At 70.0% G+C, this 56,017-nt stretch carries 51 protein-coding genes and 3 pseudogenes (2 of these 54 cut by a window edge); 19 read left to right on the top strand and 35 right to left on the bottom strand.

The window, feature by feature from the left end; all coding sequences use genetic code 11:
• From ABZX75_RS04495 to ABZX75_RS04475, 5 genes are all read right to left on the bottom strand, one after another.
• Positions 1–968 carry the 5' portion of an alpha/beta hydrolase gene (locus tag ABZX75_RS04495; RefSeq protein ID WP_355407705.1) on the bottom strand. Its footprint begins 37 nt before the window's first position, so the window shows 968 of its 1,005 coding nt (coding positions 1–968); its start codon is at positions 966–968; its stop codon lies off the left edge, out of view.
• Between the two features lie 282 nt (positions 969–1,250).
• Positions 1,251–1,568 (bottom strand): DUF3618 domain-containing protein, encoded by a 318-nt coding sequence (locus ABZX75_RS04490; protein ID WP_355407703.1) that lies wholly within the window; start codon positions 1,566–1,568, stop codon positions 1,251–1,253.
• Positions 1,569–2,015: 447 nt separating this feature from the next.
• Positions 2,016–2,945 (bottom strand): CehA/McbA family metallohydrolase, encoded by a 930-nt coding sequence (locus ABZX75_RS04485; RefSeq protein WP_355407701.1) that lies wholly within the window; start codon positions 2,943–2,945, stop codon positions 2,016–2,018.
• Positions 2,946–3,235: 290 nt separating this feature from the next.
• On the bottom strand, positions 3,236–3,478 hold the full coding sequence (locus tag ABZX75_RS04480; protein ID WP_355407699.1) for a hypothetical protein: 243 nt from the start codon (positions 3,476–3,478) through the stop codon (positions 3,236–3,238).
• A gap of 348 nt (positions 3,479–3,826) precedes the next feature.
• The gene (locus ABZX75_RS04475) at positions 3,827–4,669 is read right to left on the bottom strand and encodes an IS5 family transposase (RefSeq protein ID WP_355407697.1); all 843 of its coding nucleotides are present in this window, start codon (positions 4,667–4,669) and stop codon (positions 3,827–3,829) included.
• A 552-nt stretch (positions 4,670–5,221) separates the two neighbouring features.
• Between ABZX75_RS04475 and ABZX75_RS04470 the strand changes: the two genes are divergently transcribed.
• Together ABZX75_RS04470 and ABZX75_RS04465 are read left to right on the top strand one after the other, a co-directional pair.
• Positions 5,222–5,473, top strand: a complete 252-nt coding sequence (locus tag ABZX75_RS04470) for a DUF6296 family protein (protein ID WP_355407695.1) — start codon at positions 5,222–5,224, stop codon at positions 5,471–5,473.
• A gap of 180 nt (positions 5,474–5,653) precedes the next feature.
• A complete protein-coding gene (locus ABZX75_RS04465) occupies positions 5,654–6,109 on the top strand; it encodes an SRPBCC family protein (RefSeq protein ID WP_355407693.1) in 456 nt (151 codons plus the stop codon).
• 302 nt (positions 6,110–6,411) lie between these two features.
• Here the strand turns inward: ABZX75_RS04465 and ppk2 are convergent, their stop codons facing one another.
• Positions 6,412–7,389, bottom strand: coding sequence for a polyphosphate kinase 2 (gene ppk2, locus ABZX75_RS04460; RefSeq protein WP_355407691.1), 978 nt, complete (start codon positions 7,387–7,389; stop codon positions 6,412–6,414).
• 211 nt (positions 7,390–7,600) lie between these two features.
• Between ppk2 and ABZX75_RS04455 the strand changes: the two genes are divergently transcribed.
• Positions 7,601–7,831, top strand: coding sequence for a DUF6479 family protein (locus tag ABZX75_RS04455; protein ID WP_355407689.1), 231 nt, complete (start codon positions 7,601–7,603; stop codon positions 7,829–7,831).
• 606 nt (positions 7,832–8,437) lie between these two features.
• On the top strand, positions 8,438–8,935 hold the full coding sequence (locus ABZX75_RS04450) for a C40 family peptidase (RefSeq protein WP_355407687.1): 498 nt from the start codon (positions 8,438–8,440) through the stop codon (positions 8,933–8,935).
• Between the two features lie 7 nt (positions 8,936–8,942).
• Here ABZX75_RS04450 and ABZX75_RS04445 read toward each other — a convergent pair whose 3' ends face one another.
• Both ABZX75_RS04445 and ABZX75_RS04440 read right to left on the bottom strand, forming a co-directional pair.
• Entirely contained in the window at positions 8,943–10,028 is a 1,086-nt protein-coding gene (locus tag ABZX75_RS04445) for a phosphodiester glycosidase family protein (protein ID WP_355407685.1), read from the bottom strand.
• A 316-nt stretch (positions 10,029–10,344) separates the two neighbouring features.
• The gene (locus tag ABZX75_RS04440; RefSeq protein ID WP_355407948.1) at positions 10,345–10,506 is read right to left on the bottom strand and encodes a carbohydrate-binding protein; all 162 of its coding nucleotides are present in this window, start codon (positions 10,504–10,506) and stop codon (positions 10,345–10,347) included.
• Between the two features lie 154 nt (positions 10,507–10,660).
• On the opposite strand from ABZX75_RS04440, the gene ABZX75_RS04435 reads away from it, so the two are divergent.
• Complete coding sequence (locus ABZX75_RS04435; protein WP_355407683.1) at positions 10,661–11,395, top strand: tyrosine-protein phosphatase; 735 nt, start codon at positions 10,661–10,663, stop codon at positions 11,393–11,395.
• A gap of 28 nt (positions 11,396–11,423) precedes the next feature.
• Here ABZX75_RS04435 and ABZX75_RS04430 read toward each other — a convergent pair whose 3' ends face one another.
• Complete coding sequence (locus ABZX75_RS04430; RefSeq protein ID WP_355407681.1) at positions 11,424–12,860, bottom strand: AMP-binding protein; 1,437 nt, start codon at positions 12,858–12,860, stop codon at positions 11,424–11,426.
• A 193-nt stretch (positions 12,861–13,053) separates the two neighbouring features.
• Between ABZX75_RS04430 and ABZX75_RS04425 the strand changes: the two genes are divergently transcribed.
• On the top strand, positions 13,054–13,524 hold the full coding sequence (locus ABZX75_RS04425; RefSeq protein WP_355407679.1) for a GNAT family N-acetyltransferase: 471 nt from the start codon (positions 13,054–13,056) through the stop codon (positions 13,522–13,524).
• Positions 13,525–13,588: 64 nt separating this feature from the next.
• Here ABZX75_RS04425 and ABZX75_RS04420 read toward each other — a convergent pair.
• Positions 13,589–13,827 (bottom strand): annotated as a pseudogene (locus tag ABZX75_RS04420) (hypothetical protein).
• A 57-nt stretch (positions 13,828–13,884) separates the two neighbouring features.
• Here ABZX75_RS04420 and ABZX75_RS04415 point away from each other — a divergent pair.
• The gene (locus ABZX75_RS04415) at positions 13,885–14,430 is read left to right on the top strand and encodes a flavoprotein (RefSeq protein WP_355407677.1); all 546 of its coding nucleotides are present in this window, start codon (positions 13,885–13,887) and stop codon (positions 14,428–14,430) included.
• A 67-nt stretch (positions 14,431–14,497) separates the two neighbouring features.
• Here the strand turns inward: ABZX75_RS04415 and ABZX75_RS04410 are convergent, their stop codons facing one another.
• Positions 14,498–15,676 carry an epoxide hydrolase family protein gene (locus ABZX75_RS04410; protein ID WP_355407675.1) on the bottom strand — a complete coding sequence of 393 codons (1,179 nt, stop codon included), beginning with the start codon at positions 15,674–15,676 and terminating at the stop codon, positions 14,498–14,500.
• A gap of 132 nt (positions 15,677–15,808) precedes the next feature.
• Between ABZX75_RS04410 and ABZX75_RS04405 the strand changes: the two genes are divergently transcribed.
• The gene (locus ABZX75_RS04405; RefSeq protein ID WP_355407673.1) at positions 15,809–17,098 is read left to right on the top strand and encodes a HAMP domain-containing sensor histidine kinase; all 1,290 of its coding nucleotides are present in this window, start codon (positions 15,809–15,811) and stop codon (positions 17,096–17,098) included.
• A 15-nt stretch (positions 17,099–17,113) separates the two neighbouring features.
• On the opposite strand, the gene ABZX75_RS04400 is transcribed toward ABZX75_RS04405, so the two are convergent.
• The 9 genes from ABZX75_RS04400 to ABZX75_RS04360 form a co-directional block, all read right to left on the bottom strand.
• Positions 17,114–18,583, bottom strand: a complete 1,470-nt coding sequence (locus tag ABZX75_RS04400) for a family 43 glycosylhydrolase (RefSeq protein ID WP_355407671.1) — start codon at positions 18,581–18,583, stop codon at positions 17,114–17,116.
• 94 nt (positions 18,584–18,677) lie between these two features.
• Entirely contained in the window at positions 18,678–20,096 is a 1,419-nt protein-coding gene (locus ABZX75_RS04395) for a family 43 glycosylhydrolase (RefSeq protein WP_355407946.1), read from the bottom strand.
• 87 nt (positions 20,097–20,183) lie between these two features.
• Complete coding sequence (gene araA, locus ABZX75_RS04390; protein WP_355407669.1) at positions 20,184–21,689, bottom strand: L-arabinose isomerase; 1,506 nt, start codon at positions 21,687–21,689, stop codon at positions 20,184–20,186.
• A gap of 11 nt (positions 21,690–21,700) precedes the next feature.
• Entirely contained in the window at positions 21,701–22,372 is a 672-nt protein-coding gene (locus ABZX75_RS04385; RefSeq protein WP_355407668.1) for an L-ribulose-5-phosphate 4-epimerase, read from the bottom strand.
• 3 nt (positions 22,373–22,375) lie between these two features.
• Positions 22,376–24,070: a ribulokinase gene (locus ABZX75_RS04380; protein ID WP_355407666.1), complete on the bottom strand. Its 1,695-nt coding sequence runs from the start codon at positions 24,068–24,070 to the stop codon at positions 22,376–22,378.
• A 151-nt stretch (positions 24,071–24,221) separates the two neighbouring features.
• Positions 24,222–25,295 (bottom strand): galactofuranose ABC transporter, permease protein YjfF, encoded by a 1,074-nt coding sequence (gene yjfF, locus ABZX75_RS04375; RefSeq protein ID WP_355407664.1) that lies wholly within the window; start codon positions 25,293–25,295, stop codon positions 24,222–24,224.
• Positions 25,292–26,341, bottom strand: coding sequence for an ABC transporter permease (locus ABZX75_RS04370; RefSeq protein ID WP_355407662.1), 1,050 nt, complete (start codon positions 26,339–26,341; stop codon positions 25,292–25,294). Before ABZX75_RS04370 ends, yjfF begins: the two co-directional genes overlap by 4 nt.
• A complete protein-coding gene (locus ABZX75_RS04365; RefSeq protein ID WP_355407660.1) occupies positions 26,338–27,915 on the bottom strand; it encodes a sugar ABC transporter ATP-binding protein in 1,578 nt (525 codons plus the stop codon). Before ABZX75_RS04365 ends, ABZX75_RS04370 begins: the two co-directional genes overlap by 4 nt.
• Positions 27,916–28,146: 231 nt before the next feature.
• Positions 28,147–29,127: an ABC transporter substrate-binding protein gene (locus ABZX75_RS04360; RefSeq protein WP_355407658.1), complete on the bottom strand. Its 981-nt coding sequence runs from the start codon at positions 29,125–29,127 to the stop codon at positions 28,147–28,149.
• A gap of 220 nt (positions 29,128–29,347) precedes the next feature.
• Between ABZX75_RS04360 and ABZX75_RS04355 the strand changes: the two genes are divergently transcribed.
• Positions 29,348–30,397: a LacI family DNA-binding transcriptional regulator gene (locus ABZX75_RS04355; RefSeq protein WP_355407656.1), complete on the top strand. Its 1,050-nt coding sequence runs from the start codon at positions 29,348–29,350 to the stop codon at positions 30,395–30,397.
• Positions 30,398–30,451: 54 nt separating this feature from the next.
• Here the strand turns inward: ABZX75_RS04355 and ABZX75_RS04350 are convergent.
• Positions 30,452–31,838, bottom strand: a pseudogene (locus tag ABZX75_RS04350) (NF041680 family putative transposase).
• A 345-nt stretch (positions 31,839–32,183) separates the two neighbouring features.
• Here ABZX75_RS04350 and ABZX75_RS04345 point away from each other — a divergent pair.
• Together ABZX75_RS04345 and ABZX75_RS04340 are read left to right on the top strand one after the other, a co-directional pair.
• Entirely contained in the window at positions 32,184–33,077 is an 894-nt protein-coding gene (locus ABZX75_RS04345) for an NAD(P)-binding domain-containing protein (RefSeq protein ID WP_355407654.1), read from the top strand.
• Between the two features lie 146 nt (positions 33,078–33,223).
• The gene (locus ABZX75_RS04340; protein WP_355407652.1) at positions 33,224–33,577 is read left to right on the top strand and encodes a VOC family protein; all 354 of its coding nucleotides are present in this window, start codon (positions 33,224–33,226) and stop codon (positions 33,575–33,577) included.
• Here ABZX75_RS04340 and ABZX75_RS04335 read toward each other — a convergent pair.
• The 4 genes from ABZX75_RS04335 to ABZX75_RS04320 form a co-directional block, all read right to left on the bottom strand.
• Complete coding sequence (locus tag ABZX75_RS04335) at positions 33,571–34,635, bottom strand: LacI family DNA-binding transcriptional regulator (protein WP_355407650.1); 1,065 nt, start codon at positions 34,633–34,635, stop codon at positions 33,571–33,573. The genes ABZX75_RS04340 and ABZX75_RS04335 overlap by 7 nt on opposite strands.
• A gap of 197 nt (positions 34,636–34,832) precedes the next feature.
• On the bottom strand, positions 34,833–35,033 hold the full coding sequence (locus ABZX75_RS04330) for a hypothetical protein (protein WP_355407648.1): 201 nt from the start codon (positions 35,031–35,033) through the stop codon (positions 34,833–34,835).
• Between the two features lie 78 nt (positions 35,034–35,111).
• A complete protein-coding gene (locus tag ABZX75_RS04325) occupies positions 35,112–35,516 on the bottom strand; it encodes a ChaB family protein (RefSeq protein ID WP_355407646.1) in 405 nt (134 codons plus the stop codon).
• 115 nt (positions 35,517–35,631) lie between these two features.
• Positions 35,632–35,835, bottom strand: a complete 204-nt coding sequence (locus tag ABZX75_RS04320) for a cold-shock protein (protein WP_355407644.1) — start codon at positions 35,833–35,835, stop codon at positions 35,632–35,634.
• A 424-nt stretch (positions 35,836–36,259) separates the two neighbouring features.
• Between ABZX75_RS04320 and ABZX75_RS04315 the strand changes: the two genes are divergently transcribed.
• On the top strand, positions 36,260–37,885 hold the full coding sequence (locus ABZX75_RS04315) for a phospholipase D family protein (protein WP_355407642.1): 1,626 nt from the start codon (positions 36,260–36,262) through the stop codon (positions 37,883–37,885).
• A gap of 140 nt (positions 37,886–38,025) precedes the next feature.
• On the opposite strand, the gene ABZX75_RS04310 is transcribed toward ABZX75_RS04315, so the two are convergent.
• Together ABZX75_RS04310 and ABZX75_RS04305 are read right to left on the bottom strand one after the other, a co-directional pair.
• Positions 38,026–39,780 (bottom strand): glycoside hydrolase family 6 protein, encoded by a 1,755-nt coding sequence (locus ABZX75_RS04310; protein WP_355407640.1) that lies wholly within the window; start codon positions 39,778–39,780, stop codon positions 38,026–38,028.
• Between the two features lie 15 nt (positions 39,781–39,795).
• Entirely contained in the window at positions 39,796–41,361 is a 1,566-nt protein-coding gene (locus ABZX75_RS04305) for a cellulase family glycosylhydrolase (protein ID WP_355407638.1), read from the bottom strand.
• A 537-nt stretch (positions 41,362–41,898) separates the two neighbouring features.
• Here ABZX75_RS04305 and ABZX75_RS04300 point away from each other — a divergent pair.
• A complete protein-coding gene (locus ABZX75_RS04300; protein WP_355407636.1) occupies positions 41,899–42,777 on the top strand; it encodes a trypsin-like serine protease in 879 nt (292 codons plus the stop codon).
• Positions 42,778–42,965: 188 nt separating this feature from the next.
• Here the strand turns inward: ABZX75_RS04300 and ABZX75_RS04295 are convergent, their stop codons facing one another.
• Complete coding sequence (locus ABZX75_RS04295) at positions 42,966–43,580, bottom strand: NAD(P)H-dependent oxidoreductase (RefSeq protein ID WP_355407634.1); 615 nt, start codon at positions 43,578–43,580, stop codon at positions 42,966–42,968.
• A gap of 163 nt (positions 43,581–43,743) precedes the next feature.
• Here ABZX75_RS04295 and ABZX75_RS04290 point away from each other — a divergent pair, with 163 nt between their 5' ends.
• Positions 43,744–45,210, top strand: coding sequence for an ornithine decarboxylase (locus tag ABZX75_RS04290; RefSeq protein WP_355407632.1), 1,467 nt, complete (start codon positions 43,744–43,746; stop codon positions 45,208–45,210).
• A 195-nt stretch (positions 45,211–45,405) separates the two neighbouring features.
• Here ABZX75_RS04290 and ABZX75_RS04285 read toward each other — a convergent pair whose 3' ends face one another.
• The 4 genes and pseudogenes from ABZX75_RS04285 to ABZX75_RS04270 form a co-directional block, all read right to left on the bottom strand.
• A complete protein-coding gene (locus ABZX75_RS04285) occupies positions 45,406–46,017 on the bottom strand; it encodes a nucleoside/nucleotide kinase family protein (RefSeq protein WP_355407630.1) in 612 nt (203 codons plus the stop codon).
• A gap of 132 nt (positions 46,018–46,149) precedes the next feature.
• On the bottom strand, positions 46,150–47,463 hold the full coding sequence (locus tag ABZX75_RS04280) for a phytase (RefSeq protein WP_355407628.1): 1,314 nt from the start codon (positions 47,461–47,463) through the stop codon (positions 46,150–46,152).
• A 367-nt stretch (positions 47,464–47,830) separates the two neighbouring features.
• Positions 47,831–48,553: pseudogene (locus tag ABZX75_RS04275) on the bottom strand (IclR family transcriptional regulator C-terminal domain-containing protein); the annotation flags it as partial.
• Between the two features lie 920 nt (positions 48,554–49,473).
• Positions 49,474–50,052, bottom strand: a complete 579-nt coding sequence (locus ABZX75_RS04270) for a sigma-70 family RNA polymerase sigma factor (RefSeq protein WP_355407626.1) — start codon at positions 50,050–50,052, stop codon at positions 49,474–49,476.
• A gap of 449 nt (positions 50,053–50,501) precedes the next feature.
• Here ABZX75_RS04270 and ABZX75_RS04265 point away from each other — a divergent pair, with 449 nt between their 5' ends.
• Both ABZX75_RS04265 and ABZX75_RS04260 read left to right on the top strand, forming a co-directional pair.
• Positions 50,502–50,957: a hydrolase gene (locus tag ABZX75_RS04265; RefSeq protein ID WP_355407624.1), complete on the top strand. Its 456-nt coding sequence runs from the start codon at positions 50,502–50,504 to the stop codon at positions 50,955–50,957.
• A 136-nt stretch (positions 50,958–51,093) separates the two neighbouring features.
• A complete protein-coding gene (locus ABZX75_RS04260; protein WP_355407622.1) occupies positions 51,094–51,552 on the top strand; it encodes a hypothetical protein in 459 nt (152 codons plus the stop codon).
• Positions 51,553–51,559: 7 nt separating this feature from the next.
• Here ABZX75_RS04260 and ABZX75_RS04255 read toward each other — a convergent pair whose 3' ends face one another.
• Complete coding sequence (locus ABZX75_RS04255) at positions 51,560–52,156, bottom strand: putative glycolipid-binding domain-containing protein (RefSeq protein ID WP_355407620.1); 597 nt, start codon at positions 52,154–52,156, stop codon at positions 51,560–51,562.
• A gap of 150 nt (positions 52,157–52,306) precedes the next feature.
• Positions 52,307–53,086: a peptidoglycan recognition family protein gene (locus ABZX75_RS04250; protein ID WP_355407618.1), complete on the bottom strand. Its 780-nt coding sequence runs from the start codon at positions 53,084–53,086 to the stop codon at positions 52,307–52,309.
• Between the two features lie 325 nt (positions 53,087–53,411).
• Here ABZX75_RS04250 and ABZX75_RS04245 point away from each other — a divergent pair, with 325 nt between their 5' ends.
• Positions 53,412–53,609 carry a hypothetical protein gene (locus ABZX75_RS04245; RefSeq protein WP_355407616.1) on the top strand — a complete coding sequence of 66 codons (198 nt, stop codon included), beginning with the start codon at positions 53,412–53,414 and terminating at the stop codon, positions 53,607–53,609.
• A 197-nt stretch (positions 53,610–53,806) separates the two neighbouring features.
• Positions 53,807–54,427: an L-threonylcarbamoyladenylate synthase gene (locus tag ABZX75_RS04240; protein WP_355407614.1), complete on the top strand. Its 621-nt coding sequence runs from the start codon at positions 53,807–53,809 to the stop codon at positions 54,425–54,427.
• Between the two features lie 64 nt (positions 54,428–54,491).
• Here the strand turns inward: ABZX75_RS04240 and ABZX75_RS04235 are convergent, their stop codons facing one another.
• On the bottom strand, positions 54,492–55,235 hold the full coding sequence (locus ABZX75_RS04235) for an SOS response-associated peptidase (RefSeq protein WP_355407612.1): 744 nt from the start codon (positions 55,233–55,235) through the stop codon (positions 54,492–54,494).
• A gap of 318 nt (positions 55,236–55,553) precedes the next feature.
• Here ABZX75_RS04235 and ABZX75_RS04230 point away from each other — a divergent pair, with 318 nt between their 5' ends.
• Positions 55,554–56,017, top strand: the beginning of a protein-coding gene (locus tag ABZX75_RS04230; RefSeq protein WP_355407611.1) for a hypothetical protein. Its footprint extends 967 nt past the window's final position; the window shows 464 of its 1,431 coding nt (coding positions 1–464); its start codon is at positions 55,554–55,556; its stop codon lies off the right edge, out of view.

Below are 56,017 nucleotides of genomic sequence, written 5' to 3'. Positions count from 1 at the left end.
GCCCACACGGCAACGTCCCGCGGACCGATGTGCGGCGCGGCCAGCGACCGTACGCGGAAGCGGTTGCGCGGCGTGGTCTCATCCGCCTCGCGGATCATCAGGTCCTGCAGCGCCGACGGAATCGAGCGGTCTTCGGTGAACCGCAGGTACGTACGCGGCACTCGCCCCCACCTGTCCGGGAGCCCCCGGGCATCACCGGTCGCGATCGCCGCCGACTCGTCCGGCTCCAGAATGTTGAGGAGCGCGCGCACCTCGGCGTCCGGCCAGTCACTGGCCAGCGCTTCCTTCGCCGCAGCGAAGAAGGCGGGGTCGCCCGAGCGCCAGTTGACGCGGCTGACCCCGAGTTCCGGCGGCGTCTTCACGCCGGGTATCCAGTACAGGGCGCTGGAGGACGCCTCCGGGGTCATCATGAGCTGCAGCACCGAGCCGTGCCGCGTCGGGCAGAACGCGGAGGCGTACACCAAGTGGGACAGCAGCTCCGGCACTTGATTGGCGACCGCGTTCACCGTCGCCCCGCCCAGGCTCTGCCCGACCAGGATCACCGGGCCGTCGCGGTACGCCGCCCGCACCACACCCACGACATGCGCCGCGAAGTCCGCCAGCGTCACCTCGGCGATCGGCGACGGCTCGGTGCGCAGCCGTTCCAGGTCTTGCGGGGCCTGGTAGGAGACCGGGAAGTACGCGCCGGGCCCGTGCCCGGGCAGGTCGACCGCGATCGCCCGGTGACCGCGCAGGCCGAGCTCGCGCAAGGTGGCGGACCAGCTGTAGGAGTTGCTCCCCGAGCCGTGAACGAGGACGAAGGTGGGCGCGCCGCGCCGCCGCCCGTCCGCGTGCGCGACGGAGGCTCCGGTCCCCACCGCGGCGACCGCCCCCGCCCCGGCCACTGCCGCCTTCAGGACCCCGCGCCGCGACTGCCCGCCGGTGCCGACGAGGCCACTCATATCGCTCCTGCCGCTCATGTTACTCATGCGTCCGACTCTAGGGGCGGACGCACGCGTGATCGATCGATTTCGGCCAGCCCCTCCCCGCTCAACGGTCTGGACGTTTGCTAACTGACACTGCGGACGGGCCGGGCACTGCCCGTAAGGCGAGCGGTGGTTCCACACATCTGTTGCGGAGACCGGTCCCCCCTCGTGTTCAAGTGCGCCTGTGGCCGCTCCTCTCCATGCCGGTGTTGACTCCCTCTGCGTCGAGCGCCCTGATGACGGCCGAGAGCCTGACTTTCGTCGGTTTCAGCTTCTTCGATGCCTTCAGCAGCGCCGCCGACTGCGGCGAATGAGCAGGAAGGCTACGAGTGCGATACCCGCTGCCAGCAGCGGGGTCCGGTTGGCCCGCGCCGTGGTCGCCGCCTTGGCGGCCATCTCGCGGACCTGGGCGGTGACCTGTACGGCCTTCTCGCCGGCCTGCTCCTTGACGGCGGCGGTCTTCTCCTGGGCGCGGGCAGTGACGTCGACTTTGGCCGCCAGTGCCTCGACGGCCTGGGTGAGTTCGGCGCGGGTGTGCTCGATCTGCTCTCGCAGCTGCTCGGGAGTGGGAGAGGACTCGTTGCCGTCGGAGTGCTTGGTCATCGGTGTGGTTTCTCCTTGATCGCGGCCAGGTGCGCCTTGACGCGGTCGCTGGTGCGCTCGGGTGCGGGCAGTCGGCCTTGACGATCTACTCCTTGACGGGAGCAGGTTGTGATCATCGCGCGGCAGTGGGCTCCACATCCGCCGCCAAGCTGGTGCCCTACGCCAGACGGCGCAAAGAAGACCGCGTGGGCGGGTACCGGCGACCGCCGGGCCGGACGGCCGTGGACGGGGCCGGCTCGCCGTTGTGCGACGAGGGGCCCTCAGCGGCGGACGCGGACCCTATGGACCGTCGCACGCATGGTGGCGGAGCGGTGTCCGGACCCGCGAAGGGGCTTCGGCCGGTGCGCGGGGGCGGTAGGCGCCGGCTCCGTGCCCCGCCGTCGGAGGCGGCCTGGGCAGCGGACGCGGCGGCCCCCTCGTCCTTCGGGCCTCCGCAGGCGGTGAGCGTCAGGCTGAGGGCGGCGGCGACTGCGGCGGCGGTCCCAGGTGGATCGGGTTGCTCCAGGCGCGTTCGCCGGTTGCGTCCTCGACGGTGACGCGGCAGTGTCCGTCCCCGAACATCGCAACCGGCAGGGAACATTCCGTCAACCCCTCGCCCTCTCTCACCTGCGTACCCGGGGCGCCTCCGGTGATCAGCACTTTGCGCACCGGCGAGCAGCGCACCGTGATCAGACCGTCATGGACCTGGACGTCGTACAGCTCGGGGCCGGTGCTCGCGTAGTAGTGGCCCGCTTTGAGGGCCGCGAGGAGCGCCTCGGGGTCGAGGGATTCGGCGCGTACCTGGACCCAGGCCGCGCAGCCCGGCGGGTCCTGGGGCTGGAAGTGCGCGTCGTCGGCGGCGTAGGCGCTCAGCCTGCGGCCCCGGTTGAGCAGGACATCGGTCAGGTGCCAGCTGTCGCCCCGCTCCTCGCGGGCCGAGAGGGCGTTGTAGACCTCGACGGCGTGGGCCGCGTCCAGGCTTTCGGCATCGGCCTCGGTGAGCAGTGAAGCCGCGGGGTGGGCCATGCCGATGAACGCGCTCGCGGCACGGGCCCGGCGAGCCAGTTCCGGTCCGCTCTCGCCGGGCTCGGGAGGCGGGAAGCCGAGCGGCAGCCCCACGGCAAGGATGTGCCACTCCGAAGAGAACTCGGTGCGCGGGGCATGCAGCTCGGCGCCCAGCAGTGTGGTGAATTCCGGGGTGCGCAGGTGCTGGGTGTCCGTCAGGGGGAATCCGTACGCGGCCTTGAAGTGATCGGTGATGGCCAGAAAGTCGTACCCGGCTTCCCGGTAGAGGAGCGCGACCTTTTCGGGTGGCAGCGCCCCGTCGGACCGATCGGAATGCGTGTGCAGATTCCCCCGCCAGAAGCGGCCGGGCCGGTTGAACGGCAGGTCCCTCACGAGCGTCCCTCCGAACTGCGTTTCTGCTTCGGTAAGTTGCGCCAAGCCTAAAAGAGCGTTTTGTCCAGGCAGGGGTGTTTGGTAAAGGGTCTTCTGACCTGCTCGGGGGCAGGCTGATCTGGCCGTCCCCGTGCTGGGCGGGCACCCGCGTGTACAGGCTCGTAGGCGGACAGCTCAGTGGCGAAGCCCCGCCTGGACGTGGCGGCGCCTCAGTGAGACCGCACGCCGATTCGGACCGGGGCGTCTCGGGTGTTCCGTGGCCCCGACGCCCCGGCTGGGTGCCGGTTGCTTCAGCCCCGCCAGGCTTCTTCCACCGCTTCGCTGAGCCGGCGGCGTGTCAGCCAGGGGCTCAGCAGTGCAAGGCGGGCGACCACGTGTCTCAGCCAGTCACGGTCACCGAGCCGGTGCGCCTCGTCCGCGGCGACGACCTGCGACAGCACTTCCTCTAGGAGGAAGGTGTCGAGGAGCCGGTACGCGCGCGCGTGCCGGTCAAAGGTCAGCTTGCGGTCCTCGTAGGGGTGGCGGAGTGTCATGTCGAGGTGACCAGCGCCACGCCCCCTGAAGGGACCGGGCAGGTTGCCGACCATCCCCAGCAGCGAGTACTGCCCATGTGTCGGGTACCCGCGCCCGATGTAGACCCTGACCCCGAGCATGATCCTGGACCACGGGATCAACTCGCCCTCCCCGTCGTGCCCCTGCCGGTACAGACCCTCTACACGGAATTCGAGCCAGGATCCGCCAGGGCGGCGAGAATCTCCAACTACCCAGTGTTCGTCAATCAGTTCCAGCGGCCCCAGGGCCGTGTGTGTATCCCCCATGGGTTCATTTGATCACATGGCGCCCAGGCGGGCACGGGGCGCGTGGACGGTGACGCCTGCTGATCAGGCGTCGCGCCAGTTCGAGGTGGATTCCCGGGTGAGTCGTCTGCTCATGAGGTCGATCATCGCTAGGTGGATCACGGCCTCGGAGCGGCCCGGGTGGGTTTCGTAGTCCCGGGTGAGGCGGCGGTGGTGCATGAACCAGCCGGAAGTCCGCTCGACGACCCACCTTCGCGGGATCACCTTGAAGCCCTTCTGTCCTGGCTCGCGGCGTGTGACTTCGACGTCGATGCCGAGTGTGGCGCCGTATTCGATGGCCTTGGTGCGGTAGCCGGTGTCTGCCCATGCCTTGGTGACGCGGGGGTGAACCTTCGCGATGCGGGAGAGCAGGTGGATGCCGCCGGTGTTGTCGGAGACGCTGGCCGCGGTGACCCAGACAGCCAGGAGCAGGCCGAGGGTGTCGACGCCGATGTGGCGTTTACGGCCGGCGATCTTCTTGCCGGCGTCGATCCTCTGACCGGCGGCCGGAACGTTGGCGGAGGTCTTGACGCTCTGCGCGTCGAGGACGCACGCACTCGGTTCGGCGTCCCGGCCCTCGGCCTCCCTCACGAGGCGGCGGAGGAGGCCGTTGAGCTGGTCGAACATGCCGTCTTTCTGCCAGGCGGCGAAGTACCCGTAGACCGTCTCCCACGGAGCGAAGTCATGCGGCAGGTACCGCCACGGGATCCCCGTACGGTCGACATAGAGGACCGCGTCCATGATCCGCCGCAGGTCATGCTCCGGTGGCCGTCCGATGTCCAGGCCCTTCCCTCTCCGCTCGGCCCGCCAGGCCGACAGAATGGGCTCAAGCAGTTCCCATCGGGCATCGGACAGGTCGCTCGGATACGGCCGCTGTCTTTGGCGCATGTTTCGGTAGTACCGCTGGCCGCCACTTCGCCACAGGGCGCAAACCGGGGGTGAGTAGGGGCGCCTTGGGATCAGACAGGAGCGAAAGGACTGAAACGGACCCTCGCGAGTAGCCATCCGTCTCACTCATCACAGCGGGTTCAACCAACCTCAGCTGTCACATCCCAGCCCACTACCCATATTGCAAGCAAACGCCTCAACAGGGATAAAACGCCCTTTGAGAGACTCCGGGGCGAGGCGGCTCGCGGCTCCCCCACTGCCGACCCACCACTGCCGGCCACCGACTGCCGTCTACACACCGCCGGCTCTGCCCGGACAGGACCGCGTCGAGCGCAACGGCCCGGAGCCGGGGCCGAACGCGAACTCGAACGCCCCTCTGCGACCTGGGCGAACGGACGCCTTCCCCAGCGTTCCAGTTGACCCACTCGGGCCTCCGCGTCCCCCGGTCGGACCCCCGTACCGCGTGGTGCGGCATGTCATCGCCGCGCATGGCGCACGTTGATACGCAGTCGGCTGCGCACGCCGCGCGGCGGCGGGACCTGGAGGTACGTGGTGAGCGACGACCGCGAGGATCGCTACGAGCTGGTGTTCGAGAGTGGTGAGTCCGAGTCCGGGACGGCAGCCGGGGACACCGTCATCGTCTTTCGCACCGCACAGACAGGTCCGGGCGGCCATCCCGTCTACGCCGATGACACCGGGATCGTCCGTGCCGAGATCAGCGATCAAGGTGAGGTGCGGATGTTGGCCTCGGGAGGTCAACAGGCCCTGACGCACCCTCTGGAAGTCCGCCGCCCCGCGCCCTGATCGGCGGCGTTCCCGCAGGGCCTGTACGTCCCGCCCCGCCGTCCATGCGGCGTACGCACGTCCGTTCGGGGCTGTTCACCCGGCAGTGGTATCCACGAGTCCGCGGGACGGGGCATGAATGACGGCGGCCTTCGCGGATAGGAGCGCGAAGGCAAGTACGTCGACAAGGAGGCACACAACATGTCGCAGGTCGAGGAATCCATCGAGGTCAACGTCCCCATCCGTACCGCCTACAACCAGTGGACCCAGTTCGAGTCCTTCCCCGCGTTCATGGACGGGGTGGAGCGGATCGAGCAGCTCACCGACACCCTCACCCGCTGGCACACCAAGATCGCGGGTGCCGATCGCACGTTCGACGCGAAGATCACGCAGCAGATCCCCGACGAGCGCATCGCCTGGACGACCGTGGGCGGTGAGACCGAGCAGGGCGGTGTCGTGACCTTCCACCGCTTGGACGAGAACACCACCAAGATCATGCTCCAGCTTGACTACGACCCCGAAGGCTTCGTCGAGAACGTCGGCGACAAGCTCGGCATGGTCAAGCACCGGATCGCCGGCGACCTCAAGCGGTTCAAGGAGTTCATTGAGGGCCCGCGCGCCGGCAGCGAGACCGGCGCCTGGCGCGGCGAGATCTGACCCTCCCGCCCGGTGAGCGGCGGCGCCGGCCCCGACGTCACGCCGCCCGTCGCTCACCTCGTGCGGGTGAGAGACGGGCAGGCACTGACCGGCGGCGCCAGGACGGCAGAGCCTTCAACCGGGCGCTGGGGGGAGCGTTACGCCCCCCCCCCAGCGCCCGGCCGCCGTCCAGGGCCCGGGCCAGCGCCCCAGGTAAAGCTCAGCAGGTAAAGCAGCTCAGTAGGTAAAGCTCAGCCGACTGAAGGCCGCCCCCGGACAGCCGACCGGGGGCCGCCGTCAGTCGGCTGACGCCAGCCGAGCCGTCACCTCCCGGTCCCGGCCGGGGGGTGCTCTCCCGGCCCGGCCGAGCCCGGGGCAAGCGGAGTGGGTGACAGGTCCGTGGTTTCCTCCCCGGGCTCCAGCAGGGTGTCGGCGGCGCCCACGATCAGCGGGTCGGGCCGGCCCACCGCGTCGGGGTCCTTGAGTTCGTAGTCCAGACGCCACAGCAGGTGCCGCATCGCTTCGAGGCGGGCGCGGCGCTTGTCGTTGCTCTTGACGACCGTCCAGGGTGCATGCGAGGTATCCGTCGCGCGGAACATGGCCACCTTGGCCTCGGTGTAGTCGTCCCACAGGTCGAGGGAGGCCACATCGGTGGGGGAGAGCTTCCACTGGCGTACCGGATCCACCTGGCGGATGGCGAAGCGCGTGCGCTGTTCGGACCGGGAGACGGAGAACCAGAACTTGATCAGGTCGATGCCGTCCTCCACCAGCATGCTCTCGAAGAGCGGGCACTGGTGCAGGAACAGCGAGTACTCCTCCTCCGTACAGAACCCCATCACCTTCTCCACGCCCGCGCGGTTGTACCAGGACCGGTCGAAGAAGACGATCTCCCCGCGCGAGGGGAGGTGGGCGACGTAGCGCTGGAAGTACCACTGACCGGCCTCCCGCTCTGTGGGCTTGTCCAGGGCCACGACACGTGCGCCGCGAGGGTTGAGGCGCTCGGTGAACCGCTGGATCGTGCCGCCCTTGCCCGCCGCGTCCCTGCCCTCACAGATCACGATGACCCGGGCCCCGGTCTCCTTGACCCACCGCTGCAGCTTGAGCATCTCGATCTGCAGGATGCGCTTGGCCCGCTCGTACTCGCCCCGTCGCACCTTCCGCTCGTACGGGTAGTTCTCCCGCCAGGTACGGATCGGCGCCCCGCCCGCGTCGAGCAGGACCGGCTGCTCCGGCCTGCTGGAGTCCACGCTCAGCCCGTCCAGCAGCTTTTCCTGCAGCTCATCCGCGGCGTCACCACTCACCCCGCACACACTCCCTCCGGGCAGTCCTCTCCGGTCCCCTGCCCCCCAGACCTCGGTCCATGCCAGAGCCCAGGCCAAGATCCCGGGCTCGGCAGGCGCCCCGGGTATGGGTCGACGCGGGACCATCCCGAGGTCCGCGCCCACCGCCACCGCGGCGGCGCCCACACCGGTCCGAACGGATGATCGCCGGGATCACGGGTAGGCGCTTCGCATGATCCCTTCCACCGTCCTCGCCGCATCCGAGTCCGAAACCGCGCCACTGCTGCTCATCCTGGTGGGCGTGGCCGTCGCCGCGCTCTTGCTGGGCGCCTTCTGGTGGGGAAGCCGCCGCGTCGCCCGCCGCCGCCGTCCTTCCGCTACGCCGCAGGAAGCCCCTCAGCCTCGGCAGAACTCCTGGCAGACGCCCCAGGACGACCCGGAACTGGGCAACCCTCACCCCTGACGCAGGAGCAGGAGCACACACCCACTCACTCCTGCACACGCTGCGCAGGTCCGGCCCGCACCCGAGTTCGAGCCGGGATTTCCTCGCCGGTTCCGGTGCCCCGCGGAGGTCGCGGGGCACCGGCGCGCGTTCGGGGCGACCGACTCCGGCCAACCGGTACGGCGGTGACCGGAAACCAGCCCACCGCGCCCCGTACACAGCGCTGACCGGCCGTGATAGCGCAGCCCAATCGACGCTCCACAGCCCCTGATCGGCCGCTCACCAGCGTTTTCCGCCAACTTCCCACTTCACCAGGCTTGCAGGCTCGGCGAAAGCAAAGGCGCGGCATTCCCCCGGTGTGTCGGGCCCCCATCTCCAGGACCCGGTACGGAGATCGCCGGTAAAAACAGATCGATCCTCCGAAGAAGGTCCGATACCAGCGGAGATCGGCATGCGCACTGACGACGGGAAACGAATTTTTTACGGAACCGAGACAAGCTTTACCCGTGTCCGAGACGGCAATCGGGGCTCGGCACAGAAGACTGGTCGGCTGTCACAGGCCAAGCGGAAAGGACCCCTCTCAAGAACCCGGCCGACTGTCTTGTATCCGAATGCGGAGGTATCACGATGTCCCACTCCATCACGGACTCCCGCAAGGCCCCACACCGCCAACCAGCCGTTCGCCCCCCTCTGAGAGCCTACGCGTACATCCTCTTGCCGTTCCTGGCCGTGGCCACCGCTTCCGCCACTGCCGCCCCCGCCTACGCAGTTGCGCCGTACAGCAGCAAAGCTCTGGCCGTGGCCGCTTCCAAGGAGGGTTCGCCCTATGCGCGGGGCGCCACCGGACCCAAGCGGTTCGACTGCTCAGGGCTGACGCTGTACGCGTTCCGCAAAGCGGGCCGAAAGCTTCCCCGGACCGCCGAGCAGCAGTACAGACAGACGCGCCGTATCCCGTCCGTTCACAGGGCGTTGGGAGATCTCGTGTTCTTCCCTCGGGGCTCGACCGTGGGCCACGTGGGCATCTACGCCGGCCACAACAAGATCTGGCACGCCCCCCGACCGGGCACCACCGTCCGGCTGGAAAGGATCTGGACCGGAAACGTGCGGTACGGACGCGCGACGTGAGGATGGTTCAGCGGGAGAAGATGGCGATTCCGTTCGGGACGTCTCGCTCCTGATTCCTGGCCAGGTGATTGCGGACATCGACCCCGCCGCTCTCCGCATCACGTGTCACGAGCGTCGACGAGCCCCCTCCGTCCATGTAGAGGGCCTCGGCACAGCCCAACGACGCCATCAGCGTGGCGAGTTCGTGGTGGGTCAACCCGCTGGACGTCCCCTCGCGGCCGTCTGTGGCCACGAGGTACACGGTGTTCCCCCCGTCCGCGATACCGATGGCCGTGCGGGGCTCCGCCGTGCGCCTGTCCAGGCCCGCCACCGGCCGGTGGCCGCGCAGCACGAAATGGGCGCCCAGCGCGAAGCGGAACGGTACCGATGTAGTGGAGGCAAGCCCGTAGGACACGTGCGCTGACTGGCCCGGGAGGAGCCGGCGCAGCGCCTGGGCGCCCGCTTCGCGGCCGAGGAGAACCTGCGTATCGGCGTCGATGGCGCCGGTGCCCGGTGTGCTGGAGCCGGAGACGACGAGGCCGTCGCGGATGGTCACCTCGTAGGCGTCGGCCGTGCAGGGGGCCGCCCGGCTGCTATCGCTGCCGCACACTGCCCGAGCTCGCGAAGCGGTACCCCACTGCGAGGTGAACACGCCGACCGAACCCACAGGGAGCGCGTACTGGTTGAGGCCGCCGAGAGGGATCTCGCCCCGCCCGGTGTGGACGTGGCCCTCCATGGTCAGGCGTGCCGTGCGTGCCTTGCCGTCCCGGCCGACACCGACCACGTTCTCGACGCTGTCACCGGGTGGTGGCGTCCGTCCGAACCGCTGACCGTGAGGCACCGCCGCCTTCAACGGCCGGCCGCCCACCATGGCTGGGCCGGACGGGGCACCCGTGACGGGAACTCCCGGGTGCTGGGTCTCGGCGATGTGGAAGAAGTCCCCGTTGACCGCGGCCACCGCACCCTGGTCTCGGGCCATCTTCGACACCGGGGCCCGGTCGGCGACCGCCCCCGGATAGAGCAGACCGGCCCCCGCCCCCCGAAGGTCGGCCTTCACCACGTGCAGCCGGGCGTCGCCGCGCGAGGTGGCGACCGTGAAGCCCCGGTAAGACACACCCGGGGCCACCCGCTCGCCAGCCTCAGCCGAGCCGGAGCCCGCACCCGAGAATGTGCCCGAGACCGAGAATGAGCCCGAGACCGAGCCCGGCCGTCCCGCCGCCACACTGACAACCGTCAGAACGACCACCAACCCGAGACGCAGAAATCTCTTCACCGCGCCATCCTGCGCGGTAAGCGGCACGTGACCGCCTCCGCCGCGCGGGACCGTCACGCCGGTGGCCGAGGCATGGACTTTCCCGGCGGCCGAACTCGCCCGCCGTGTCCACGTGGAGGGGTCGGTTTACGACGCGCTCACCATCACCGCTCGGAGGCTAGCCCGTGTAGGCCTGCCACGTCTTGACCGTCGTCTTCGGATTGCTTGCGGAATTGGACTTGTGCGCCACCAGGCAGCGGTATTGCTTGCCCAAATGAACGACACGCTCATTCTCCGAGTACTGCCGATTGACTTTCCATTCCGAGAATCCCGCTGCCATCCGACGACGCCTTTCTTCCAGCCGGCTCACTGCCGACGCGCTTGAATCATCGCACTCTTCGCTCACGGTGCGTTCACGCGCCCGAAGGGCATTCCTCTCCGAGGGGGCGGGGTCCGGGCCGGGGCCGAGGGCGGGCCGGACGTAGGGTGCCGTGGTGAACAGACACATAGCCTTCGAGCGACTGCACAACTTCCGCGATCTGGGCGGCTACACGACGCGAGACGGTCGTGCCGTGCGGTGGGGCCGGCTGTACCGCTCCGACTCACTGGGCAAGTTGCGCGGCGGGGACTGGGAGCGGTTTCTGGGGCTGGGCCTGCGGACCGTCATCGACCTGCGGTATCCCTGGGAGATCGACGCGAAGGGCCGGGTCCCTGAGCACCCGTCACTCGCCTACCACAACCTCAGCGTCGAGCACCGGCCCTACGATCAGGCAGGCCTCGGACCGGAGGTCGATACGGGGCCCTTCCTCGCCGCGCGGTACGGGGAAGTCGCCCACGACGGGGTCGAAGAACTACGGCGGGCGCTCGAGGTGATCGCCGGCCGGAACGGCCCGGCGGTCTTCCACTGCGCGTCCGGGAAGGACCGTACCGGGCTGCTGGCCGCACTGGTCCTGAACTTGCTGGGGGTGCCGGAGCAGGACATCGTCGAGGACTTCGCCCTCACCGGGCTCGCCACCGAGCGGCTCCTCGCGGACTGGCGCGCCGAGCATCCGGGCCAGGTGCCCGTCTGGCCCGGGTACGGGCGGGCGCCCGCCGAGGTGATGCGCCTGTTCCTCGCGGATCTGAGGCAGGCGTACGGGTCCGTCCGCGGCTACGCGACGGATGTGCTGGGAGTCGACGACGGGATGGTCGCCGCCCTGCGGGAGAACCTCCTCGAACCCGTTCGGTGACCCCGCGGGCAGGGACCCGCCCCGGCCGTCAGGCCCGCTCCTCGAAAGCCTCCGTCAGCAGCAGCTTCTTCTGCGGCTTGCCCATGGCGTTGCGGGGCACCGCCGAGACGAAGCGGACCTCGCGCGGGCGTTTGTGCGCGGAGAGGTGGGCGGCGACGAAGTCGGTGAGTTCGGCGGCCGTGACCCCGTCGGCGACGACGAAGGCGACGATCCGCTGGCCGAGGTCCGTGTCCGGGACGCCGACGACGGCCGCCTCGCGCACCTTGGGGTGGTCCAGCAGCGCGTTCTCGATCTCGCCCGCGCCGATCCGGTAGCCGCCCGACTTGATCATGTCGATGGAGGCGCGGCCCACGATCCGGTGGACTCCGTCCGCCTCGTCCACGGCCGCGATGTCTCCCGTACGGAACCAGCCGTCCTCGGTGTACGCGGCCGCGGTGGCCTCGGGCCGGCCGAGGTACCCCGAGAACAACGTCGGGCCGGTGAGCTGGAGTTCTCCGATCTCGGCGCCCGGTTCCGCGGCGATGCGCGTACGGATGCCCGGGAGCGGGGTGCCGACCGTACCGGGCCGCACCTCTGCGCCCGCGCGGCCGCTGACCGTGATCAGCGTCTCGGTCATTCCGTACCGCTCCACGGGCCGCAGACCGGTCAGCCGCTCCAGGTCCCGGAAGACCGGGGCGGGCAGGGCGGCGCTCCCCGAGACCAGCAGCCGGGCCCCGGACAGCGCGGCGGCGGCCTCCGGCGCGGCGGCGATCCGGGACCACACGGTCGGCACCCCGAAGTACAGGCTTCCGCGCGCCTCCGCATAGGCCGCGGGGGTCGGCCGCCCGGTGTGGAGGAGGCGGCTGCCGGTGCGCAGGGCCCCGAGTACGCCGAGGACGAGCCCGTGCACGTGGAACAGCGGCAGCCCGTGGACGAGGGTGTCCTCGGCGCTCCACTGCCAGGCTTCGGCGAGCGCGTCCAGGTCGGCGGCGATCGCCGCGCCGGTCAGGACCACCCCCTTGGGCGGGCCCGTGGTCCCGGAGGTGTACAGCACGAGCGCCGGATCGTCGGACGCACCGCCCGGCCGGAAGCAGGAGGGGGAGGAGGAGGCTGCGTCAACGGCGCGCCCGGCGGGGGCTGCGGGGGCAGAGGCGACGGATGCGGCGGATGCGGCGGAGCCGGACGAGCGCCGGGTGAAGTCCACGTCGAGGAGCACCGCCCCGGAGTCCCGCAGAATGTGCTCCCGCTCGGCAGGCCCGGCGTCGGGCGGCAGCGGGACGACGGGCACCCCGGCCAGCAGTCCCCCGACGACGGCCGCGACGGTCTGCAGGGTGGCCGTCGCGTTCACCGCGAAGGCCGGGGCTCCGGTCACCTCTGCGGCCACCGCGCGGGCCGCGCCCAGCAGTTCCTCGTACGAAGCGGTGCGGCCGGCGACGGTTACGGCGTCTTTCCGGTCCCCGTAGGCGCCGGTGAGTGCGGTCAGCATGTCGGCAACTCCCCTTCGGGCGTGGGTGGCGGGACGGATGAACGGGTGACCTGTCGGCCACGGCGCCAGCCAGCCTACGCGTGTGCGGCGGCCGGGCTCCGCTGAACCTTCCCCACCGGGGGAAGCCGCGTGGCTCGAAGGCCGCGTGAAGCGACCGGAGGCCCGCCGCGGCTCCGCGGACTAGGCTGACGCCATGATCACCTCAGAACCCCGTCTGGAACCGGTCACCGAACAGAACTTCGAAGCGGTGTGCGCCATACGGGTACACCCCGACCAGGCGCATCTCGTCTCCCCCGTGGTCAAGTCCCTGGCCGAGGCCTATGTCCACGGGGAAGCCGCCTGGCCACGCGCCATCGTCGACGGCGACGAGGTGGTCGGCTTCGTCATGGCCTTCCTCGACATCGCCTGGGCTCCGGACCTCGACCCCGCGGACATCCGCTCCGGCATCTGGCGCCTGAACATCTCCGCCGCCCACCAGGGCAAGGGCTACGGCCGCTTCGCGGTCCAGGCCGTCACCACCGAGCTCCGCCGCCGGGGCGCCACCCGCGCGTACGTCACCTGGGAGCCGGGCCCTGGCACCCCGGAGCCGTTCTACCTGGGTCTCGGCTTCCGCATCACCGGCGAGGTGAGCGGCGGCCAGGCCGTCGGCGAACTGGCGCTCTAGTCTCCTCTCCGGACCGAAACGAGCCCGGCCAAGACCATCCGGGCTGCCCGAGGAACCACCCCCGCTACGCGGAATCGACCCGCACCTCGGTGTTCTGGCAAGCCGTCAGCAACCAGCGCCCGTCCTCGCCCCGGGTCATCACGTACAGCGGCGCACCCCCGCGAGGAAGCCCTCCGCGTCCTTGGCCCTTTGCGTGCGCTCGACGGCGGCCACGACCTGTGCGATCGCCTCGACGGCGGCGGCCTCGGCCTCGGTCCGGGCTTCGGTGTCCACGTCGGATTCGGTGTTCGTGAACGTGTTCATGGCCGATCGTGCACCCTCAAGCGCGGTCGAGGTCAAGCAATATGATCACATGGCGGTATGACAAGGACGCTCTACCTGTTCTGCTCCGCCGCCCCGCCCGTCTTCGACGTGGCCCATGTGATCGAGGACGCCCAGGCCCGCGGCTGGGACGTCTGTCTGGGTCTCACCCCCACCGCGGCTCACTGGGTGGCCGGGAGCCTGGAAGGGCTGGCAGCCCTCACCGGCCACCCGGTCCGCTGGCAGTACAAGCTCCCCGGGGAGGCCGATCTATGGCCGCCGGCCGATGCCCTGCTCTTCGCCCCGGCCACCTTCAACTCGCTCAACGCCTGGGCCCTCGGCCTCACCGACCGCTTCACCGTCGGCGTCGCCGCCGAGGCGACCGGCAAGGGAACCCCGGTCGTCGCCATGCCGTGCACCAATGCCGCTCTCGCCGCGCACCCCCAGTTCGACCAGTCCCTGGCCGTCCTGCGCGCCGCCGGAGTGGAGCTCCTCTACGGCGAGGGCGGCTTCACCCCCGGCCCGGCGGGCCCGGACGAGCCGCCGCACTTCCCGTGGACGGCCGCCCTGGACGCCGTGGACCGCGCGGGCACGGCCCAAGCCTGAAGGAGCCGGGAGGAGTACGGCACCACTCCCCCGAGAGACGGACGGACGGACGGCGGCCCCGATCGCCTCACCCGCTGCGGACCTGCCGGAAGAACGCCCGGACGTCCCCCACCAGCAGCTCCGGCACCTCCATGGCGGGGAAGTGCCCGCCGCGGTCGTACGAGGTCCAGCGCACGATGGAGTCGGTGCGCGCGGCGATGTGCCGGAGGGGGATGAAGTTGTCCCGGGGGAAGTCCGCGAGGGCGGTCGGCGTCCGCGACACCTCGGGCGGCTGCCCCGCGTAGTCGGCGTGCGCCCGCTCGTAGTAGATCCGGGCGGCGCTGCCGACCGTACCGGTCAGCCAGTAGAGCATCACATTGGTCAGCATCTGGTCCCGGTCCACGGGGCAGCGCGGATCCGCCCACTCGGTGAACTTCTCCGCGATCCAGGCGAGCAGCCCGACGGGTGAGTCGTTCAGCCCGTACGCGAGGGTCTGCGGCCGGGTCGCCTGGATGTCGGCGTAGCCCTGGCGCTCGCGGGCCCAGGTCCGGTACCGCTCCCAGGAGGCCACCGTCCGCTCCCGCTCGGCCGGGCTCAGCGCGGCCAGCTCCTGAGGCAGCGGCTCTTCGGTGGCTCCGCCGCCGGGTAGCAGGTTGAGGTGCACGCCGATCACATGGCCGGGCCGTAGCCGCCCCAGCTCGCGGGAGATCGCCGCACCCCAGTCGCCGCCCTGGACCCCGTACGCCTCGTACCCGAGGCGCTCCATCAGCACTCCGAAGGCCCGCGCGACCCTCTTGAACTCCCAACCGGTCTCCGTCGTCGGCCCGGACAGTCCGAAGCCGGGGATGCTCGGCAGCACCAGGTGGAAGGCGTCGGCCGGATCCCCGCCGTGCGCCCGCGGATCGGTCAGCGGGCCCGCGACCCGCTGGAACTCGACGAAGGAACCGGGCCAGCCATGGGTCATCAGCAGCGGCACGGCGTCCGGCTCCGGCGAGCGCAGGTGCGCGAAGTGCACCCGTGCCCCGTCGATGGTCGTGGTGAACTGCGGCCAGGAGTTCAGCCGCGCCTCGGCCTCCCGCCAGTCGTACTCCTCGCGCCAGTACTCCACGAGCTCACGCGTCTGACCGAGCGGAATCCCGTACGCCCACCCCACCCCCGGCAGCTCATCGGGCCACCGCACCCGCCTCAGCCGCTCGCCGAGATCGTCCAACTCCCGCCGCGGCACGTCGAGCCGGAACTCCCGCAGCCCTTCATCAAGATCGTTCATGGGCCGCCATGGTATGCCGGGGCCGCCCGCGTACGGGTCGTGCCCGGTCCCCCGTTCACGGCCGACGGGCCTGCCCTCGACTCGGGCACCCCGTCCGGTCGGGCCCGGAGGGGCATACCGTAGAACTTGCGTATGCGTGTACGAATAGGTTTGCGTTTCAAGATCGGGATGACGATCGCCGCGACGGCCGCGGTATCGGCGACGCTGACCGGTGCCTTCGTTCCGCAGATCATCCAGGACGACCGCCGCGCCAGCGTCTTCGCGGAGTATCAGGAGGCCGTAGGGCAGTACCGGGCGTCCGGAGGCCGGACAACGGCCGGGCTCGAAGTCGGCCCGGCCGAGGTGCCGCAGCCCCTGCGCGGCCATCCGGTGCCCGGCGGGGAAGGGTCCGCCATGCTGATGGACGCGGACTTCGGCTCCGTCACCTATCTGGAAGAGGAGGAGACGGGAACCACCGTCTGGGCTGCCGGACGCGGTGACGACGGCCGGCTCCTGACGCTCCGCCGGCATTTCCCCCAGACCCTCTTCGAGGACCTGGAGCGGACCACCCGTATCGCTGCCGGAATCGGCGCGCTCGGAGCGAGCGTCGTAGGTGTCGCCTTGGCCGCCTCGATGGTCCGCCGGCTGCGGCGGTCCGCCCGCCAGGCCAGCCGGATCAAGGACGGTGACCTGCAAGCTCGCCTTCCGCATCGCGGGTGGGACGAGATCGCCCAGCTCGCCGCAGCCGTCAACGCGATGGCGGAAGCCCTCGCCGCCCGGATCGAAGCCGAGCGCGCCGTCACGGCGAACATCGCGCACGAGCTGCGGACCCCGGTCGCGGGACTCCTGGCTGCCACGGGCCTCCTCACGGGAGACGACCGCCCCACCGAGATGGTGCGCGAGAGCTCCCTACGGCTGCGGGACCTGATGGAGGACGTCCTGGAGGTGTCCCGGATCGACAACGGGGGCGAGCGGGCCGAGCTGAGGGAGGTGGAACTCGCGGACGTGGCATGGCGCGTGGTCGCGGGCGTACGGGCCGACCGGCAGGCGGAGCTGACCGTGGAGGTCGTCCACGGCACCGTGCAGGAGACGGACCCGCGCCGCCTCGAACGCATTCTCACCAACCTGGTCACCAACGCGCTGCGGCACGGCGCGGAGCCGGTGGTGGTGGAGGTCGAAGGCCCCGAACTGCGGGTGCGTGACGGCGGCCCCGGTTTCCCGCCCGAGCTGATCGCCCACGGTCCCCAGCGGTTCCGCACCGGCGGCAAGGGCGGTCTCGGCCTCGGCCTGGTCATCGCCACCGGGCAGGCCGGAGTGATCGGAGCGCGCTTGAGCTGGCACAACCCGCCGGAGGGCGGCGCCGTCGCCACCGTCACGGTCGGCGAGGGCCCGGTCCGGCCGGGTCCGGCCCCCGATCAGGCCGGGCCTCACGGCCCGGCCTGATCGACGGGACCTGCCCTAAGCGACGGCCCACTGCTGGGCGTTGTTGCCGCTACAGGTCCATTGGCGTACTTCCGCACCCGGCGCGGTGCGCCATTCGTAGTCGTCCAGGCAGAGGCCGCTGTGCCGGTTGACGAGTGTGGAGTAGCCGTCCCCCGCCCGGTCGAGCCGCCACTGCTGGACCGCCGCGCCGTTGCAGGTCCACTGCTGGACCCGGGATCCGGGCGCGGTCGCCCAGTCCCGGTTGTCCAGGCACAAGCCGCTGTGGCCGTTGCTGATCTGGTAGTACCCGTCACCCGAGGGCGTCAGGTACCAGTCCTGGACCGGTGCGTCACCGCACGTCCATTGCCGTACTTCCGCACCCGGCGCGGTGCGCCATTCGTAGTCGTCCAGGCACAGGCCGCTGTGCCGGTTGCGGAGGGCCACCGGCGCTGCCGGACCGCCTGTCTCGCCCGCCGGCCCCTGGAGAACCGTCGAGGTCGAAACCGGGACACCGAGGTTCGGAGTGCCGTCCGCGTTCCAGGAGATCTTCTGGACCCGCGTCGTGCGCGTGGTGCCGCAGCCCTGGGCCGACGAGGAGTTCGCGTGGTAGGCGATCCAGGTCTCGCTGCCGTCCGGGGAGGAGAAGAACGAGTGGTGTCCCGGCCCGAACACTCCGGCGGCGTCATTGCGCTGGAAGATCGGGGCGGAATGCTTGAACCACGCGGCGGCGGCGAGGGGGTTGCCACCCCGGTACTCCAGCATGCCCAGCTTGTAGTCGGGGCCGTTGCAGTGGCTGGCGGAGTAGGTCAGGAAGGTGCGGCCGTTGCGCTGCAGAACGAACGCTCCCTCGTTGACGGCTCCCCCCTGCCGCTCCCACGCGAGGAGCGGGGCCGAGATGCGCGTTCCGTGAGCGCCGGCCGTCCACGGATTGGACATCGGCGCCAAGTAGAGCGACTGGAGACCGTCGTCCGGAGAGATCGCGGAGAAGGTCATGTAGAGGGCGCCGTTGAGCCTCAGCAGACTCGCGTCGATCGCCCATCCGTCGTTGGGCATGAGGTGGATGATGCCCCGGTCGGTGTACGGGCCGAGAGGATCGGATCCGGAGCTTTGCAGGACGTGCGTACGGCGAGCGGCGCAACACTGCTCAACCGAGTAGTACACGTACCAGCGGTCGCCGACCATCTCGAGGTGGGGCGCCCACATCTGCGTCCCGCCGCTGCGGAAGATCACCTGCTCCGGGGCACTGCGGAGGCCGGCGATGGTCGAAGAACGGCGCATGACGACGTCGGACGACCACGTGGTCGCGACGTAGTAGTAGAAGCCGTGGTGATGGACCAGCGTGGGGTCGGCGCTGTTCGGTACGCCGACCACGGGGTTGGTGAACGAGGGACCGGGCGCCGCCTCGGCCGGGGCGGGGCTGCTCAGGTTCATTCCCAGTGCCGTGATGAAGGCGATGACGAGCAGCAGGGCTCGCCTCGCCGTCCCTTGTCGATGGGCGGACAGCACATCCACTCCTCACATGTGTTGGACCGTACGAGCTGTGACGTGCCGGTTCGTGCGTCTCTCACGTGCGCCGTCCGCCGTCCCTCCGGGACGGCGGTCACTGCTGGTGGTACGTGGCGTCCTGGGTCGCGACCGCGCCGCCGACGCCCTGCACGTAGAGCAGGAAGCCGAAGTGCCGGAGGTACTGCCCGGGCGAGGTGTACGACTCGTAGGAGACGCCGGCCGGGTCGGCGAGGCCGGGCCGCTGGTAGAAGGCGGCGCTGTTCTTGAAGGCGGTGGTGCCGTCGTTCCTCTCGACCCAGACCTCGCCGTTCCTGCTGCGCAGGTAGTGGCCGGGGAAGTTGGCGGACTCCAGCGAGACGGTGCCGCTGCCGGCGAGCCCGGTCACGGTGCGGAACTGCGAGTCGGCGAGGTTGGTGACGCCCGCTTCCAGCTTCCCGCGGTACTCCCGGTGCCGGATGTAGTGGTCGGGGTAGTTGAAGGAGGACAGGCGCTTGGGCGTGGCGCCGTCGGCGACGGGGATGCCGAAGTTCGGTGTGCCGTCGGTGTTCCAGTAGAGCTTCTGCACGCGGGTGCGGCGGTTGGGGTCGTTCAGCGGGTCACCGGTGATGTCCTTGTAGTTGCGGTCGTGGTAGACGAGGACGTCGCTCCTGCCGTCCTCGGAGGTGGTGAAGGAGTTGTGGCCCGGACCGTACTGGCCGGTGGCGGTGTCGCTGGTGAAGACCGGGGTCGGGCTCTTCTTCCAGGACGCGGGGTCGAGCAGGTTCGCGGTGGCGGAGGCGGTGAGCAGGCCGAGGCAGTAGTTGCTGTCGGTCGCGGACGCCGAGTAGCTCATGAAGACCTTGCCGCCGCGCTGGATCACGGCCGGGCCCTCGTTGACCTTGTAGCCGACGGTCTCCCAGTGGTATGTGGGCACGGTCAGGCGGACCGGAGTGCCGGTGATGGTCCAGGGGTTGGCCAGTCTGGCGATGTAGACGTTGGAGTTGGTGTCGATCGCCGGGTCCTTCTGCGCCCAGCTGAGGTAGCGGACGCCGTTCACCACGAAGGTCGTGGCGTCCAACGCGAAGCTGTCCATCGGGGTGGCGATCCGGCCCTTCTCGGTCCAGCCGCCGGTCAGGGGGTTGGCGGCGGAGCTTTCGAGGGCGTACATCCGGATCTTCCAGACATCGTCGGCCCGTCCGGCGGCGAAGTAGACGTACCACTTGCCGTTGAGGAAGTGGATCTCCGGGGCCCAGATGTGCGCGCCCATGTCGCCGGTGGCGTGCTTCGTCCAGATCACCGTCTCGGGGGCGCTGGACAGGCCCTGGAGGGTGGTGGCCCGGCGCAGGACGATGCGGTCGTACTCGGGGGCGGTGGCGGTGAAGTAGTAGTAGCCGTCGGTGTGCTTGAAGATGTGCGGATCGGCTCGCTGGTTCACGAGGGGGTTGGTGTACGAGACTGCGGGCGAGGGGGGCCCGGCGGCCTGGGCCGGCGCGGGCGGCAGCAGAGCCGCCACCAGGGCGGCTCCGGCGGCCAGAGCGCCCGAGAGCTTGCGGATTCTCAAGGTGGTGCTCCTTCTCGTGGGTGGGGGTTGAGGGGAACGTCCACCGCCGGACCGTTCAGGTCACAGGCCCCGTGCCACGCGGTGATAGGCCTGGTTCCAACGGAGCTCCTGGGTGAACCGGCGGATCGTGGTGTCCGCGTCGATCACCAGCAGTTCGGTGCCGAGGATGTCCGCGAGGTCACCCAGTTCTTCGGCGCCGACCGCACTCGACAGCACCGTGTGGTGGGGGGCTCCGGCGGTCAGCCACGCTTCGGTGGAGGTGCGCAGGTCGGGACGGGGCTGCCAGACCGCGCGGGCCACCGGCAGGTTCGGCAGCGGCTCGACGGGCTCCACCACGTCGATCTCGTTGGCGACCAGACGGAAGCGGTCTCCCAGGTCGGCGAGTCCGACCACCACGGCCGGGCCGGTGTGCGCGTCGAAGACGAGACGGACCGGGTCCTCGCGGCCGCCGATGCCCAGCGGATGGATCTCGCAGGACGGCACACCCGCCGAGATGGTCGGGCAGACCTCGAGCATGTGAGCGCCCAGGATCAGTTCCCGCCCGGGCTCCAGGTGGTAGGTGTAGTCCTCCATGAAGGAGGTGCCCCCGGGCAGCCCGGCGGACATCACCTTGAGGGTGCGCAGCAGGACCGAGGTCTTCCAGTCGCCCTCGCCGCCGAAGCCGTAGCCGTCGGCCATGAGGCGCTGGACCGCGAGGCCGGGAAGCTGGCGCAGCCCGCCGAGGTCCTCGAAGTTCGTGGTGAAGGCGTGGAAGCCGCCGTCGGTGAGGAAGCGGCGCATCCCGAGTTCGATGCGTGCGGCGTAGCGCAGTGAGGCGTGCCGGGCGCCGCCGGCCCGCAGTTCTGTGGCGACCCGGTAGGTCTCCTCGTACTCCGTGGCCAGTTCGGTGATGTCGGCATCGGCGATGTCCTCCACCCTCTCGACGAGGTCGTTCACGCCGTAGGTGTTGACGGAGACCCCGAAGCGGAGTTGCGCTTCGACCTTGTCTCCCTCGGTGACGGCGACATCGCGCATGTTGTCGCCGAAGCGGGCCAACTTGAGGCCGCTCAGCTCGGCCCGGCCTGCGGCGGCCCTGCTCCAGGAGGCGATGCGGGCGGTCACGGACGGGTCGGTGACGTGTCCGGCGACCGTTTTGCGGGCTACGCCCAGGCGGGACTGGATGTACCCGAACTCGCGGTCCCCGTGAGCGGCTTGGTTGAGGTTCATGAAGTCCATGTCGATGGACGACCAGGGGAGCGCGACATTGGCCTGGGTGTGGAGGTGGAGCAGGGGCTTTCGCAGCGCGTCGAGGCCGGCGATCCACATCTTGGCCGGGGAGAAGGTGTGCATCCAGGTGATCAGGCCGATGCACGCGTCGTCGGAGTTGGCGTCCAGGCAGATGCGCCGGATCGCGTCGGCCTCGGTCAGAACGGGCTTCCAGACGATGCGGACGGGAAGGCCCGTGTCGTCGTCGAGCGCGCCGGCTATCCGTCGTGACTGCTCGGCCACCTGGCACAGCGTGTCCTCGCCGTACAGGTCCTGACTGCCCGTCAGGAACCAGATCTCACGTCCCTCGAGTGACGTCATGGGGAGCTCCTTCATCGGGCGGCGCGCGGCTGGCCGTACACGTTCCGGTAGCGGTGGTTGAGGCGGTCGATGTCGCCCTGCGCGATCGGCAGCGGCTCCCCGAGCTGACGGGAGATGTGGACGGTACGGGCGACGTCCTCGCACATCACGGCTGCCTTGACGGCTGCCTCGGCGTCCTCGCCGACGGTGAAGACGCCGTGGCTCTTCATCAGCACGGCGGGAGACCGGTGCCCTCGCAGCGTCTCCACGATTCCGCGGCCGATCGAGTCGTCACCGATCAGCGCGAAGGGGCCGACGGGGATCTCGGCACCGAATTCGTCCGCCATGGCGGTCAGCACGCAGGGCACTGCCTCGCCGCGCGCGGCCCAGGCGCTGGCATAGGTGGAGTGGGTGTGCACCACACCGCCGACCTCGGGCATGTGGCGGTAGACGTAGGCGTGTGCGGCGGTGTCGGAGGAGGGCGAGTGATCGCCTTCCACCACCTTTCCGTCCAGGTCGCAGAGAATCATGTTCTGGGGGGAGAGCTCGTCGTACGCGATTCCGCTCGGCTTGATCACCATGAGCTCCTCGCCCGGCAGGCGGGCCGATACGTTGCCGGCCGTCCAGACGACGAGCTGGTAGCGGACCAGCTCCCGGTGCAGCTCGCTGACCTGGCGGCGCAGCAGATCGATGGGGGACGTCATGGGTCAGACCTCGCTGTCGTGGGCGGTCAGGGCGTGGTTGCGGATGGCTCTGAGCCGGTGCATCTGCCGGTCGCAGCCGGTGCCGAAGTGGTCGTGCAGGGCCCGGTACTCGGCGTAGAGCGCGTCGTAGACCGCGGCACGGGCCGGGTCCGGCCGGTACACGGCCCGGTCGACCCGGCCCATGGCCGAGGCGGCGGTGCGCACATCGGGGTAGGCGCCGGCGGCGACCGCCGCGTGGATGGCGGAGCCGAGTGCCGGGCCCTGGTCGGAGACCGCGAGCGAGACGGGGCGTCGCAGCACATCGGCGTAGATCTGCATCAGCAGGGCGTTCTTCTTCAGTCCGCCGGTGACGATGAACTCATCGACGGGGACGCCGCCCCGCTCCAGGGCCTCGACGATGGTGCGGGTGCCGAAGGCGGTGGCTTCCAGCAGCGCCCGGTAGACCTCTTCGGGGCGGGTGGCCAGGGTGAGGCCGACGATCACACCGGAGAGATGGTGGTCGACCAGCGTCGAGCGGTTGCCGTTCATCCAGTCGAGGGCGATCAGCCCGTGTCCTCCGACCGGCTGGTCGGCGACTTTGCGGGTCAGCAGCTGATGCAGATCCTCGCCCTGGGCGTCCGCCTCCGCCTGGTACTCCCGGGGGACGCCCTGCTTCAGCCACCAGCCGAAGATGTCACCGACGGCGCTCTGCCCCGCTTCGTAGCCGTAGGCCCCCTCGACGATGCCTCCGTCCACTACCCCGCAGACGCCGGGTACGTCGGCCAGTGCGGCGCCGTTGACGACGTGGCAGGTGGACGTGCCCATGACGGCGAGGAGACGGCCGTTCTCGACTGCCTGCGCGGCGGCGGCCGCCACGTGGGCGTCGACGTTCCCGGCCGCGACCGCGATGCCCTCCGGCAGTCGGGTCCAGGCGGCGGCTTCGGCCGTCAGCGCACCGGCCCGGGAGCCGAGGGGCGCGAGCGGGTACTCCAGGCGGGTACGGGCGAAATCGGCGAAGTCGGGGTGCAGCGCGCCGAGGTAGTCCTCGCTCGGGTAACGGCCGTCCTGGTGGATGCCCTTGTATCCGGCGGTGCAGGCATTGCGGGACTCGGATCCGGTCAGCTGCCAGACGATCCAGTCGGCGGCCTCGATCCAGCGGTCGATGGCGGCGTAGGTCACCGGATCCTCCTCCAGGACCTGCAGCGCCTTGGCGTACTGCCATTCGGCGGAGATCTTGCCCCCGTACCGGGAGATCCACTTCTCGGCCCGCGAGTGGGCGAGCCGGTTGATCCGGTCCGCCTGGCCCTGGGCGGCGTGGTGCTTCCAGAGCTTGGGCCAGGCGTGCGGACGCTCTCCCAGTCCGCTCTCGGCGAGCGGGGTGCCGTCGCTGCGGACGGGCAGGACGGTGCAGGCGGTGAAGTCGGTGGCGATACCGATGACGGCCGCCGGGTCGATGCCGGCGGCGGTGACGGCGGCGGGGACCGCGGTGCGCAGTACCTCACGCCAGTCCTCGGGGTGCTGCAGGGCCCAGTCGGGCGGCAACCGCGCGCCGGTGGTGGGCAGTACGCGTTCGATGACGCCGTGAGGGTACTCGTGGACTGCGGAGCCGACCTCCTCACCGTCCCGTACGCGGACCACCACGGCCCGGCCGGACAGCGTGCCGAAGTCGATACCGACGACGTAGGACTCCTGGCCCGGGGTGGGAGGGGTCACGGTCACTTTCACATCCTTGAATACGAGGCTGGGTGCCGGTCGTCGGCCGTGGAACGGTCCGCGTCCCCGCGAGCCCGGCTCCTTGCGGGATCGTGCCGACCGGATGACCGGACACCCGGTGCCGGGGATCGCGACGAGTTCGGCCGGTGGTCCGGGTTCAGGTCTGGCGGCGGCCGGTGATGAGGCGCTGGAGCAGGATGAAGACGAAGAGCAGTCCGCCGATGACGATGCGGGTCCACCAGGAGCTGAGGGTGCCCTGGAAGTTGATGACGGTCTGGATGAGTCCGAGGACCATCACGCCGAGGGCGCTGCCCAGGACGAAGCCGGAGCCGCCGGTGAGGAGAGTGCCGCCGACGACGGTTGCGGCGATGGCGTCGAGTTCGAGGCCGACGCCGTGCAGCCCGTAGCCGGAGAGCATGTAGAAGGTGAGGAGTACGCCGCCGAGCGCGGAGCAGAAGCCGCTGATCGCGTAGACGGCGATCTTCGTACGGGCCACCGGCAGGCCCATCAGGAGCGCTGACTGCTCGCTGCCGCCGAGGGCATAGACGTTCCGGCCGAGCCGGGTGCGGTGCAGGACCAAGAAGGCGACGAGCAGAACCAGCAGGGCGATGACGACGCTGGGTGAGACGAAGAGGCCGCCCGGCAGCGACAGTCGGGTCTGGGCGATCGCGACGAAGGTGGGGTCGGTGATGGAGATCGACTCGGTGCTGATGGTGTAGCAGAGCCCGCGCGCGAGGAACATTCCGGCGAGGGTGACGATGAAGGGCTGGATGTCGAAGGTGTGGATGATCCAGCCCATCAGGGTGCCGGATGCCGTGCCGATCGTGAGGACCAGCGGGATGACGAGCAGCGGCGGCCAGTCGTGCTGTTCGACGAGCCAGGCGGCGACCATGGTGGAGAGAGCGAGCATCGCTCCGACGGAGAGGTCGATGCCGCCGGTGAGGATGACGAAGGTCATGCCGACGGCGATGACGAGCAGGAACGCGTTGTCGATGAGCAGGTTGACCAGGACCTGCCCGGAGAAGAAGCCTTCGTACCGGGCCGAGCCGACGGCGAACATGATCACCAGCAGGGCGGCGGTCACGAGCAGCGGGACGAATGCCCCGTTGCGGCGGAAGGTGTCAGTCAGGGTGCTGGTGCTGCTGCTAGTACTGGTGCTGGTGCTACCGCTGGTGTTGGTGCTACTGCTGGTGCTGGTGCTACTGCTGGTGCTACTGCTGGTGCTGCTCATGCGCCGACCTCGTGCTTCTCAGCGTTCTCTGTGCGACCGGGGTTCAGTGACGGGCGGGACGGCCGCCGCCGGATACCTGCCTTGGCCCGGAAGGCGGACGACTGGACGAGGCATACCGCGATGACGACCAGAGCCTTGAAGACCAGGGTCGTCTCGGGGGGAATGCCCATCGAGTACACCGTGGTGGAGAGCGTCTGGATGATCAGGGCGCCTAGCACGGTGCCGCCGAGGGAGAAACGGCCTCCGGTCAGCGCGGCGCCGCCGATGACGACGGCGAGGATGGCGTCGAGCTCGATCCACAGGCCGGCGTTGTTCCCGTCGGCGCTGGAGACATTGGAGCTGATCATGAGGCCGGCGACCGCGGCGCACAGGGCGCTGAACACGTAGACGAGCATGAGCAGGCCCGTGGCGCGGATTCCGACGAGCCTGCTGGCCGTGGGATTGCCTCCGACCGACTCGATGAGCAGGCCGAGTGCGGTGCGGCGGGTCAGGAGGCCGGTGAGAATGACCAGCAGGGCGGCGAGGATCACGGCGAAGGGGACCGTCAGCCAGTAGCCGCCGCCGATGACCTTGTAGGGAGCGCTGGAGACGGTGATGATCTGGCCGTCGGTGATCAGCTGGGCGACGCCGCGTCCGGCGACCATCAGGATGAGGGTCGCGATGATCGGCTGGACATCCAGCTTGGCGACGAGGATGCCGTTGATCAGGCCGAGCACAACGGCCACGGCCAGCGACATGCCGACGGCCTCCAGCACCGTCGACAGCGCGCCCGGCCGCGCGGATGTGACGATGTGTTCGCAGGCCAGCGCGCCGGAGATGGCCACGGTGGAGCCGACCGACAGATCGATGCCGCGGGTGGCGATGACGAGGGACATGCCCAGGGCGACCAGCACCAGCGGTGCGCCGAACTGAAGGATGTCGATCAGGCTGCCGTAGAGGTGGCCCTCCTTGACCCGGATGGTGAAGAAGTCGTGGTGGAAGGCGAGGTTGGCCAGCAGGAGGGCGAGCAGGACAGCGCCGGGCCAGAAGAGGCGGTGCTTGGTCATTTCTGGGCTCCGGTGGCGATGGTGGCCATGATGCGTTCCGGTGTGAGGGTGCCGTCGTTGGTCAGGGTCGCCACCAGGTGGTGGTCCCGGAGGACGCCGACGCGGTGGCTGAGCCGCAGGACCTCTTCCAGCTCCGCGGAGATGAAGAGCACCGCCATGCCCTCGCCGGACAGTCGCTGGACGAGTTTCTGGATCTCCGCCTTGGCGCCGATGTCGATGCCGCGGGTGGGCTCGTCGAGGATCAGCAGGCGGGGATCGGTCAGCAGCCACCGCGCGAGGAGTACTTTCTGCTGGTTGCCGCCACTGAGGTTGCGGATCTGCGTCTCCGGGTCGGCGGGTCGGATGTCCAGCGCGGAGATCCAGTGTCCGGCGAGCTCGTCCTGCTTGCTCCGGGACAGGGGCCGGGCCCAGCCACGGGCTGCCTGCAAGGCCAGAACGAGGTTCTCGCGTACCGTCAGTTCCCCGATCAGCCCCTCGGCCTTGCGGTTCTCCGAGCAGAAGGCGATCTTGTGCGCGATGGCCGCCCGGGGGGTGCGCAGGGCGGCCGACGCACCGTTGACGGTGATGGTGCCCGCGTCGCTCTGGTCGGCGCCGAACAGCAGCCGGGCGGCTTCGGTGCGTCCCGAACCGAGCAGGCCGGCCAGTCCGACGACTTCCCCGACGTGGATGTCCAGGTCGAAGGGTGCGACGGAGCCACGGCGCGCCACTGCCTCGGCACGCAGGAAGGGCTCGCTGGCCGCGGCTTCGGCGGCTTCGGCCCGGGAGGCGTCGGACAGCACGTCGAGTTCGGCCAGTGCGCCTCCGATCATGCGCTGGACCAGTTGTACGCGGGTGAGGTCGCCGATCGCGTACTCCCCCTCCAGCCGTCCGTTGCGCAGGATGGTCACGCGGTCGCAGATGTCGTAGACCTGGTCGAGGAAGTGGGTGACGAAGAGAATCGCCACGCCCTTGTCCCTCAGTCGGCGCATCACGGTGAACAGCTGCTCGACCTCGTCGCGGTCGAGGCTGGAGGTGGGCTCGTCGAGGATGAGCACCTTCGCGGAGATGTCCACGGCGCGCACGATCGCCACCAGCTGCTGAACGGCCAGGGAGCAAGTGCTCAGCGGGGCACTGACGTCGATGTCGAGGTCGAGGTCGAGGTCGCGCACCAGCTCCCGGGCGCGGCTGCGCAGTTGCGGCCAGTGGATCAGGCCGAAGCGGCGCGGCTCGCGGCCGATGAGGATGTTCTCCGCCACCGAGAGATTGGGGCAGAGGTTGACCTCTTGGTAAACGGTGCTGATGCCGGTCTGCTGAGCCTGGAGGGGGCTGGAGATGTGGACGTCTTCGTCGGCGAGCGTCACGGTGCCGCCGTCGGACGGATGGACCCCTGTCAGGACCTTGATGAGCGTCGACTTCCCCGCACCGTTCTCGCCCATCAGGGCGTGCACTTCCCCGGGGAAGAGGCGCAGGTCGACTCCGTCGAGGGCGACGACGCCGGGGAACTCCTTCCGTACTCCTCGTAGTTCGAGGACGGGGCGCCGGTCCGCGCCGGTCTCACCGGTCCAGGACCTGTCAGGGGTGGGAGGGCCTGCCATCTGCCCGTCCTCTCGTGTCGGGAGCCGGGGGCACCGTCGGCACAGCGGTACCCCCGTACGTCATGGGTTGGTGCGGTGGTGCGTGGTGCGATCCGGGCGGTGGTGCGATCGTGCGGTGGTGCGGTTCGGGCACGTGGTGGGGGCTTTCACCCCTCGGCTCCGCTCCCCGCCGCCTGCTGTCCCGGCGCCCTGCCGTCTGCCGTCAGAGCCCGCGGCGGGCGCTCGCGGTGATCAGTACGTACGGCTGGGGAGGGCGGCCGCGGCCTGGTCCTGGGTGAACACTCCCTCGGTGACCTTCAGTCGGGGCGGGACGGACTCGCCCTGGGAGACCTTCTTGGCGAGCTCCATCAGCTGGTCGCCGAGCATGGGGTTGCATTCGACGACGACGTTGATCTTGCCGTCGGCCATGGCCTGGAAGGCGTCCTTGATGCCGTCCACCGAGATGATCTTGATATCGGTGCCGGGCTTCTTGCCGGCCTCCTCGATGGCCTGGATCGCGCCGAGCGCCATGTCGTCGTTGTGCGCGTACAGGACGTCGATGTCGGGCTGCGACTTCAGGAAGGCCTGCATCACTTCCTTGCCCTTGGCGCGGGTGAAGTCGCCGGTCTGCGAGGCCACGACCTTGAACTTCGGATCGCCCTTGATGACATCCGCGAAGCCCGCCTTGCGGTCGTTGGCGGGGGCGGAGCCGGTGGTTCCCTGAAGTTCGACGATGTTCACCGTCTCGCTCTTGCCGTTGTACTCCTTGGCCAGCCAGTCACCGGCCTTCCTTCCCTCCTCGACGAAGTCGGAGCCGAGGAAGGTGGTGTAGAGAGAGGTGTCCTTCGAGTCGACGGCGCGGTCGGTCAGGATGACCGGGATCTTGGCGTTCTTGGCCTCCTTCAGCACGGTGTCCCAGCCGGACTCGACCACCGGCGAGAAGGCGATGACGTCGACCTTCTGCTGAATGAAGGAACGGATGGCCTTGATCTGGTTCTCCTGCTTCTGCTGCGCATCGGAGAACTTCAGGGTGACCTGGGCCGCCTTGGCCGCGTCCTGCACCGACTTGGTGTTGGCGGTGCGCCAGCCGCTCTCCGCGCCGACCTGGGCGAAGCCGAGGACCAGAGGGCCGTCGGCCCCGCCGGCGGAGTCGGTGGAGCCGGCGGAGCAGGCGGTCAGCAGGGACGTGGCAAGAAGTCCGGCGGCGACGGTGGGGACAACCTTCTTGGGCATGTGCGGTTCCTCTCGTGCTTCGTGCGGTGGCGACGACCGCTGGAGCAGTGTGAGCGCTAACACTCCTCACATTCAAGGCTCTTGCCGCACGTTATGGATTCTTTACTAGCCAGCGGCGAGGCAAAATGATCGCGCTAACATGAGTGGTGCCTGGCCGGCTCTCATGCACCGTGGTCCCCCTCACCAGCGTGTGCCCCCCCCCTTTGCCTATCCGCAGGAGATGCCCGTGCGTCAGTCCGCTGTGGACCGGCCCCCGACGATGGCGGACGTCGCCCGGGTGGCGGGCGTATCGCACCAGACCGTGTCCCGCGTCCTGAGCGGCCACCCCAACGTGCGGGAGACGACGCGGGCCGAGGTGCAACGGGCCATAGGCGAGCTGGGTTACCGCCGCAACTCCGCGGCCCGCGCCCTCGCCAGCCGCCGCACGCGCACCCTCGGCGTCATCGCCGTCAACACCGCCTTCTACGGGCCGGCCAGTACGCTCTGCGGGCTGGAGGAGGCAGCGCGCGAACAGGGGTACCTGGTGTCCGCCGTCAGCCTGCGCACCATCGACGAAGAAGCACTCACGCGGGCCATCGCTCATCTGGGCGAGTGGGGCGTGGAAGGTGTCGTGGTGATCACCTCCCAGCGGCAGGCCGTGGAGGCGCTGATCGAACTGTCCACCCCCTTCCCCGTGGTCACGGTCGAGGGCGGGCACCACCTGGCCTTCCCCGGGGTGGCCCTCGATCAGCACCTGGGAGCCCGGCTCGTGACGGAGCACCTGCTGGCCGCCGGTCACAAGACGGTGTGGCATGTCGCCGGCCCCCAGGACTGGCTGGAGGCCGAGGCACGCACCGCGGGCTGGCGGGCCGCACTCGAAGACGCGGGCGTGCCCGTCCCCCCTGTCCTCGTGGGGGACTGGAGCCCCCTCTCCGGATTCCGTATCGGGCAGCAGTTGGCCGGCAGAGCGGGCAGGCACAGCGGCCCGGACCCGGAACTCAGCGCCGTGTTCGTCGCCAACGACCAGATGGCGCTGGGCGTGCTGCGCGCGCTGGGCGAGACCGGCCTGCGCACCCCGGCGGACGTGGCGGTCGCCGGCTTCGACGACATCCCCGAAGCGGAGTTCTTCCCGCCGCCGCTCACCACGGTCCGGCAGGACTTCGTCGCGATCGGTCGCGCCAGCATAGGACTGCTGATCGACAGCATCGAGGGATGCCCGGTGCGGGACACTCACCTGACCGTGGCTCCGCAGCTCATCGTCCGCGCCAGCACGGCCCGCCCGGGCCCGTGACGGTCCGCCGAGGCCGAGCGCGCGACGGCGGCAGTACGCGAAGGATTCAGCTTGTCATTTATCCAGTTCGACGCGGTTTCGTGCCCCCTTGTGGTGGGCGGGACGGCTGAACGCCTCCCCGGTGGCAAGGACTCTGCCCACGTCATGACAGGTGGTCGGGCGGCGGTTCTTCGAACCAAGTGGCCGACCGGGCCCGGGCCGGGACGGTTTCGGTGCACCGGCTGGGGAACCGGTCTTCGCATGCAGGTCTGAACCCTCTGCGGACGCGGGCTGGTGTCAGTTTGTTCGGCGCGGCCGGCTTCTCCCAGGGGCGCCGCAGGTCCGTGGCCAGCGGTCGGGCGAGTCGGAGCTGGGCATAGGCGGCGATCACCAGCCAGGTCCACCGGTCGGCCGCTTCCGCGCTGCGAAGCCGGGGCTTGGTCCAGCCGAGCGTCTGCTTGAACAGGCGGAACGTGTGCTCCACGTCGAAGCGACGCAGGAACGACTGCCAGCAGCGGTCCACGTCGTCGGGGGTGGCGCCGGTGCCCGACCACCACAGCCATACCGGCTTGTTGACCCCGCCACTGGGCAGCTTCTCCACGACCAGCCGGACGACGGTGCCCGCGATGATGGGCAGCGGCCCGTCGTGGTCAAGCCAGGCCGCCCGGCGGGTCAACCTGCGGTGCAGCCGGTCCCACGCCTGGGCAGTCGCCTTCCCATAGAGTCGGGTCTCCGTGGTCGTCACGGCCTGCTCGGTGCCCCAGGTGTCGGGGTCGCCGAAGACGAACTCGCCGCCGTGCTTGGGTGGCCGGCCTCCCTTGGGGTCGTAGACCCGTAGTGGTGTCGGCCGTCGCATCACGCGGTCGGATCGGAGTCGGCCGAGGATCTCGACGGGTAGTCCGGACAGCAGGTGGGCGATGCGCGGGGCGTCGTATCCGGCGTCCAGCACGACCAGGACTTCCGGGTCACCCGGCTTCCACTGGCCGGCGGCGACCAGCCGCTCGACCACTTCGCGGATCTGGACGGTGGTCACCGCGGCGACATCGGCGCCGGGCTCCAGGCGGACGGCGTCCAGCACCGCCGTCTAGGAGGTGCGGCCGGTCTCCAGCGCGGCCACCACCGAGTACGGCCAGCCGGGCACCATCTGGTGCTTGCCTTCACCCCGGCCGAATGTGTGGCAAAAGGCCCGGTCAGCACAGGTGTTGGCGTCCGGCCGCAGCCACGGCGAGACATCTACCGCCAGCACCAGCCGGCCGTCCGCCGCCCTCGGCAGCGGCATCCCGGACAGGGCGCGACGCAGTCGGGCAACATCGATCTTGCCTCGGTTGAGCCCGCCGTACAGAGCTCCGTGGCCGCGGCGGTGTTCGGGCGCGAGCGCGAGATCGACCAGCGTGCGTACCGGCCCGTCCGTGCACAACAGCGCGTCGCATAACTCGAACAACGCGTCGCCCCGCGCGGTCATGCACGCGTACAGCTCCGACCGGAAGTGTGACACTTCCGCGAACGCATCCGGCAGGACGCTCTGATGCACCAAACTCACGACCACGGCCTTCGTGTTGTTCCCATGCCTCTGTGACGGTGCACAGGATCAGACGAAGGCCGCCTACGTGTCCGCTGAACTGCGAAAACGCCGATCAAGTTCGAGCCCCGTTCGACGCCGGACCAATCAAGCCCCCGCCGGTGAGCGCACGGCCTGAGATCCCCCTTGACCTCAACTTCGGTTCAGGTTCTAGCGTGACGTTTCGCGCAGCACCAGTGGCGGCCCTGGATGGGCTGGACCACTGCAACCGGGGAGAGAGCGACTTTGATGAACACTGCCTCAAAACGAACCGATGCCCAGCTGGCCGTGACCGTGATCGGTTTGGGCGAGATGGGCTTCGCACTCGCCGGCACATTCCTGGATGGCGGGCACCCGACCACGGTGTGGAACCGTACGCCGGAGAAGGCCGACCCTCTGGTCGCTAGGGGGGCTGAGCGGTCCGCAACTGTCCGCGACGCCGTTGCCGCCAGTCCTCTTGTAGTGGTCAGTGTGAAGGGCAACGCGACGGCCCGCGCGATTCTGGAATCGTCGCGCGACGCGCTTTCCGGCCGCTCCGTGCTCAACCTCACGGATGGGACATCCGCAGAGGCCAGGGCCGTGGCCGAGTGGGTCAGGGACCAGGGCGCGCAGTATCTCCATGGGCAGATCATGACGATCGCTCCGGGCATCGGGGGAGCGGAGACGGTGATTTTCTATGGCGGTTCCGACACCGTGTTCAACCACTTTCGTCCAACGCTCCAGCTCATCGGTGGCCGGGGAACGCTGATCTCGGCCGACGCTGGCGTGCCGGCCCTGTACGGAATGGCCGTGCACGGCACTATGTGGGGCACGCTCAACGGATTCCTACACGCGGCCGCTCTGCTGTCCAGCGAGGGCATCGAGGTGAAGCGGTTCCTGGACGACGCCGGCCCGTCTGTTGCGGCACTACTGGCGTCCTTCCCGGTGATCGCCGACGAGGTCGACCGTGGTGAGTACGTGACGCAATACGGAGCGCTCCAGCACCACCGGCCCTCGGTCGAGGACCTGGTCCGCGAGAGCGGGGCGCGGAACATCGACGTCGGATTCCCCGGCTACACCCTCGGCCTCGTGAACAAGGCCGTGGAAGACGGCCATGCCAATGACAGCTACTCGCGTCTGATCGAGCACTTCAGGAAGCATTGAGTACGGGTGGACGGCGCTGTCTGCTGAACGAAGGCGCTGTTGCTCCCAGTTGACGACATACGCGTGCTCACAGGACGCGGTTGCCGGTGGTTAAACGACAAGTTCAGTGCCTGTCGCTGAAGCCCTGGCAGGTTTAAGCTCGGCGGATGACCTTGGAATGGGAGCAGGTAGTTGTTGACTTGGTAGATCCGGTGGCTTTGGGGCAGTGGTGGGCTGCGGCTCTTGGTTGGGTTGTGGTCGACTCCTCTGCTGAGGAGTTCGAGATCCGCCCGGAGCCGGATCGCCTGCCCGGGTTGCTCTTCGGCAGGGTTGAGGGAAGCAAGACGGTGAAGAACCGACTGCATCTCGACTTGAGGCCCGATGATCAGGACGCCGAGGTGACTCGTCTTGTGGCTCATGGTGCACGGCGTGTTGATATTGGCCAGGGTGATCAACCTTGGGTTGTCTTGGCAGACCCCGAAGGTAACGAGTTCTGTGTCCTTGGCCAGCGACGTCACTGAGGCGACGACGAACCCGGCTGCCGAGCGGTGCTTGCGCGAACGATGAGCTCCGGTTGGACGGTGATGTGGGTGGCGTCGGTCGTTCGGCCCTCGATGTGCTCCAGCAGGAGGGCGATACTGCTGCGGCCGATCGCGGCGAAGTCCTGCCGGACGGTGGTGAGGGGCGGAGGGAAGAACGCAGCCTCCGGAATATCGTCGAACCCGGCCACCGCCACGTCGGCGGGCGTCTGGATGCCCGCTTCGCGCAGCGCTCGGAGCACACCGAGTGCCATTTGGTCGTTCGCCACGAATACCGCCGTCAGGCGGGCCGCTTCGCCCTTGGGGAGGGCCGCGGCGTGGCCCGCGAGTCGCTGGCCCGCGTGGTAGCCGGACAGAGGGCTCCAATCCCCCTGCAGGACCGCGGGAACCTCGGCTCCCGCCTCCCGCAGTACGCTCTCCCATCCCGCGATGCGTGCTTCGCTCTCCAGCCAGTCCCGGGGGCCGGCGACGTGCCATACGGTGCGGTGTCCCGTGGCGAGCAGATGCTCCGTCACCATGCGGGCTCCGAGCCTCTGGTCCAGGGAGACGCCGGGCAGATCGAGGTTCCGTCCGCCTTCCACCGTGACCACGGGGAAGGCGGTCCGCATGCTCGCGAGAGCCTGCCCCGCCTCGCGCTGCGAGGTGATGGCTATGACGCCTTCGACTCCCCACGCTCCGAGGTGGTCCATGGCCTGGGTGAGCGCGGCTCGCGTAGCGGTGCGGAGCGTGACGGTCGAGACGAGATAACCCTGGTCCCGGGCTGCTTCCTGGACTCCGGAAAGGATGCTCGCCGGCCCGTGGAGGGTGGTGTTGACGGCGATGACGCCCAGCGTGTGGGTACGACGGGTGACCAGGGCACGGGCCGCCGAGTTGCGGCGGTAACCCAGCTGCGCGATGGCTTGGTTGACCTGCGCACGAGTGGTTTCCCGCACGTTGGGGTGGTTGCTGAGCACACGCGACACGGTTTGGTGCGACACGCCCGCCACTCGCGCGACATCCGCCATGGTCGGCGCTCTCACGGCGTCAGAGGGCTGGGACAAGCCTCATCCTTCTTCCTTCCGTACGGCCTGGTGAGCTACGTGCCATACGGTACCTGCCGCCCCGGCCAGGGCGTCTGGCGCGCGGCTGCACCCACCGGCGGAGCTCGGGCCCGTGCGTGCGGGCCGCGTGGCGAACCGTTCCGCTTCGGCGGGAGGCGGAGGGCGAGCGGCGCGCGCACGTGCGCGCGTGCGGCAGATCAGCCCCGATGGAAGCGGTCCTCGCCGCGGTCGTAGGCTCCCTCCCACCCGGTCGGGGCCGTCTGCCGGGGCAGGGTCCGGCCTTCCCGGCGCCACTCGCGTTCCAAGGCGTCGTAGATCGGTGTGTCGCTCAAGGGCCGGTGCGGCGCGGGAAGCGTGTACCGGGTGGGAGCCTGCGGGGCGAACGTTGTCTCCTGCATGCTGGCCCAACGATTCTGCTGTTCGGCGCGTGGCGGCGCGTGACCGTTTCGTAAGCGAGACGCACGGCCGCAGCGGTGCTATCGGGAACGGGCTTCGCGTGTCCGGGAGCGGTTCTCCTTGCGGATCGCTTCCAGCAGCTCGGGCCTGCTCATTTTCGACCGGCCGCTGATCTCCAGGCGCTGGGCCAGCTCGTACAGGTGCTGCTTGGTCGCATTCTCGTCGACGCCTTCGCCACTACGGGCGGGCTTGTCCCGCGGCGTTGCGGCGCGCGGGTCCGAGGGGCCCTTGCGGCCGTGCTCCTTACGCTCCCAGTGGTCGGCGACCTTCTCATACTTGTGTTTGAGCGCGCTGAAGGCGACCCGATGGGCCCGCTCCCCCTCCCCGTACTGCTCCACGGCCGAATCATGGGCCTTGATCCACGTACGCTGCGCCTCCTCGGGCGAGCGCTCCAGCGTCGAGGGAAGTTCTTCCCGCCCTGGCATGTTCACCTCCGTTGCGGTGCGAGGCCGACAGTCCTCCCCACGGAAACGGCCGCCGCACTTCGCCTGCCGGCACCTCGGGGCGGTGCGGCCTGCGGAGCGCAGCGGTCGGGCGGGGTCAGGCGGGGGTGACGTTCTCCGCCTGCGGCCCCTTGGGACCCTGGACGACCTCGAACTGGACCTGCTGACCCTCGTTGAGTTCACGGAACCCGGTGGCGGCGATGGCCGAGTAGTGGACGAACACGTCCGGGCCGCCGCTGTCCTGTGAGATGAAGCCGAAGCCCTTCTCAGCGTTGAACCACTTCACTGTGCCGGTAGCCATCTGATCTGATCTCCTTGGTGCGGATACGGGCCACTGCCCGCGTCACTCACCCTGGCTTGTGGCGGCGGAGGTGCCCCGTCCTGCTCGACGCGGCACCCGCCACCGCAGCGGTGTGCGACGCCCACTGGGCGCCTTCCCCCAACCGAAAAACCCATGCACGCCTCTCCAGAACGGGCCTGCGTCGGCTTCCTCCGCCGTGCGGCGCGCCGCACGGCGCACGCGTTCACCGCATGTGGCGGGGCGGCTACGCCCGGTGGATCACCCGGAGTGCTCACGCGTGCTCGTGGGCGCGGACGGTCGGTGAACCGGGTGGACGCGGGCGGCGCCGGTGTCGCCATACGACAGGGCGTGCCCCTTCCTGGCCCTCTCCGGCCCGGATGAGGCGGCGCGAGCCGGGTAGACGCATCGCGGGAAGGACCGTGCCGTGAATCTCTCCGACTGGCTGCTCGTCTCCGCCGAACGCGGCAATACCGCAACGCGCCTGGACAGCCGCCACCCGGGCGGTGTGGCCTGGTCGCGGGGCAACGACGTGCGGGCCTTGATCCATGGCAGGACGTACTTCCGGGAACTGCTCGCCGCGATCCGCTCCCAGCGGGCAGGTGACCTGCTGCTGTTCACCGACTGGCGTGGTGACCCGCAGGAACGTCTCGACGGTGAGGGCACTGAGATCGGCACGCTCCTGTCCGAGGCGGCCGAGCGCGGCGTGATCGTCAAAGGGCTGATCTGGCGCTCCCACCTGGACCGCTTCCAGTTCAGCGAGGAGGAGAACCTCCACCTCGGTGAGGAGATCGAAGCGGCGGGCGGCGAGTGTCTGCTCGACATGCGGGTGCGCCCCGGGGGGTCCCACCACCAGAAGCTCGTCGTGCTGCGGCATCCCGGCCGGCCCGAGCGCGACGTCGCGTACGTCGGCGGCATCGATCTGTGCTACAGCCGCAAGGACGACGCCTCGCACCGCGGCGACCCGCAGTCGTTGCGCCTCGCCGACGCCTACGGAGCGCGTCCGGCGTGGCACGACGTCCAGCTCGCGATCCGCGGACCGGCCGTCGGCGACATCGAGGCCGGCTTCCGCGAGCGCTGGGACGACCCGTCGCCGCTCAGCCGCAGTCCGGTGACCCGCCTGCGGGAATTCTTGCACCGGGAGGACACGCACGCGGACCCCCTGCCGCCCCAGATGCCGGATCCGGAGCCCCGCGGTACGCACACCGTCCAGGTCCTGCGCACCTACCCGAACCGCCTCCTGCGCGGCTACGCCTTCGCTCCCGACGGCGAGCGGAGCATCGCGCGCAGCTACCTCAAGGCTTTGCGGCGGGCTCGGGTGCTCATCTATCTGGAGGACCAGTACCTGTGGTCTCCGCACGTCGTGGACTGCTTCGCCCGAGCGCTGGCCGCGAACCCCGCGCTGCGTCTGATCGCGGTCATCCCCTCCTTCCCCGAGCAGGACGGCCGGATCACGCTGCCGATGAACCTGGTGGGTCGGATCACGGCGCTCGACACGCTACGCCGCGCGGGCGGGGACCGGGTGGCGGTGTACGGGCTGGAGAACCACGCCGGCACCCCGGTGTACGTCCACGCCAAGGTGTGCGTGATCGACGACGTGTGGGTCTCGGCCGGCTCCGACAACATCAACCTCCGCTCCTGGACCCATGACTCGGAACTCAACTGCGCCGTGCTGGACGAGGCTTCCGACCCGCGCGAGCCGAGGGATCCCGGCGGTCGCGGAGACATGGCGCGCCGCTTCGCGAGGGAGCTGCGGCTGAGCCTCTCGCGCGAGCACCTCGACCGGGAGGACCCGCACGCCCCGCACGACCCCGACGCCCCCGACCCGCTCTGCGACCCGGTGAGCGCCTTCGACCTCTTCGCCGCGAGCGCGGCAGCGCTGGACTCCTGGCACGAGAACGGCCGACAGGGTCCGCGGCCGCCCGGGCGCCTTCGCACGTACCGCCCGCCGAACCTGTCACCGGTGGTGAAGACGCTCTCCATGCCCCTGTACCGCCTTCTCGTCGACCCGGACGGCCGACCGCTGAGGTTGCGGCGGCGCAACTCGTACTGAATGCCCTGCGGGCGCGGGGAAGCGCCGAGCCCCTGCCCGCGGCCGGCTGCGGCGGGCAGGGACTCGGCGCCCGGTCACTCGGTCACCTGGTCCTCGGTCACCTGATTCTCGGTCACTCGGTCCCTGGTCACTCGGTCAGATCACAGGGCCGGATGGGCGTTCTTCATCAGTTCCTGGAACTGGGCGGAGAACCACTTGCCCGACAGGGGCGCGTTCGGCAGTGCGCCGGACATGTGGTTGTTGTTCCGCGGGTTGCCCGTGTAGGTCGGGTCGCACATCCGGTCGAAGCCCTTGCCCTCGTCGTTCGGGATCTGCCGGCTCGCCCCGTCCGATTCGCCCGGCGGCTTGACCCACACGTACGCGTCGATGCCCGCGGCGGGAGCCGCCTTCGGCCGTTCGCCGAGGCCCGCGCCGGCCTGGTTGCACCAGTTGCCGAGATGGATGCGCCGGTCGTAGCGGCCCCCGTCGACGAAGGTGTCTACGGTCGTGCGGGCGCCGGGGCCCGCCGGGCGGGCCGTACCGCCCCAGCCGTTGCGGGAGGTGTCGATCAACATGCCGAGGCCGGGGTCGAAGCCGATCGAGACGAGTTTGGCCCGCATGGCCTGGGCGTACGACAGCTCATCGGTGTACCGGTTCCAGTCCACCCACTTCGACTGGCGTACGGAGACGCCGTTGACGCTGTCGTCGATGGTGAAGTTGTTCTCCTTCAGCGCGCTGTAGTTGGCGGTGTTGACGATGAAGCCGTGCACCTTGCCGATCGTGGAGCCCTCTGCGGTCGCCGCCTGCTTGAAGAGTTCGGCGGACGGACCGAAGTTGTCGTCCCAGCCCAGCCAGCCGTGGTGGCCGGCGTCCACGTAGTTGTACACATTGCCGACCGCGCCGAGCTTGTTCAGCGCGTATCCGACGCCCTTGATGTAGTTGCCGTTGGCCTTCATGACGTCGCAGTTCGGCGTGGCGGTCGGGCGGGGTGTGGTGTTGGTGACCAGGTTCGGCAGCGAGTCGATCTCGACCGTGGTGACGATCCGCAGGCCCGCGTACTTGGGGTCGCCGAGGATCGCGGCGATCGGGTCGATGTACGTCGTCCGGTACTTGTCGATCTCCGTGGGGCCGAGTTCGCCGTTGGAGGCGAGCGCCGCGCAGTCCCGGCCGGGCAGGTTGTAGATCACCAGCTGGACCGCGAGTTCGCCGCTGCCCTTCTGCTTCAGGGCCTCGTCCAAGTGGGCGCGCAGGCCCATGCCGCCCCCGACGCCCGCGATGGCGGCGGTACGGTCCAGCCAGACGGCGGTCGGCTGGTTGGCGATTCTGCTGCCGCCGGGCTCGGCCGCGGCCTTCGCCGACCACTCCGGGTTCACATAGACCTTGGCCCCTGCGTACGGGTTGTCGACCCGGCTGCCGGCCGGGGGATCCGTCGGCGGGTCGGTCGGACCGGGCGGGTCCGTGGGACCGCCGGGGCCGGCGTTGCAGGTGACCCCGTTCAGCTTGAACGTCGCGGGGACGGCATTGGTGCCGCTGTACGAGGCGTTGAAGCCGAAGGACGCGGACGCGCCGGTGGCGAGGCTGCCGTTGTACGAGACGTTCCTGGCGGTGACGGCCGCCCCGGCCTGGGTGACCGTGGCGTTCCAGCCCTGGGTGATCTTCTGGTCTCCGGCGTAGGACCACTCCAGCGTCCACGCGCTCACCGGGTCACCGGTGTTGGTGACGGTGACGTTGGCGCCGAAGCCGGCGTTCCACTGGTTGGTGACCTTGTAGTCGACGGTGCATCCGGGGGCGGCGGCCCCGGCCGTGCTGCTCAGTGCGGTGGCGGTGGCGCCGGCCGCCGCGATCAGGGTGCAGGCGGCGAGCAGTGCGGTGCGGCGCCGGGGAGGCCGGGGGCGTGCGGTGGTGGTGTGGCTCATGATGCCGTGTGCCTCTCAGTCGAGGGCGCGCAGATGGTCGCGCAGCCCGATGCCGAATGCGGTGGGTGTTCCGTCGTAGCTCCTGATCAGGGCCGGACCGGAGGAGCAGTCCCAGGTGTTCCAGGTCCAGCCGAGATAGGAGAGGCCTCGGTCGTCGAACCACTTCATGACGCGGTCGATGAACGCGTGGGCGCAGGTGTTCTCGCCGATCTCACCCGCGACGAGCGGGACCCGGGCGGCGACCGGCGCGAGCGTGGAGTCCCAACAGGCTTCGTTGGAGCAGGTGTTGAAGTTGTAGACATGCCAGGCGGCGGCCAGATTGCCCGCCGGGTCGGTGGGCGCGTACGTGAGCCACTGGCTCAGGTCGTTCGAGTACGCGATCCCCGGGACCAATACGAGATTGGTCGCGCCGGTCGCCCGTACCGCACCCAGCAGGTCCTTCATGCCGGCGACTTCATAACCGATGCCGGGGCAGGTCCCGCCGTCGCGCCAGCAGGTCCACGCCTGGGCGGCGGTGGGCGTGGCGCGGTCCGGGTAGGGCTCGTTGAAGAGGTCGAAGACGACACGCCGATCGCCCTTGAAGGTGTCCGCCACCGAAGTCCAGAACGCCGGGGTGTACCGGGCGTTGGGCATCGGCTTCTGGCAGGAGGCATGGATGTCGGAGCAGCCGGCGGAGTTGCCGGTGTACTGGCCCCAGGTCCAGTGCAGTTCGACGATCGGCGTCATGCCCTGCGCCTCGACCCGGCGCACGAGGTCCTTGACCGCGTTGACGTAGTTCGCGCCCCGGTACTCGGGCCTGATGTTGCTCAGGCCCAGCCAGCACTCCTCGTTGAGCGGGATGCGTACGGCGTTGGCGTTCCATTCCGCGATGGCCTTCACGGACGCGTCGTCGACCGGCCCGTCGAAGATGCCGTGGCCCTGGACGCACATGTACTCGCCGCCGGAGCGGTTGACGCCGAGCATCCGGCGGGTGGCGCCGTTCTGGTCGGTCAGGCGGTTGCCGGTGACGCTCAGCTCGGGCGCGCCGCCGGGCGGGTCGGTCGGACCGGGTGGGTCGGTCGGGCCGGGTGGGTCGGTGGGACCGGGTGGGTCGGTGGGACCGGGTGGGTTCGCGGCGCACAGGGTTCCGTTGAGCGTGAACGCGGTGGGCGGCGTCGGGCCGGTACCCGAGAAGGAGGCGAGGAACCCGGCGGTGACGCTCGCACCCGTGGCGAGAGAACCGTTCCAACTCTCGTTCGCCGCCGTGACGGACGCCCCTGACTGGGACCACTTGGCGCCCCAGCCCTGGGTCACCTGCTGGCCGCCCGGGAAGCCGAAGGCGAGACGCCAGCCGTTCAGGGCGGCAGCGTTGTTGGTGAGGGTGACGGACCCCTGGAAACCGCCGGCCCACTGGCTTACGACGGAGTACTCCACCGTGCATGCGGGGGCGGCGGACGAGGCCGTGGACAGGACCGGAGTGACCGTACCGCTCACTGCCGTGAGCGCTGTTCCCGCCACCACGGCGACCAGTCCGGCGAGTAATCCGGCGAAGGGTCGGGCGCGCCGTGGGGCTGGTAATCGGAAACGCGGGGGGTGTCGCATGAGCGACTCCTTGCAGTTCGGGCGCGCACTGCGGCGCGCCGACTGAAATGGAACCGCTCCCACTGGTTGGAGCCGACCGTAGCGGCAAGTGACGTCAAGCAAAAGAGGCGTGGTCGAGAATCCCTTTCGAATTTCTTCGACTCTTCAAGCACCTTGACCGCCAGCCGCCCGATCCCCATAGTGGGAGCGCTCCCACTGGTTCACAGCTTGTGCCCATCGCCAGGCGAGAACGTCGTCGTCCTGGCCCTACTCGGCCACCACAAATCCACCGGCGCTTCGCGAGCGGCCGCGCCCGCCGCATCCTGCGTCAGGCGGGCTCCGACTCCTCGTCCAGGGCCGCCAGCAGTGCGTTCGCTTCGGCGTGCGCACCGACACCGCACCGCACCGCAAATCCTTTCCAAATCCCCTTCCTTCGCAGGAAATCGGTCAAGCAACAGCCAAAGAATCCCGCCACTCTTGCCGCACGGCCCGACGCGCGCTTCACTGTCGATCACCCCACAGGAGAGCCCCACGCCCCACGACATCGAAGGGTTTCCCTTGACTGCCGTACCCGTACGCCTGAGTGCCGTCACCGCCGCGGCCTGCGCCCTCGTCCTCGGCGCGGCCCTGCCGTCCTCAGCGATCAACTCGTACAACGCGTCCCCCGCCCCGGAGCGCACCGAGGTGGGCGCCCTCGTCGCCACCTGGGACGACGACGGCAACCCCGCCACCCCCGACCGGGTCGACTGGGTCTGCTCGGGCACCATGATCGACACGGACACCTTCCTGACCGCCGCGCACTGCACCACCGACTGGCCGGCCAACGTGAAGTTCTACGTCTCCCTCGACCAGGACGTCCAGGCCGGCCTCGACAAGGCGGCCGCCGAACACCCCGGCGACCCCACGGCCGTGGCGAAGGCCGTCGCCGTGGAAGGCACCGCCCACAACCACCCCGGCTACCCGGGCCCAGCCTCCGACAATCACGACATATCCGTCATCGAGCTGCCTGCCCCCCAGATCAAGGCTCGCTGGACCTTCACCCCGGCCGCTCTCCCCGGGGCGGGAGCACTCGACGCCCTGGGCGCGCAAGGCCTGGACGACACCCCGTTCTTCGTCGCGGGGTACGGAACCCAGGAGGCCGCACGTGGCCCCGGCGGCCACACCCACCCCGGCGGCGGCGTCCGCATGAAGGCCCCCGTCACCTTCAACGCCCTCAACAACGCCTGGGTGCGCCTGGCCATGACCGCGCCCCAGGGCAACGGCGGGGCCTGCTACGGCGACTCGGGCGGCCCGAACTTCGCCACCCTGGGCGGAAAGCGGACCCTCGTCGCCACCACCGTCACGGGTGACGGGCCGTGCTACGCCACGAACGTCTCGTACCGCCTGGACACCCCCGGCGCCCGCGCGTTCCTGTCCCCCTTCGCGAAGCTGCCGTAACCCGTCTTCGCACGCCCGGTGCCGCTGGACCGCACGCCGACGGCGCCGGGGCATCGACGGCGCCCGGCCGGACCGCCGCGTCGGCGGGAACCGCCGAAGGGGCGGCCGAAGCCAACGCAACCGGCTTCGGCCGCCCCTTCGGCTCCAACGGACCGCCGCGCACTCGGAATTCCGCGGCGGTACGTGGATCAACCGGCCGGGTAGGACGCGGATTTCAGGAGGCGGGCCAGGTGCGCCGTGTTCGCGGCGAGCGTCTTGGTGGTGCTCGCCGTGGCGTCCGGGGTCTTGTCGAGGTCCTGGTAGTCGGTGCCCTGCATGGCTTCGCCGACCCAGTAGGTGACCGCGTTCGGGGCGAGGGAGAACCCGACGTCGTTGAGGCCCTGGAAGAGGTCGGCGCTGACCTTGTGCGCACCGTCCTCGTTGCCGACCACGCATACGGCCGCCGCCTTCCCGTAGGTCAGCATGCGGCCCTCGTCGTCCGTCTCGGAAATCTCGGCGTCGAGGCGCTCCAGCACGCGCTGGGCGATGCTGGAGGGGTGACCGAGCCAGATCGGGGTCGACAGGATCAGGATGTCGGCAGCCATGATCTTCTCGCGGATCCCGGGCCACGCGTCGCCGGCTCCCATGTCCGTCTTCACGCCCGGCCGTACGTCGTGATCGGCGATCCGTACGATCTTCCCTGTCACGCCGTGTTCGCTCAGCTCGGCCAGAGTCTGCTCGGCGAGGAGGTGGGAGCTGGAGGGAGCGGGGGACGGGGACAGGGTGCAGACGAGTGCGACAGCGCGCAGTGGTGTGGTTTCCATGCCGCCTCGGCTACCCCGGCGGTGGCCGGCTCTATCAGCGCCGGAGTGTGTTCTTGAGTCCGGCGTCCGGCTCGGTCCCGAGCTGCCGGCCCGCTCCCGCCGGCGCCGGGCCACCGCGCTGACGTGTCTGTTTCCGTCTGGCCTCCCCGGGCAGGCGGATCGCATGGACCAGTCGAAGGCACCGGTACTCGAAGCTTTGGCCGCCTACCACGAGAGCGGCCAGACCCCTTTCACGCCCCCGGGCCACAAACAGGCCAGGGGCGTCGATCCGAGAGTCCTGGCCGTGCTCGGGAAGTCCGTGTTCCTCTCCGACCTGCTGGCCACGAGCGGCCTCGACGACCGGACGTCGTCCCAGGGTGTCGTGGAGGAGGCCCAGGCCCTGATGGCCGACGCGGTCGGGGCCGAGCACGCCTTCTTCTCCACCTGCGGCAGCTCCCTGTCGGTGAAGTCGGCCATGCTGTCCGTCGCGGGACCCCATGAGGAACTCCTCGTGGGTCGCGATGCGCACAAGTCCGTGGTGTCGGGCCTGGTCCTCTCCGGGATCCGTCCCGTCTGGGTGGACCCCCAGTGGGATGCGGAGCGTCATCTGGCCCATCCGCCCTCTCCCGAGGACTTCGCGGCAGCGTTCGACGAGCATCCCGACGCTCGGGGAGCGCTGGTCACGACTCCCACGCCGTACGGCACCTGTTCCGACCTGGCGGGGATAGCCGAGGTGTGTCACCAGCGCGGGAAGCCGCTGATCGTGGACGAGGCCTGGGGTGCCCATCTGCCCTTCCACGACGCCCTGCCCACCTGGGCGATGGACGCGGGCGCCGACGTCTGCGTCACTTCCGTGCACAAGATGGGCTCCGGACTGGAGCAGAGCTCGGTGTTCCACCTCCAGGGGGACCTGGTCAAGGCGGAGGTTCTGAAGAGCCGGGAGGACCTGCTGGGAACCACCAGCCCCTCGGTCCTCATCTACGCGGCCCTCGACGGCTGGCGGCGGCAGATGGTGGAACACGGCCGCTCGCTCTACGACGACGCCCTGGCTCTCGCCGATCGCACCAGGGGCCGCATCGCCGCCATCGACGGAATGCGGGTGCAGGGCAGGGACGACTTCTGCGGGCCCGGAAGGGCTGAGGACATGGACCCCCTCCAGGTGATCATCGACATCACCGATCTCGGGACGACGGGATACAAGGCGGCCGACTGGCTACGGGATCAGCACCGCATCAACCTGCATCTTTCCGACCACCGGCGCATCAGCGCGCAGCTCACCCACGCCGATGACGAGCACACCACCGGGCTCCTGGTATCCGCCCTGGCGGACCTGGCCGACCGCGCCCGGGAGGTTCGTACGCGGCAGGTGGCCGACGTCCCGGCCCCCGCCGAACTGCGGCTGCGCCAGGCGGTGCTGCCGCGAGACGCCTTCTTCGGCCGGACGGAGCAGGTTCCCTGGGAGAAGGCGGACGGCCGGATCACCGCCGAGATGCTCACTCCCTATCCGCCGGGCATCCCCGTGGCGCTGCCCGGTGAACGCCTGACCACGGACGTCCTGCGGTATCTGCGCTCCGGCGTGGAGGCGGGCATGGTCGTGCCGGACGCGGTCGATACCGAAGTCGGGAGCGTGAGGGTGCTGAGGGAGGACTGAGCATGACCGGCAGCCGCCGGAGCGAACGGGCGGGCGCCGCCTGATTCCCAGCACACGGCCCTGTCCCGGGACGCTTCCGCCCTGTCCCGGGACGCTTCCGGTGAGCCGGCCGGCCGGCAGCCCGGGCCCGGCAGCCGGGGCCCGTCGGCAGCCCGGGACCCGGGGTGGCAGGGCCCACCGGCCGCCGTGGTGGACTCACTCCACCACCAGGTCGGCCCGCTCCCGCCCCGGCGCGATCAGCCGGGCGTTCGCCTCGTCCGAACGAGCCACCCATTGGGCCGCGTACGCCCGTTCCTTGCCGTGGCGCACATGGCGGTCGACCAGCCGCCGTACCCGGGTCGCGTCATCGGGCGCCACATACCAGACCTCGTCGAGGAGATGCCGCACCGCGGCCCACTCCCCCGCCTCGTACAGCAGGTAGTTCCCTTCGGTGATCACCAGCGGAACGCCCGAGCCGACCGGAACGCTGCCGGCGACCGGCTCCTCCAGCGAGCGGTGGAAGTCCGGGGCGTAGACCACGCTTTCGTCGGCCTTCCGCAAGCGGCGCAGCAGCGCCACGTACCCGGCCGCGTCGAAGGTGTCCGGTGCGCCCTTTCGGCCGGCCCGGCCGAGACGTACGAGCTCGGCCTGGGCGAGATGGAACCCGTCCATCGGCACGACGGCCGCCAGTCCCGGCCCGAGCGCCTCGGCGAGGCGCGCGGCCAGGGTGGACTTCCCGGCGCCGGGCGGACCGGTGATCCCCAGCAGCCGTCGACCGCCCGCGGCGGCCAGCGTGCGGGCCCGTGGTTCCAGCTCTGCGAAATCCATCCCCGCATCCTGCACGAGAGGGGTAACCGGACGCACCCCCGCTGGGCAGCCGGCGCCGGGACGGCCTGCTGGTCACGGTCCGGCACCGGCCCCTGAGACGCAGCGGGTACCGCTCGGGGGCGCGCTCCCGCGTCACATGCCAGCGGCGTCCACCACGGCACCGAGGTCGATGAATTTGAAACCGGTCGCCTCCCGGGTACCGCCCTCGCCGTCCGGTACGGCAGGCGTGTCGTGACCGTCCTGGACGACGAGCAGACCGCGCGGGTACCGGGAGCCCAGCGGGGCATTGAGCACAGCAGCGCCGTCGCACTCCTCCACACCGTCGAGCGCGGCGGTGACCGCTCCGACCCGGAAACCGCCCTCGTACTCGTTGTGCTCCTCGATCTCGCGGTCGTACAGGGCGAACGTGTCGTCACCCTGACTGGAGGCCATCAGGTAACCGTCACCGTCGGGTTCCTGGAACAGGGTCAGGCCCTCGACATCGGCGGTGAGCCGCCTGCCGCCGTATCCGGGGTCGGCGCCGGGCGTGCACTCCTCGCTCTGCTCGTCGTAGACGCCGGGTACGCCGTACTCCCTCACCTTGTCCACCAGAACCGGAGTGCTGGTGAGGTCGGCGCGCATCCGCCAGATCCCGACGTCCTCCTGGCCGGCGTACAGCGTGCCGTTGGCCGGGTCGACGACCATGCCCTCGACCTGCGGCAGCTCACCCGGCTCCCCACAGGGAGTCCAGCGTGCACCGCTGGGGAGGCGGAAGGCGGACGGGAGGTCGAGCGTGCGCACCGTCCGGTAGCCCACGGTGCCGGCGCCGGTCGGCCTCAGTTCGAGCAGCGCGATCCGGGTCCGGTTCCGCTGGCTGACCAGGGCGTACGAGCGGCCGGTGGCCTTGTCCTTCCAGGTGGCCAGGCCATAGGCCGTCTGCTGCTCGTTGATCTCGTCCTGGTTCGCGGAGAACACGGGGGCGGCGGCAGGATCGGTGACATCGGTCAGCGGAGCTCCGGGGCGCGACGGGTCGATGCGGTAGATCCGCAGCCGGTCGTGACCACGGTCACTCACCACGGCCACGTCGGCCGGGCCGGACGAGAGGCGCAGGCCGGAGAGGAGGTCGACGTTGTTGAAACGTCCCGGCGCGTCGTCCGGCGCGGCAGGGGCCGGTGCGGGGATCGACTGCACCGGCCGGGCCTCCAGGTCGTAGACCCGTAGTCCGCCTTCCTTGGCGGTCGCGACGACCAGGCTGCGGCCGGGATCGTTCGCATTGCGCCAGATCGCGGGGTCGTCGCCGTTCGCGTGGCCGCCTGCCGCGTCGTCGTAATGGGCGGCGGTTTCCGCGACGGGGCTCACGGTGGGCAGATCGGCTGCCCCTGCCTGTGCGGGAGGCGCGAGGAGGGCGATCAGCGCGGTACCCAGGGTGGCTGCCGCCACCACTCGCGGGGAGCGGTGCTTTCTCACGGGGGACTTCCTTGAGGTCGGGGAGGGTTGATGGTCCGTCATGTCCGTCACGGAGCCTGCGGCGGTCGGACGACGCCGGGCCGTCGTCCAGGTGATGGGGTCATGTGCGAGCCGTGAATTCGCCCTCGATGACGACATACGCCGGGCCTCCCCGGCCCGGTTCACTTTGAAGGGGCGAAGGGGAAGGGGCCCGCCACGGCGTGTCGGCGGGCCCCTCCCGGTGACCGGTTCCAGACCGGTTCTAGGCCGTCGGGGCCAGGATGCCGGCCCCGGGTCCCCCCTCGCCGGCCTGCGGGGTGTTGCCCTGCTGTGCTTCGCCGGCTTCGGCCGCTTCATCCGTTCGTTGTGCGCTCGCGCTGCCGCCGGCGACCACGAGTGCCAGCAGGACGGCGGCGGCCTCGCTCTGCAGGATCCGGGCGGCCTGCCTCAATCGGTGCGGGTCGGGAGCCGGAATGGACAGGGCCAGGCACTCGGCGTTCGGGCCCGAGGTGATCGGGACCGCCGCGCACACCGTGCCCAGCGCGTACTCCTGCAAATCGAGCACGGGGGCGTTGGGTTCGCGTGCGTCGAGCTGGTGGAACAGGGCCTGGGGGCTGGTGATGGTGTGCGAGGTGAATCCGGTGGTCCCGTGGCGGCAGAGGTGGTCCTTTCGGCTGTCGTCATCGAGCTGGGCCAGCAGCGCCTTGCCGACCGCGGAGGCGTGGGCGGCAGCGCGGAAGTCCACCCATTCCTCCACCAGGGGTGCCGCGGGGCCGTCGGCGTACTGGGTGATGGCGACCTCCCCCTCGCTGTAGCGCGCGACGTAGACGGCGGCGCCGACCGCGTCCCTCACCCAGGCGAGGGCCTCCCGCACATGCCCGCGCCCGTGCTCGTGCCCGTTCACCGCTTCGGTCAGCGACAGGGCCGCGCCGGCGACGTAGGCGTCAGGTCCGATCTGGGTGGCCAGGTCCGCCCGGATCAGCTGTTCCGTCGCCCTGGCCAGCATCAGCTGCGGCAGTTCGGTCTCGCGCGCGATCTGGGTCAGGCTGACGCCACCCGAGTACCGGGTGATGACCTCCAGGACCCGCAGCGCCCGGTGGACGGACTTCAGCGCGGCCGGCGCCGGCCGCGCTTCGGGCGAGGTCCGGGCGGCGCGTGTCGGATGTGGCTGCCCGAGAGCCTCGAGAGCCCAGGCGTTCACCTCGTCCGTCACGAGTAAAGGATCGAGTCGCGCGTACTGAGCGACAGCCACCGCGACCTTGGACGTGGGGAGGAAGACCTCTCCCAGGTCCTGGTCCTCGGGCCAGAGGCGCGCGGTCACGGCCCGCCGCAGCCGAGCGGGGAGCCGGTACGGGGGCCGTTCGGCCCGGCCCGGGCCCGTGGTGAGCGCGGAGAGGTCCTGCGTACTGATGGGCGGCGTCGTCCAGATGACGGAGGCGCCGAGGGCCTCTTCGAGTCCCTCCGGGACCTGCGGCAGGAGCGGCAGGTGATCCTCCGGGGCCAGAGCCTGGGCCTGGCGCTTCCAATGGCGGGCGGTGGCGGCTTCGGCGCGGGCGAGGTGGTGCAGGTACAGACAGCGGGCAGCCGTCCGCGAGCCGGCGCCGGCCGCGTACTGGAACCAGAACTGTGCGCCCTCCATCCGGTCGGCCAGGTGCAGGAGGCAGCCGAACAGCAGGGCGGAGTCCACACCGTGGGGCCACGAGCCGGCATCCAGGGCCAGTTCGGCGAAGGCGCGGCTCTCCACCAGGGACCAGGCCAGGTCGTCCAGGCCACGTGCGGCCCGCACGTGGCAGGCCGCGTCCAGTACGAGGTCTTCGGACGCGGACGACCCTGTCGGCGGGCCCGGCCAGTTGCCCCTGCCGAAGGTGCCGCAGGCCGAGCGGGCCCGGTCGGCCACGATCCGGCGGGCGATCCGGCGCCGGGCCGCTCCTTCGTCGTACCCGGCGTACTCCTCCGTCAGCACCTGCGCTCCCGCCAGTGCCGCGTCCAACTCCTCCCCCATCACGGTGTCGCGGTCGCGGGGCGTGTCGCTCACTGGTCCTTCTCCTCTCCACAGGCCCAGTGCACCCCAAGTTTTTGAGACAGGGTCCGGCGTGCGCCTCGGACGTGCGAACGGACCGTCGCCGGGGAGATTCCCATCATCCGGGCAACGGTGTCGTAGTCGTAGCCCAGCAGGAAGGCCAGCAGCACCACGTCGTAGTGCCGCTCGGACAAGCCCGCGATCGCCGCGTACAGGCCGAGTTTGGACTCCAGCAGCTCCATCCGCTCTCTGGAAGAGCGACGCAGCGCGGCGAACCAGGCCGTCTCCACCATCGCCACCGGCCGGCCCAGGACCGCAAGCCTGCGCTCGACGTGCTCGCGCAGCACGGCCCACGCGAAACCATGGAGACTCGCCTCCTTCAACGCTTGGCGCCACGTCTTCAACAAGAAGGTGAACACGTCGTCGACGAGGTCCTCGGCGTCCTTGCGGGAGCCCAGTTGCAGGTGGGCGTAGCGCAAGTAGGCGCGGTGGTGCTGCGAGTGGAAAGCAGTGAACTCCACCGGCAGGACACCGGCCAGTTCGCTGGAGACCGCCTGGTCTCCTGAAGGGTCGAACTCGCCTTCGCTCATGCACTTCCCCACGGTTGCTCTGTGGCGGCCGCTTGGGAGGCGGTCACCTCACGGTGGCGGACCGGGCGGGTGGGGGGCTGGTGGGCGGCCGCGATCCCGGCCGCCCCGACCCGTACACCCGTGCCCGGCAGCCGCCTGGACACTTCAACGGTGAACACTCGGACCGCGGTGGCAGTTATCAGCACGAGGGCGGCCATGTCGAAAAGATTCACGTCGGCGTGGAACCTTCCAGTGAAGTGAACGGAACGCGCCTGCCTGCCCCCCACGTCCGGCAGCCGTCGAGCGTCGAGCGCTCATGAACACCACCCCATCGAAAAAGGCGCCCCATCGTGCAAGCCGGTCCCTGAAAAATCTCCCGAAATGGCGCATTCACTTCTCCGCGCGCCCCCTCCCACCCGCGCACCACCGACCGAACGGGGGAGCAGACACCCGCGCGGCAGGATGGGGGCATGGATTCACTCGTCGAGCAACTGCCGGACGCCTTGTGGGACGTCACCTACGACGGCTCCCGCCACCCGGGTTCACCGGCCGTGTCCCGGCGGCCCGGCATCGCCCACGGAGCCAACTGCCAGCTGTTCGCCTACGAGGTGCTCCACTGCTTCGGCCTGCTCCTGCCGCCCCTGCGCTCCAGCGACCTGTGGAACGACACACGGCACACCACCCGCGTCGAAGCGCCCCGCAGCCTGGACCTTCTCCTCTTCAACGCACGCCACGACCCCTTCGGCGCGCACGTCGGCGTGTGGACGGGCAGCGACACGGTCCTCCACCTCTGTGCGGAGGTGGGCCGCCCGGCCGTATGGACCCTGGCCGACTTCACCGCCCGGGAACGCTACCGCGTTCTGATCGGCGTGAAACGGGTCACGGCACCCCGGGTACCGCCCCTGGAGGCCGGGGCCGGCCGGTGAGGGCGCGAGGGGAGCGGCCCTCGCGCAGGAGAACGGCAGCCGGCATGGACACACCGAGGCTCTACATGTGTAGAGTGCCCCTCACGTCCTCTACACATGTAGAGGACGTCCTGAACCCGAATGTCAAGGAGCCAAGGTGAGCGCGACCGCTCCGTCCGTCCTCCCCCAGTCGGCCACATCGATCCGGCTCTTCACCGCAGGGGCCGGCGGCTTCGTCCTGTTGGGTACGGGGCACCTCGCCCTCGCGGCTGCCATGGCGCTGGGCGACCCGACCCCGCGACAACGAGCCACGTCGGCGGCGATGCGGGAATCGAGCATGACCCTGCTGGGTCTGGAACGCAGCACCCTCGACGTCTTCCACGGCATGAGCCTGGTCATGGCCCTGTTCGCCATCGTCTGTGGCCTCCTCGCCCTCGCCGCCGTCCGCCACTCCCCGACCCTGGTGGAACGGCGCACCGCCTTCGGAGGGATCGCCCTGGCCGCCTCACTGGCCGGCCTGGCGATATCCGTCCTGTTGCTGCCCCCGCCGCCCATCGTCGTCCTCACCCTCACCAGCTGCGCCTTCGCCCTCTCCTTGCGCCGGGCGACGCCCTGACCGGGCCTCAGGCGGGCGTCGGCGGTGGAGAGGAACGGGTGAGGGCCGTCGCCAGGACCGGATAGTCGAGGACGAGACCGTCGACGTCGAACTCGACATCGCTGCGGAAGTCGCCGGACTCGTAGCGGATGCGCGCGCCGTGCTCGGCGCGGGCGAGATGCGTGTACGTCTGCCGGATCGCGCTGACCTCGAGATCGGGGACCGCGACCCACGCCATCAGGAAGTGATGCGGGTCGGTTCCGGGCTGCCGGTGCAGGCCGTGGCGCAGTACGGGCATGGTGTTGGTCAGAGGACACAGGCCCAGGTCGCAGTCGAGGGCGCCGTCGAGGTCGGGGCGGTACTCGCCGTCGGCCGTCCAGCGGCCCGCGTCGTTGCGCAGATCCAGCGTCTTGGTCGCCGCTGCGGTCTCGACCGTGACGTACAGGCGCGAGGTCACGTAGTCGTCGGCCGTATTGAGCGTGTACGTCACCCAGTACGGCTCGGGGACCAGACCCATGTCCCGCCCTCGCGCGGTGAGACCGCGTTCGGTGAGGTCGAGCCAGGCCGTCGAGTATCCCCTGCTCGGGAGGATCTCCCAGGTGCGCACGAGGTGTCGGGAGCTCATGCGGTCGAGCCTACGCCGGGCCGGCGTCCGGAAGCGGGAACGCGGCAGCGCCACTTCTACGCCTGACCCTGGCAGGCGCTGCCGGCCCCGGCCGGGGGCCGTCCGGGAAACGGGCGGTCCTGCGGCGCACGCCGGGGCCGGCGGCGGCCCCTATCGGACGGGCTCCGGGTCCAGTGCGCCGGGCGGGAGGTACTCCGCCGGGCCGGTCCAGGCATCCCGCGGGTCGTATGTGATTCCCGGCCACAGCCGTTCACCCAGCCGCGTGGCGACGTCCTGGCGCAGCCGGGGCAGGAGGCCGTACAGGCGGTCGCCGGGGCAGTCCGTGCTGTTGAAGTCGCGGTGTCCGTGGATTTCGGACGGCGGCAGCCGGTACTGGCGGCAGATGTGCGTACAGAGGGCGACCAGGGCCTCGTACTGCCGGGCCGGCGGCTCCACGCTCGTGTAGGTGCCTTCGTTCTCGACGCCCACGGCCTGGTTGTTCTGGCCGACGCAATGGGCGGAGCGGACCTGCCGGAAGCCCGCGGTCAGTTCGGCGAGGCTGTGGTGACGGCCTTCGGTGACGTACGCGCCGCGGCTGACGGTGAAATGCTGGCCGGTGTCGATCCAGCCCTGGGTGTCCATGTGGTAGTTCTGGATCGCCCGTGCGAGAGCGAAGGCGCGTTGGCGGGAGTAGTCCTCGACGTTCGCGGTGGCCGTGTGGTGCACGATGATCCGCTGCGGGGGCGTGGACAGGATCGAGACGGGCTCGGTCGGCGGCCGGGCCCCCCAGGTCTCACAGCCGAAGATCTCCGGGCCGGAGGCTGCCGATGCGGGCGCGGACGCGGGTGCGGCGGTGGCCACGGTCGACGGCCACACCGTCACCGCTCCCAGCCCGAGCGCACGGGTGAGGACCATACGGCGGGTGATCTGCGACGGGGCGCGGGGCGTCATGGACCGGCGCTGCGTCCGTTGGCGTGTGAGTGGTGTCCATGCCGCGGCGAGGGCCGCGACGAGGGCATGAGCGCACATGGGGACTCTCTCTCACGAGCGGGGTGGTGGCGCGACCGCTGCCGCCGCCGCGCGTACCGCCCAACGACCAAGTGATCAAGAAGCAACGTCTCTCCTCGCCACACCAGACCCATCTGGGCCCCGCCGCTGCGGCGTGCACCGGGCCCGCCCGGCCGAACAGTCACGGCTCCGTGTGTCGGACGGCGCCTGCGGGGCAGTCGCTGCTGTAGCGGAACACCCGAGCATCACAACTTTCGGAGGAGTCGACGTGTCGAAACCACAGGATCCCGCGATGCGGCGCAGCAACAAGGGCGGGGCCACTCCGCAGGACAGCCAGTCCCTCAAGGCCGCGAATGCCGCCAAGGAAGCCGCGGCGGGCAAGCGCGCCCACGGAACGGACAAGGGCGAAAAGGGCGGAGGAGAGGGCGGCGGGACCCCTCCGGCGCAGCAGCCCGAGCGCTCCTGAACCGTCCCCCGCTCCCCCGCGGCGCTCTCGCCTCGTCGCGTCCGGCCGCCGGGGGCCGAAGCGGGTGGGCCCCGGGAGCCGAGCTTCCGGGGTCCACCAGCGTGCCGCCCGTCCGGATACGGCAGTGCGCGGTCGTCCGCGCATCGACGTGCCGAGGACACCTGAGTTCGGATGGCCCGATCGCGTAGGGTCAGCGGATGGCGAAGTATTTCGATGTACACCCGGAAAATCCTCAGCGGCGCAGCATCGGCAGTGTGGCCGACCTCATCCGCACCGACGCGCTCGTCGCGTACCCGACGGACTCCTGTTACGCACTGGGCTGCCGGCTGGGCAATCGCGACGGCATCGACAGGATCCGGTCGATCCGGAACCTCGACGATCGCCACCACTTCACTCTGGTGTGCCAGAACTTCGCGCAGCTCGGTCAGTTCGTCCACCTCGACAACGACGTGTTCCGCGCGATCAAGGCCGCGACGCCCGGCAGCTACACCTTCATCCTCCCCGCGACGAAGGAAGTACCGCGCCAGCTGATGCACCCGAAGAAGAAGACGGTCGGAGTCCGGATTCCGGATCACGCCGTTGCCCAGGCGCTGCTCGCCGAGCTCGGTGAACCGCTGGTCTCCAGCACGCTGCTGCTGCCGGATGAGGCCGAGCCGATGACGCAGGGCTGGGAGATCAAGGAACGGCTCGACCACGTGGTGGATGCCGTGGTCGATTCGGGTGACTGCGGCACCGAGCCGACCACGGTCATCGACTTCTCCGGCGGCGAAACCGAGATCGTACGCCGAGGCGCGGGCGACACCACGCGCTTCGAGTAGCGGCGAGCGGAGCCCCCTCGAACGCCGGTCGGGCCAGGGCCCAGATGCCCGGTCGCCGTCGCGGTCAGCCGCCGATGTCCGGGGCCGTGTCGAGGAGTTGGGGCCCGTTGTTGCGGACGTCGTTGACCGCGGTCGTGACCGGGCGGACCTCCAGGTGGCCGCCCGCGGGGGCGGCCAGGAGGGCACGCAGTTCGTGCGGGTCCTGGTGGGTGGGGTCGAGCCACGTGTCGAAATCGGCGGCGGTGATGGTCAGGGGCATGCGCGGGTGGATGCGGCCGGCCGTGTCGGTGGCCTCGGTGGTGATGACGGTGCAGGTCGTCCACCAGGCTGTCGGATCGTCCTCGTCCTCGACCTCGCGGTCGCGCCAGAACTCGTAGAGCCCGGCCATCGCCATCACGCTCCCGTCCTCGGGGCTGATGAAGTACGGCTGCTTGTACGCCTTCGCCTTCTCGGTGGCGGGGACGGTCTGCCACTCGTAGAAGCCGTCCGCGGGCAGCAGGCACCGGCGCTGGGCGAACGCTCGGCGGTAGGCCGGCTTCTCGTGCACGGTCTCGACCCGTGCGTTGATCATCTTCGCCCCGCTGCTCGGGCTCTTCGACCACGACGGCACCAGACCCCAGCGCAGCGTCCGCAACTCCCGTTCCAGTGCCCCGGTCTGGCGGTCGGGGCGTTCCAGGACCGCCCACACGGCGTCGGTAGGGGCGACGTTCCAGCTCGGGTCCACCGCCTGTTCCAGGTTCCAGCGGGTGACCTGGAACAGGCGGGTCAGGTCTTCGGGGCTGCGGGTGGAGACGTAACGACCACACATGGTTCCCAGCCTGCCACGCGGCCCCGGCGTCCGCGCTGATCATCAGGCTCGCTCCGGGGCGCTCCGCGTGGAACCGGGGCGGCGGGGGGCCGCTCGCGCACTGGTCCGAGTGCCGTACGGAAAAATGGCAGGGACGGCTGTCCGGGGGCAGCGTGGTCAGCAGACGCGATGTCTCCGCCCCACTCCCCCGACAGTCCATGAGGTCCGGCCATGACGCAGACTTCAGCCGTCGCTCCGAACCCGCAGGGGGAGGATCCTCGCCCCGGAAGGGGCCGAGCGGTCAGGCGCGATCTCCGGTGGCTGGGCGGGATCGCGGCGGTGTACGTGGTTGCCCAGTTGCTGATCGTCATGCCGGGGTCGGGTCTCGGATGGGACGAGACCGTGTATGTCAGCCAGGTCAGCCCCGACGCCCCGGCCGCCTTCTTCAGCGCTCCCCGGGCCCGCGGCATCACCTTCCTCGTCGCGCCCGTCGTCGCGCTGACCTCATCGGTCGAGGCGCTCCGCATCTACCTGGCCCTGCTGTCGGGAGCCGGTCTGCTGCTGTCCCTGTGGGTGTGGCGGCGCCTGGTCCCCACCGCTGTCCTCGCCGTCGCCGGCGCCCTGTTCGCCGGGCTGTGGGTCACGGTGCTGTACGGACCGCAGGCGATGCCCAACCTCTGGGTCGCGTACGGGGCGCTGATCGCGGTCGGCTGCTTCCTGAGGGCCGCGCGGGACCGGTCCGATCGCGGCGCTCTGGCCGGCCTCGGAGCGGGTATGGCGCTCGCCGCGCTCATGCGGCCCAC

The sequence above is a fragment of the Streptomyces sp. NPDC003038 genome (assembly GCF_040611115.1).
GTDB lineage: Bacteria > Actinomycetota > Actinomycetes > Streptomycetales > Streptomycetaceae > Streptomyces.
This window is presented reverse-complemented; position numbering and strand designations above follow the sequence as displayed.

Excerpts from the sequence above, each read along its gene's own strand:
- ABZX75_RS04370 (WP_355407662.1), bottom strand. The coding sequence starts at position 26,341 with ATGACCAAGCACCGCCTCTTCTGGCCCGGCGCTGTCCTGCTCGCCCTC.
- ABZX75_RS04235 (WP_355407612.1), bottom strand. The coding sequence starts at position 55,235 with ATGTGTGGTCGTTACGTCTCCACCCGCAGCCCCGAAGACCTGACCCGC.
- ABZX75_RS04270 (WP_355407626.1), bottom strand. The coding sequence starts at position 50,052 with ATGAGCGAAGGCGAGTTCGACCCTTCAGGAGACCAGGCGGTCTCCAGC.
- ABZX75_RS04340 (WP_355407652.1), top strand. The coding sequence starts at position 33,224 with ATGACCTTGGAATGGGAGCAGGTAGTTGTTGACTTGGTAGATCCGGTG.
- ABZX75_RS04345 (WP_355407654.1), top strand. The coding sequence starts at position 32,184 with ATGAACACTGCCTCAAAACGAACCGATGCCCAGCTGGCCGTGACCGTG.
- ABZX75_RS04490 (WP_355407703.1), bottom strand. The coding sequence starts at position 1,568 with ATGACCAAGCACTCCGACGGCAACGAGTCCTCTCCCACTCCCGAGCAG.
- ABZX75_RS04480 (WP_355407699.1), bottom strand. The coding sequence starts at position 3,478 with ATGACACTCCGCCACCCCTACGAGGACCGCAAGCTGACCTTTGACCGG.
- ABZX75_RS04360 (WP_355407658.1), bottom strand. The coding sequence starts at position 29,127 with ATGCCCAAGAAGGTTGTCCCCACCGTCGCCGCCGGACTTCTTGCCACG.
- ABZX75_RS04440 (WP_355407948.1), bottom strand. The coding sequence starts at position 10,506 with ATGGCAGCGGGATTCTCGGAATGGAAAGTCAATCGGCAGTACTCGGAG.
- ABZX75_RS04425 (WP_355407679.1), top strand. The coding sequence starts at position 13,054 with ATGATCACCTCAGAACCCCGTCTGGAACCGGTCACCGAACAGAACTTC.
- ABZX75_RS04290 (WP_355407632.1), top strand. The coding sequence starts at position 43,744 with ATGGACCAGTCGAAGGCACCGGTACTCGAAGCTTTGGCCGCCTACCAC.
- ABZX75_RS04250 (WP_355407618.1), bottom strand. The coding sequence starts at position 53,086 with ATGACGCCCCGCGCCCCGTCGCAGATCACCCGCCGTATGGTCCTCACC.
- ABZX75_RS04455 (WP_355407689.1), top strand. The coding sequence starts at position 7,601 with ATGATCCCTTCCACCGTCCTCGCCGCATCCGAGTCCGAAACCGCGCCA.
- ABZX75_RS04355 (WP_355407656.1), top strand. The coding sequence starts at position 29,348 with ATGCCCGTGCGTCAGTCCGCTGTGGACCGGCCCCCGACGATGGCGGAC.
- ABZX75_RS04310 (WP_355407640.1), bottom strand. The coding sequence starts at position 39,780 with ATGAGCCACACCACCACCGCACGCCCCCGGCCTCCCCGGCGCCGCACC.
- ABZX75_RS04365 (WP_355407660.1), bottom strand. The coding sequence starts at position 27,915 with ATGGCAGGCCCTCCCACCCCTGACAGGTCCTGGACCGGTGAGACCGGC.
- ABZX75_RS04385 (WP_355407668.1), bottom strand. The coding sequence starts at position 22,372 with ATGACGTCCCCCATCGATCTGCTGCGCCGCCAGGTCAGCGAGCTGCAC.
- ABZX75_RS04410 (WP_355407675.1), bottom strand. The coding sequence starts at position 15,676 with ATGAACGATCTTGATGAAGGGCTGCGGGAGTTCCGGCTCGACGTGCCG.
- ABZX75_RS04465 (WP_355407693.1), top strand. The coding sequence starts at position 5,654 with ATGTCGCAGGTCGAGGAATCCATCGAGGTCAACGTCCCCATCCGTACC.
- ABZX75_RS04475 (WP_355407697.1), bottom strand. The coding sequence starts at position 4,669 with ATGCGCCAAAGACAGCGGCCGTATCCGAGCGACCTGTCCGATGCCCGA.
- ABZX75_RS04255 (WP_355407620.1), bottom strand. The coding sequence starts at position 52,156 with ATGAGCTCCCGACACCTCGTGCGCACCTGGGAGATCCTCCCGAGCAGG.
- ABZX75_RS04415 (WP_355407677.1), top strand. The coding sequence starts at position 13,885 with ATGACAAGGACGCTCTACCTGTTCTGCTCCGCCGCCCCGCCCGTCTTC.
- ABZX75_RS04430 (WP_355407681.1), bottom strand. The coding sequence starts at position 12,860 with ATGCTGACCGCACTCACCGGCGCCTACGGGGACCGGAAAGACGCCGTA.
- ABZX75_RS04320 (WP_355407644.1), bottom strand. The coding sequence starts at position 35,835 with ATGGCTACCGGCACAGTGAAGTGGTTCAACGCTGAGAAGGGCTTCGGC.
- araA (WP_355407669.1), bottom strand. The coding sequence starts at position 21,689 with ATGACGTCACTCGAGGGACGTGAGATCTGGTTCCTGACGGGCAGTCAG.
- ABZX75_RS04450 (WP_355407687.1), top strand. The coding sequence starts at position 8,438 with ATGTCCCACTCCATCACGGACTCCCGCAAGGCCCCACACCGCCAACCA.
- ABZX75_RS04405 (WP_355407673.1), top strand. The coding sequence starts at position 15,809 with ATGCGTGTACGAATAGGTTTGCGTTTCAAGATCGGGATGACGATCGCC.
- ABZX75_RS04305 (WP_355407638.1), bottom strand. The coding sequence starts at position 41,361 with ATGCGACACCCCCCGCGTTTCCGATTACCAGCCCCACGGCGCGCCCGA.
- ABZX75_RS04295 (WP_355407634.1), bottom strand. The coding sequence starts at position 43,580 with ATGGAAACCACACCACTGCGCGCTGTCGCACTCGTCTGCACCCTGTCC.
- ABZX75_RS04325 (WP_355407646.1), bottom strand. The coding sequence starts at position 35,516 with ATGCCAGGGCGGGAAGAACTTCCCTCGACGCTGGAGCGCTCGCCCGAG.
- yjfF (WP_355407664.1), bottom strand. The coding sequence starts at position 25,295 with ATGAGCAGCACCAGCAGTAGCACCAGCAGTAGCACCAGCACCAGCAGT.
- ABZX75_RS04285 (WP_355407630.1), bottom strand. The coding sequence starts at position 46,017 with ATGGATTTCGCAGAGCTGGAACCACGGGCCCGCACGCTGGCCGCCGCG.
- ABZX75_RS04240 (WP_355407614.1), top strand. The coding sequence starts at position 53,807 with ATGGCGAAGTATTTCGATGTACACCCGGAAAATCCTCAGCGGCGCAGC.
- ABZX75_RS04330 (WP_355407648.1), bottom strand. The coding sequence starts at position 35,033 with ATGCAGGAGACAACGTTCGCCCCGCAGGCTCCCACCCGGTACACGCTT.
- ABZX75_RS04265 (WP_355407624.1), top strand. The coding sequence starts at position 50,502 with ATGGATTCACTCGTCGAGCAACTGCCGGACGCCTTGTGGGACGTCACC.